The 57671-nt window shown below is 42.9% G+C and carries 59 protein-coding genes (1 of these 59 running past the window's edge); 8 read left to right on the forward strand and 51 right to left on the reverse strand.

Annotation, left to right across the window (positions count from 1 at the left end; genetic code table 11):
• Nucleotides 1–51: 51 nt before the first annotated feature.
• From DXD06_RS08460 to DXD06_RS08500, 9 genes are all read right to left on the reverse strand, one after another.
• Complete coding sequence (locus DXD06_RS08460; RefSeq protein WP_117831342.1) at nucleotides 52–939, reverse strand: ParB/RepB/Spo0J family partition protein; 888 nt, start codon at nucleotides 937–939, stop codon at nucleotides 52–54.
• Nucleotides 932–1714, reverse strand: coding sequence for a ParA family protein (locus DXD06_RS08465; RefSeq protein ID WP_117831343.1), 783 nt, complete (start codon nucleotides 1712–1714; stop codon nucleotides 932–934). Before DXD06_RS08465 ends, DXD06_RS08460 begins: the two co-directional genes overlap by 8 nt.
• Before the next feature lie 32 nt (nucleotides 1715–1746).
• On the reverse strand, nucleotides 1747–1926 hold the full coding sequence (locus DXD06_RS08470; RefSeq protein WP_015516251.1) for a hypothetical protein: 180 nt from the start codon (nucleotides 1924–1926) through the stop codon (nucleotides 1747–1749).
• The gene (locus DXD06_RS08475; protein WP_117831344.1) at nucleotides 1926–2399 is read right to left on the reverse strand and encodes a DUF6075 family protein; all 474 of its coding nucleotides are present in this window, start codon (nucleotides 2397–2399) and stop codon (nucleotides 1926–1928) included. The genes DXD06_RS08470 and DXD06_RS08475 overlap by 1 nt, the downstream gene beginning before the upstream one ends.
• A 117-nt stretch (nucleotides 2400–2516) precedes the next feature.
• The gene (locus tag DXD06_RS08480) at nucleotides 2517–4430 is read right to left on the reverse strand and encodes a recombinase family protein (protein ID WP_117831345.1); all 1914 of its coding nucleotides are present in this window, start codon (nucleotides 4428–4430) and stop codon (nucleotides 2517–2519) included.
• 51 nt (nucleotides 4431–4481) lie between these two features.
• A complete protein-coding gene (locus tag DXD06_RS17490) occupies nucleotides 4482–4640 on the reverse strand; it encodes an SHOCT domain-containing protein (protein ID WP_117831346.1) in 159 nt (52 codons plus the stop codon).
• 23 nt (nucleotides 4641–4663) lie between these two features.
• Complete coding sequence (locus DXD06_RS08490; protein ID WP_117831347.1) at nucleotides 4664–4954, reverse strand: hypothetical protein; 291 nt, start codon at nucleotides 4952–4954, stop codon at nucleotides 4664–4666.
• A complete protein-coding gene (locus DXD06_RS08495) occupies nucleotides 4947–6026 on the reverse strand; it encodes a hypothetical protein (protein WP_117831348.1) in 1080 nt (359 codons plus the stop codon). Before DXD06_RS08495 ends, DXD06_RS08490 begins: the two co-directional genes overlap by 8 nt.
• A gap of 195 nt (nucleotides 6027–6221) precedes the next feature.
• Nucleotides 6222–6413 carry a hypothetical protein gene (locus DXD06_RS08500; RefSeq protein ID WP_117831349.1) on the reverse strand — a complete coding sequence of 64 codons (192 nt, stop codon included), beginning with the start codon at nucleotides 6411–6413 and terminating at the stop codon, nucleotides 6222–6224.
• A gap of 187 nt (nucleotides 6414–6600) precedes the next feature.
• On the opposite strand from DXD06_RS08500, the gene DXD06_RS08505 reads away from it, so the two are divergent.
• Nucleotides 6601–7554 carry a hypothetical protein gene (locus tag DXD06_RS08505; RefSeq protein ID WP_117831350.1) on the forward strand — a complete coding sequence of 318 codons (954 nt, stop codon included), beginning with the start codon at nucleotides 6601–6603 and terminating at the stop codon, nucleotides 7552–7554.
• A 204-nt stretch (nucleotides 7555–7758) separates the two neighbouring features.
• Here DXD06_RS08505 and DXD06_RS17495 read toward each other — a convergent pair whose 3' ends face one another.
• Nucleotides 7759–8781 (reverse strand): leucine-rich repeat protein, encoded by a 1023-nt coding sequence (locus DXD06_RS17495; protein ID WP_243000961.1) that lies wholly within the window; start codon nucleotides 8779–8781, stop codon nucleotides 7759–7761.
• 116 nt (nucleotides 8782–8897) lie between these two features.
• Here DXD06_RS17495 and DXD06_RS08515 point away from each other — a divergent pair, with 116 nt between their 5' ends.
• The gene (locus DXD06_RS08515; protein WP_117831351.1) at nucleotides 8898–9215 is read left to right on the forward strand and encodes a helix-turn-helix domain-containing protein; all 318 of its coding nucleotides are present in this window, start codon (nucleotides 8898–8900) and stop codon (nucleotides 9213–9215) included.
• Here the strand turns inward: DXD06_RS08515 and DXD06_RS08520 are convergent.
• The 7 genes from DXD06_RS08520 to pcrA all read right to left on the reverse strand — a co-directional run bounded on the left by DXD06_RS08520 (nucleotide 9210) and on the right by pcrA (nucleotide 15292).
• Nucleotides 9210–9452 (reverse strand): hypothetical protein, encoded by a 243-nt coding sequence (locus tag DXD06_RS08520; RefSeq protein WP_117831352.1) that lies wholly within the window; start codon nucleotides 9450–9452, stop codon nucleotides 9210–9212. The genes DXD06_RS08515 and DXD06_RS08520 overlap by 6 nt on opposite strands.
• Nucleotides 9453–9911: 459 nt before the next feature.
• Nucleotides 9912–10391 (reverse strand): J domain-containing protein, encoded by a 480-nt coding sequence (locus tag DXD06_RS08530; protein WP_117831354.1) that lies wholly within the window; start codon nucleotides 10389–10391, stop codon nucleotides 9912–9914.
• Nucleotides 10375–10521 carry a hypothetical protein gene (locus tag DXD06_RS17070; protein ID WP_158569506.1) on the reverse strand — a complete coding sequence of 49 codons (147 nt, stop codon included), beginning with the start codon at nucleotides 10519–10521 and terminating at the stop codon, nucleotides 10375–10377. The genes DXD06_RS08530 and DXD06_RS17070 overlap by 17 nt, the downstream gene beginning before the upstream one ends.
• Before the next feature lie 270 nt (nucleotides 10522–10791).
• Complete coding sequence (locus DXD06_RS17245; RefSeq protein ID WP_199535204.1) at nucleotides 10792–10953, reverse strand: hypothetical protein; 162 nt, start codon at nucleotides 10951–10953, stop codon at nucleotides 10792–10794.
• Nucleotides 10935–12431, reverse strand: a complete 1497-nt coding sequence (gene rlmD, locus DXD06_RS08535; protein WP_117831355.1) for a 23S rRNA (uracil(1939)-C(5))-methyltransferase RlmD — start codon at nucleotides 12429–12431, stop codon at nucleotides 10935–10937. Before rlmD ends, DXD06_RS17245 begins: the two co-directional genes overlap by 19 nt.
• Before the next feature lie 145 nt (nucleotides 12432–12576).
• Complete coding sequence (locus DXD06_RS08540; protein ID WP_022046011.1) at nucleotides 12577–12894, reverse strand: hypothetical protein; 318 nt, start codon at nucleotides 12892–12894, stop codon at nucleotides 12577–12579.
• Between the two features lie 94 nt (nucleotides 12895–12988).
• Nucleotides 12989–15292: a DNA helicase PcrA gene (gene pcrA / locus DXD06_RS08545; protein WP_117831356.1), complete on the reverse strand. Its 2304-nt coding sequence runs from the start codon at nucleotides 15290–15292 to the stop codon at nucleotides 12989–12991.
• 158 nt (nucleotides 15293–15450) lie between these two features.
• On the opposite strand from pcrA, the gene DXD06_RS08550 reads away from it, so the two are divergent.
• A complete protein-coding gene (locus DXD06_RS08550) occupies nucleotides 15451–16101 on the forward strand; it encodes a DUF1836 domain-containing protein (RefSeq protein ID WP_117831357.1) in 651 nt (216 codons plus the stop codon).
• 58 nt (nucleotides 16102–16159) lie between these two features.
• Here DXD06_RS08550 and DXD06_RS08555 read toward each other — a convergent pair whose 3' ends face one another.
• Nucleotides 16160–16465, reverse strand: coding sequence for a YerC/YecD family TrpR-related protein (locus DXD06_RS08555; protein ID WP_022046008.1), 306 nt, complete (start codon nucleotides 16463–16465; stop codon nucleotides 16160–16162).
• A gap of 147 nt (nucleotides 16466–16612) precedes the next feature.
• On the opposite strand from DXD06_RS08555, the gene DXD06_RS08560 reads away from it, so the two are divergent.
• A complete protein-coding gene (locus DXD06_RS08560; protein WP_022046007.1) occupies nucleotides 16613–17506 on the forward strand; it encodes a CPBP family intramembrane glutamic endopeptidase in 894 nt (297 codons plus the stop codon).
• Here the strand turns inward: DXD06_RS08560 and DXD06_RS08565 are convergent.
• Entirely contained in the window at nucleotides 17460–17903 is a 444-nt protein-coding gene (locus DXD06_RS08565; RefSeq protein ID WP_117831358.1) for a hypothetical protein, read from the reverse strand. The genes DXD06_RS08560 and DXD06_RS08565 overlap by 47 nt on opposite strands.
• Nucleotides 17904–18023: 120 nt before the next feature.
• Between DXD06_RS08565 and asnA the strand changes: the two genes are divergently transcribed.
• Entirely contained in the window at nucleotides 18024–19034 is a 1011-nt protein-coding gene (asnA, locus tag DXD06_RS08570; RefSeq protein WP_022046005.1) for an aspartate--ammonia ligase, read from the forward strand.
• A gap of 101 nt (nucleotides 19035–19135) precedes the next feature.
• Here the strand turns inward: asnA and DXD06_RS08575 are convergent, their stop codons facing one another.
• From DXD06_RS08575 to DXD06_RS08595, 5 genes are all read right to left on the reverse strand, one after another.
• Nucleotides 19136–19855, reverse strand: coding sequence for a response regulator transcription factor (locus DXD06_RS08575; protein WP_055068580.1), 720 nt, complete (start codon nucleotides 19853–19855; stop codon nucleotides 19136–19138).
• Nucleotides 19852–20913, reverse strand: coding sequence for a sensor histidine kinase (locus DXD06_RS08580; protein ID WP_117831359.1), 1062 nt, complete (start codon nucleotides 20911–20913; stop codon nucleotides 19852–19854). Before DXD06_RS08580 ends, DXD06_RS08575 begins: the two co-directional genes overlap by 4 nt.
• Nucleotides 20914–21000: 87 nt before the next feature.
• Nucleotides 21001–22911 (reverse strand): NAD(+) synthase, encoded by a 1911-nt coding sequence (locus DXD06_RS08585; RefSeq protein ID WP_117831360.1) that lies wholly within the window; start codon nucleotides 22909–22911, stop codon nucleotides 21001–21003.
• Nucleotides 22908–23777, reverse strand: a complete 870-nt coding sequence (gene hslO / locus DXD06_RS08590) for an Hsp33 family molecular chaperone HslO (RefSeq protein WP_055068583.1) — start codon at nucleotides 23775–23777, stop codon at nucleotides 22908–22910. The genes DXD06_RS08585 and hslO overlap by 4 nt, the downstream gene beginning before the upstream one ends.
• A 14-nt stretch (nucleotides 23778–23791) precedes the next feature.
• Nucleotides 23792–24532, reverse strand: coding sequence for a class I SAM-dependent DNA methyltransferase (locus DXD06_RS08595; protein WP_055068584.1), 741 nt, complete (start codon nucleotides 24530–24532; stop codon nucleotides 23792–23794).
• A 190-nt stretch (nucleotides 24533–24722) separates the two neighbouring features.
• On the opposite strand from DXD06_RS08595, the gene DXD06_RS08600 reads away from it, so the two are divergent.
• Entirely contained in the window at nucleotides 24723–25694 is a 972-nt protein-coding gene (locus DXD06_RS08600) for a DUF6709 family protein (RefSeq protein ID WP_243000964.1), read from the forward strand.
• On the opposite strand, the gene DXD06_RS08605 is transcribed toward DXD06_RS08600, so the two are convergent.
• The 3 genes from DXD06_RS08605 to DXD06_RS08615 are packed head-to-tail and all read right to left on the reverse strand — an operon-like array spanning nucleotide 25691 to nucleotide 30821.
• Nucleotides 25691–28387, reverse strand: coding sequence for an ATP-binding response regulator (locus DXD06_RS08605; RefSeq protein WP_117831362.1), 2697 nt, complete (start codon nucleotides 28385–28387; stop codon nucleotides 25691–25693). The genes DXD06_RS08600 and DXD06_RS08605 overlap by 4 nt on opposite strands.
• A gap of 7 nt (nucleotides 28388–28394) precedes the next feature.
• A complete protein-coding gene (locus tag DXD06_RS08610; protein ID WP_117831363.1) occupies nucleotides 28395–29834 on the reverse strand; it encodes an HD domain-containing phosphohydrolase in 1440 nt (479 codons plus the stop codon).
• Between the two features lie 24 nt (nucleotides 29835–29858).
• Nucleotides 29859–30821, reverse strand: a complete 963-nt coding sequence (locus DXD06_RS08615) for a phospho-N-acetylmuramoyl-pentapeptide-transferase (protein WP_022045996.1) — start codon at nucleotides 30819–30821, stop codon at nucleotides 29859–29861.
• 160 nt (nucleotides 30822–30981) lie between these two features.
• On the opposite strand from DXD06_RS08615, the gene DXD06_RS08620 reads away from it, so the two are divergent.
• Entirely contained in the window at nucleotides 30982–31953 is a 972-nt protein-coding gene (locus DXD06_RS08620; RefSeq protein ID WP_022045995.1) for an aldolase catalytic domain-containing protein, read from the forward strand.
• Between the two features lie 63 nt (nucleotides 31954–32016).
• Here DXD06_RS08620 and fliB read toward each other — a convergent pair whose 3' ends face one another.
• The 11 genes from fliB to hisC form a co-directional block, all read right to left on the reverse strand.
• Nucleotides 32017–33186: a flagellin lysine-N-methylase gene (gene fliB / locus DXD06_RS08625; protein WP_117831364.1), complete on the reverse strand. Its 1170-nt coding sequence runs from the start codon at nucleotides 33184–33186 to the stop codon at nucleotides 32017–32019.
• A complete protein-coding gene (locus DXD06_RS08630; RefSeq protein WP_055263162.1) occupies nucleotides 33183–33503 on the reverse strand; it encodes a hypothetical protein in 321 nt (106 codons plus the stop codon). Before DXD06_RS08630 ends, fliB begins: the two co-directional genes overlap by 4 nt.
• 24 nt (nucleotides 33504–33527) lie before the next feature.
• Nucleotides 33528–34049: an anaerobic ribonucleoside-triphosphate reductase activating protein gene (gene nrdG / locus DXD06_RS08635; protein ID WP_022045992.1), complete on the reverse strand. Its 522-nt coding sequence runs from the start codon at nucleotides 34047–34049 to the stop codon at nucleotides 33528–33530.
• Between the two features lie 3 nt (nucleotides 34050–34052).
• Entirely contained in the window at nucleotides 34053–34910 is an 858-nt protein-coding gene (locus DXD06_RS08640) for a cohesin domain-containing protein (RefSeq protein WP_022045991.1), read from the reverse strand.
• Nucleotides 34911–34918: 8 nt separating this feature from the next.
• Nucleotides 34919–35797 carry a class B sortase gene (locus tag DXD06_RS08645; RefSeq protein WP_022045990.1) on the reverse strand — a complete coding sequence of 293 codons (879 nt, stop codon included), beginning with the start codon at nucleotides 35795–35797 and terminating at the stop codon, nucleotides 34919–34921.
• Nucleotides 35798–35800: 3 nt separating this feature from the next.
• Nucleotides 35801–37987, reverse strand: coding sequence for an anaerobic ribonucleoside-triphosphate reductase (gene nrdD / locus DXD06_RS08650; protein ID WP_117831365.1), 2187 nt, complete (start codon nucleotides 37985–37987; stop codon nucleotides 35801–35803).
• Between the two features lie 239 nt (nucleotides 37988–38226).
• Nucleotides 38227–39156 carry an alpha/beta hydrolase gene (locus tag DXD06_RS08655; RefSeq protein ID WP_022045988.1) on the reverse strand — a complete coding sequence of 310 codons (930 nt, stop codon included), beginning with the start codon at nucleotides 39154–39156 and terminating at the stop codon, nucleotides 38227–38229.
• Nucleotides 39153–39818: a DUF6320 domain-containing protein gene (locus DXD06_RS08660; RefSeq protein WP_117831366.1), complete on the reverse strand. Its 666-nt coding sequence runs from the start codon at nucleotides 39816–39818 to the stop codon at nucleotides 39153–39155. The genes DXD06_RS08655 and DXD06_RS08660 overlap by 4 nt, the downstream gene beginning before the upstream one ends.
• Entirely contained in the window at nucleotides 39811–41109 is a 1299-nt protein-coding gene (locus tag DXD06_RS08665; RefSeq protein WP_117831367.1) for a hypothetical protein, read from the reverse strand. The genes DXD06_RS08660 and DXD06_RS08665 overlap by 8 nt, the downstream gene beginning before the upstream one ends.
• 19 nt (nucleotides 41110–41128) lie before the next feature.
• Nucleotides 41129–41599 (reverse strand): COG2426 family protein, encoded by a 471-nt coding sequence (locus DXD06_RS08670; protein WP_055263154.1) that lies wholly within the window; start codon nucleotides 41597–41599, stop codon nucleotides 41129–41131.
• Nucleotides 41600–41613: 14 nt separating this feature from the next.
• Nucleotides 41614–42675: a histidinol-phosphate transaminase gene (gene hisC, locus DXD06_RS08675; RefSeq protein WP_117831368.1), complete on the reverse strand. Its 1062-nt coding sequence runs from the start codon at nucleotides 42673–42675 to the stop codon at nucleotides 41614–41616.
• 201 nt (nucleotides 42676–42876) lie between these two features.
• Here hisC and DXD06_RS08680 point away from each other — a divergent pair, with 201 nt between their 5' ends.
• The gene (locus DXD06_RS08680; protein WP_117831369.1) at nucleotides 42877–44241 is read left to right on the forward strand and encodes an MATE family efflux transporter; all 1365 of its coding nucleotides are present in this window, start codon (nucleotides 42877–42879) and stop codon (nucleotides 44239–44241) included.
• 517 nt (nucleotides 44242–44758) lie between these two features.
• On the opposite strand, the gene galT is transcribed toward DXD06_RS08680, so the two are convergent.
• The 13 genes from galT to DXD06_RS08745 form a co-directional block, all read right to left on the reverse strand.
• Nucleotides 44759–46288, reverse strand: coding sequence for a UDP-glucose--hexose-1-phosphate uridylyltransferase (gene galT / locus DXD06_RS08685; protein WP_117831437.1), 1530 nt, complete (start codon nucleotides 46286–46288; stop codon nucleotides 44759–44761).
• Between the two features lie 80 nt (nucleotides 46289–46368).
• On the reverse strand, nucleotides 46369–47538 hold the full coding sequence (locus tag DXD06_RS08690) for a galactokinase (RefSeq protein WP_117831370.1): 1170 nt from the start codon (nucleotides 47536–47538) through the stop codon (nucleotides 46369–46371).
• Between the two features lie 149 nt (nucleotides 47539–47687).
• Complete coding sequence (locus DXD06_RS08695; protein ID WP_117831371.1) at nucleotides 47688–48797, reverse strand: glycoside hydrolase family 53 protein; 1110 nt, start codon at nucleotides 48795–48797, stop codon at nucleotides 47688–47690.
• Between the two features lie 25 nt (nucleotides 48798–48822).
• Nucleotides 48823–49761: an AraC family transcriptional regulator gene (locus DXD06_RS08700; protein WP_117831372.1), complete on the reverse strand. Its 939-nt coding sequence runs from the start codon at nucleotides 49759–49761 to the stop codon at nucleotides 48823–48825.
• A 69-nt stretch (nucleotides 49762–49830) separates the two neighbouring features.
• Nucleotides 49831–50049: a hypothetical protein gene (locus DXD06_RS08705; RefSeq protein WP_022045978.1), complete on the reverse strand. Its 219-nt coding sequence runs from the start codon at nucleotides 50047–50049 to the stop codon at nucleotides 49831–49833.
• Nucleotides 50022–51875 (reverse strand): hypothetical protein, encoded by a 1854-nt coding sequence (locus DXD06_RS08710; protein ID WP_055068598.1) that lies wholly within the window; start codon nucleotides 51873–51875, stop codon nucleotides 50022–50024. Before DXD06_RS08710 ends, DXD06_RS08705 begins: the two co-directional genes overlap by 28 nt.
• Nucleotides 51876–52269: 394 nt before the next feature.
• A complete protein-coding gene (locus DXD06_RS08720; protein WP_055068600.1) occupies nucleotides 52270–53451 on the reverse strand; it encodes a phosphoribosylaminoimidazolecarboxamide formyltransferase in 1182 nt (393 codons plus the stop codon).
• A gap of 38 nt (nucleotides 53452–53489) precedes the next feature.
• A complete protein-coding gene (locus DXD06_RS08725; RefSeq protein WP_022045975.1) occupies nucleotides 53490–54203 on the reverse strand; it encodes an IMP cyclohydrolase in 714 nt (237 codons plus the stop codon).
• Nucleotides 54204–54267: 64 nt separating this feature from the next.
• A complete protein-coding gene (locus DXD06_RS18120) occupies nucleotides 54268–54414 on the reverse strand; it encodes a hypothetical protein (RefSeq protein WP_155177269.1) in 147 nt (48 codons plus the stop codon).
• 174 nt (nucleotides 54415–54588) lie between these two features.
• Nucleotides 54589–55602, reverse strand: a complete 1014-nt coding sequence (locus DXD06_RS08730; RefSeq protein ID WP_022045974.1) for a DnaJ C-terminal domain-containing protein — start codon at nucleotides 55600–55602, stop codon at nucleotides 54589–54591.
• A 254-nt stretch (nucleotides 55603–55856) separates the two neighbouring features.
• The gene (locus tag DXD06_RS08735) at nucleotides 55857–56477 is read right to left on the reverse strand and encodes a methylated-DNA--[protein]-cysteine S-methyltransferase (protein WP_117831373.1); all 621 of its coding nucleotides are present in this window, start codon (nucleotides 56475–56477) and stop codon (nucleotides 55857–55859) included.
• A gap of 31 nt (nucleotides 56478–56508) precedes the next feature.
• Nucleotides 56509–57189 carry a 3'-5' exonuclease gene (locus DXD06_RS08740; RefSeq protein WP_117831374.1) on the reverse strand — a complete coding sequence of 227 codons (681 nt, stop codon included), beginning with the start codon at nucleotides 57187–57189 and terminating at the stop codon, nucleotides 56509–56511.
• A 19-nt stretch (nucleotides 57190–57208) separates the two neighbouring features.
• Nucleotides 57209–57671: the 3' portion of a hypothetical protein gene (locus DXD06_RS08745; protein ID WP_117831375.1), read on the reverse strand. It continues 86 nt past the right edge of the window; only the last 463 of its 549 coding nucleotides appear in the window; its start codon lies beyond the right edge, outside the window; its stop codon occupies nucleotides 57209–57211.

Raw genomic sequence — 57671 nt, forward strand, 5'->3', positions numbered from 1 at the left:
ATTCTTACCGCATTTTTAATCAGGATTGCGAACTTGTTTCGCAATTACCTATTATTTCTCACTGTTTGAACTATTCCACTCATCCAATAGCTGATAGATAACATTTTCAATCTGCTCATTGGAATAATCTTCTGGAAAATATCTGCTGATTTTGTCTGCCTTGATGGTTACTTTTCGCTCTATCGGTTTCGGTTCTGTCAGGATCAGCCTTACCATCGGTAATGTCAGTTCATCACTTTTTCCATACTCCTTCAGCCTTGATGCCTGTACTGTTGAAATGATCACCCCTGTTTCTTCAAGAACAACTTGCACCCACTCCTGTTGCTGTTCTGTCAGAAATGACAGCTCTACACCCTGCACGATTCCAATTTTCTTTTTATCGACCATATCTAAAAGTGCATCCGATAAGTGAGCAAGGTAAATATATCTTTGTACTGTTTTTGCACTCTCTCCTGCAGTTTCCCCAACCTCATCCAGACTGTTGCCTTTTCCTTTTTTACCCTGATGTTTTACAGCTTCATATTTCATAAAATAAGCTTTTGCCTTTTCACTCGGAAGAATATCTTCCCTCTGAATATTGCTGTCCACCATGATAATTATAGCTTCATCATCCGTATAATCACGGATGAACATCGGCATTGTAGTAAGTCCGACAAGCTCACAGGCGTGTCTCCTGCGATGTCCGGCAATAATCTCATAGCCGCCATCTTTCATTGGTCTGGCAATGCCTGGCATCAATACTCCATGCTCTCTGATGCTTTCCACCGTTTCCTGCATCTTTTCATCATCCAGTACCTTAAACGGGTGTCCTTTGAACTCATGCAGTTCTGACAATGCGATTTCCTGTACCTGCTCTGTTCCTGTCTGTGGCTGCTCCGTTCCAAATAAATCATCAAAGCTGTTTAACTTTACCTTTGCAGCACTTCCTGTCTTACTCATTGCCAAGCACCTCCTCCGTCAGTGATTGGTAGGCACTTGCTACCTTGCCATTCGGATCGTGCTTATAAATGCTTACACCTTCCGCAGAAATTTCCGCAGCTCTTACTGACATTGGAATACTGTTTTCAAATATCCGCACTCTGCTTCCATAATTTTCAATCAGCAGATTGCTGATGTCTCTGGCATAATTGGTACGATTATCAACCATTGTAAGCAAAATTCCCTCAATCTCCAGTTTCGGATTGATCTGTCTCTTTACTTTTCCAATAGTTTTAATCAGCTGTTCCAGACCTTTTACCGGCAGATACGCTGCTTGTACTGGAATCAAGATACTGTCCGCACTGGTAAAAGCATTTATCGTAATCATGCCGAGTGATGGCATACAGTCAATCAGAATGTAATCATAGCGGTCTTTCTGTTGTTCTATGTAGGTACGAAGCACCGTCTCCCTGCTCATAACATTCACAAGTGAGGTTTCCAAACCGGAAAGCTCGATATTTCCCGGCATGAAATCCACCCCCTCCTCATGTCTTAAAATGCCGTACTCCGGTTTTATTTCCTCATCATTGATAATGGATGCCATAATGGTTGCAAGTGTAATTTCCAGTCTGTCCGGCTCCCGAATACCAAGACTTGCCGTAAGACTGCCCTGTGCATCTGCATCTATCAGTAAAACTTTCTTTCCCTGTTTTGCCAGTCCGATTCCTAAATTGCTTGTTGTGGTGGTCTTTCCAACTCCACCCTTCTGATTTGCGATTGCTATTACTTTACACATGATAAATTCTCCTATTCTCTACTATTTTGCTTTTATCTGCTGCTCTTTACATTGCTTTTCTGCACTTCCGCATAAGCTCTGTAATATTTGTTTGTCCCTTTATTGCTATAAAGCTCTGATATCTCCAGAACTTCTACTTTTGGATGACGCTGTAAGATTTTCTGAAACCACACAATGTCATTCTTCGTTCCCATCAATCTGACTTTTAACATTAGTCTGCTCCTCCAAATAAGGCATACAGTTCCCGGTTATAAGTCGCATACTCCGGATAGCGGATCTGTATCGCCTGCCAAAAGAAAGGTGCATAGGCACAGCAGAACAAATCCTCCACTGTATACTGCCTGCACTCGTTTACCTGTTCCTCTGTTTTTGTGTAATCATCTACACTCGGTGTGCCATTGCAATACAGGTTAAATGCCATTCGCACCACCTTCATACTGCCACTGGTCTGCCAGCCTTCATGCAGACACTCAGTTTTTACACATCCCGTCTTAAAATCATAGATGCTATCAACATTTCTTCTCGTATCATCGCTGATACCAAGGCAATAGCAAAGTGCCTTGTGGTACACATCCTGATAGCGTACCTCTTTTAATTTTTCATAGTAGAATTTTTCATGTGCTTCGCTGATAAAATTGATTGTCTGTTCCTTTTTGTTTTCTGCTCCTAACGCTGTGTTGTTCATAGTGAACCTCCTTTTAAATTGAATTGAAAAAGGCACTCCTAATGGAATGCCCTAATATAAAAAATAGGGACACTCTTTCAAGTATCCCTACGTTCTATCAACATATCTGATAGTTCTCTATTTACTTTCATATTCAGAATTCTTTGTGTTCCCACAACCGAGGTCTAACGCTACAACAACAGTCACCTTCCTCACAAGCTCTTTTTCCTTGTGATTTTCAGCAATCCTGTTGAAGCTGAAAAACTCTACAAAGTGCGTAAATTCAAGGATTTCTACATATCCTTTCTGTGTAGTCCTACCACAGTCTCCACATGTATCGTTGTCGCCTTGTAGAGAAATTATATCACAATCGTTGTTACCATTGGAACATGAATTTGCAAAAGAAAAAGGTTGCGAACTTGCAACCTCATCTTTTTCATATCCTGTTTTAAATATAAATTTCAACTTATATGGATTGATTTCTCCATTCTCCGCTTTTTCTCCAACTATAACCCTGTCAATGATACTTTCAAATACATGGCGGTCAAACTTCTGTAAAATTTCATGCTTACTTATGATATTCTGAAATTCCGTCAATCGCTTGTTAATGTCCTGCTGGTCTTGCATTTTATCTTTTAATGACTGCTTCTGCAATAACAATCCGTCCATTTTCTCATTGATTTCTGTTACTTTGATTTGATAAATTTCTTCATCAATCTTATCATCTAAACGCATATCTACAAGACTGCTCTTGCGTTCTTTCAAACGTGTAATCTTTTTATTAAGTTTTTTCAATTCTCTGTCAGTATCATTATTTTGTAATCCTGCTCTGACATGCTCCAAAAATCCGTCAATAAATTCTCCGTCATAAGTACATAATGCGTTATATGCTCTTACAAATGCTTCTTCAATAAGTGCTTCGGGTACTCCTTTGCAGTACGGACACTCTTTCTTGCCATGTTTTGTAGCAGTTACACATTGCCATATTGTCTTTTTGTAATCTGTTCGTGAGTTCCATGTTCTTCTTGTGAGATTTCCACCACAAAAACCACATTTCAATAAACAGCTAAAAGAATACTGTCTGCTGTATTTATCTCGCTTACCATTGCTTCTTGAATGTGAACCTTTACGCTTATTTAATATCTCGTTTGCTTTATCCCACAATTCTCTGCTTACAATGGCTTCATGATGATTTTCTGTATAATACTGGTCAGCTTCTCCCATATTATCAAGTCTGCGTTTGGTAATCGGGTCAACTGTAAATGTCTTTCCCATAAGTAAATCGCCTTTGTATTTCTCATTCTTGATAATACCGATAACACCATGCTCACTGAAACTGCTTTCGCCACGCTTATTTTTATATCCAAGATTTTTTAATTCTCTTGCTATGACTTTACCGCCTGCACCCTCAACATATCTGTTGAATATGTAGCGTACCGCTTCGGCTTCTTTTTCATTGACTGTAATGGTTTTATCTTCTTTATTATAGTCATAACCAAGACAGCCATTAAAACCAACCATTTCCCCTCTCTGCATTTTCATGGAAAGACCTAACTTTACATGTTCAGAAATATTCTGTACTTCCTGCTGTGCAACAGAACTAAGGATTGTAAGTAATAATTCTCCATCCATAGTGAGCGTGTTGATATTTTCTTCCTCAAACATGACTGCAACGCTCTTTTCCTTTAAGGCTCGCACATACTGTAAGGTATCAACTGTATTCCTTGCAAATCGGGATATGGATTTTACAATAATCAAATCTATATCTCCATTCATACAATCGTTAACCATACGGTTAAAATCCTCTCTCTTGGTGGTCTGTGTTCCTGTTATTGCTTCATCAGCATATACACCTACAAACTGCCATTCGGGATTATTGCTGATAAGCTCCGTATAATATTTTACCTGTGACTGGTAGCTTTCAAGCTGTTCCTCACTATCTGTTGATACTCTTGCATAAGCCGCTACCCTAAGAGTGTTCAAATGAACACCCTTTCTTCTATTTACTGTCTGTTTAGTTGCTTTACGAACCTGTACTGTTGGATTTGTCATAGTCTTGTACCTCCTATAATTATAATATAGTAATTTATATGAAGCCTTGTTTTAGGCTGTCATAGCTGTTATATCCGATATAATGCCGTATTCATTCATCAGTTTGTTTTTAATTTTCTGATACTCGGTTTCTGTTATTAACTTGCTTTGCAATAACTGTGACAGCAAAGATAATTCTTTGCTGTACTGCAATAATTTTTCATTCTTCATAAATTTACCAACTTTCTATGATATTAAAATGGTTCTTCTTTTTCGTTAAACTCAATCTGTTTAGACCCGCTATCGAATAAGCGAAGATTATCTGTAATTCCACGTAACATATACGATAACCCTAATAACTTTTTAAATTGTTCTTCACTTCCTGTGTCCTTTTCTAACACCTCATCCATAGCTTTTATAATCAATTCTTCTTCCAATATAGTGTTTTCACTGTTTGCTCTTCCTAATGCAAAACACGCATATCTCGCGTTATTCAATAACATTTCCTTTACCGATTTGGTATCATATCTTTTTTCTCTATTCATAATTTTCCTCCCTTTCTTTTATCAATAAATTATAAATACTTGGTACTTCATCAATCCCCATACTATCGGGAATAATAACAGGCTGTATGCCTAAATGCTTAAATTTCTTTAACCAACGCTCTTTAAATGACCTTATATTTCTATATTGTGGCGGTGTATATATATTAGTGTCTGCAATCGCTTTTTCAAGTTCATACAGACCTTTGAAATGCTGTATCATATCAATAATGGATACCATAACCGCCTTATCATATGGTTTATAGGAACTGTTGTTAATCAACTCAACCGCTTTGCTCCTGCTCACATATTTTTCTATGCCGAATATGTTACGGATTTCTTTCTTTAGATACTCATGGCAGAAGTCCTTTTCCAAAAATGGTTCTATTGAGCGTTTGGTCGGTAACTTCATGTTATAGATACCCTGCTTTTTAATCTGTGCTTCCAGTCTGACTGTTCGCTGTATCTGCTCCTGCTCCTCTGTTGGTATCTCTTTCCCTGTATTTATCAAAGCAATCCACTTGTGATAAATGTTAAAAGCTCTCGAACCATTGGAAAAACAACAGCTTTCAATATATAAACTGTCTATGTCCTTAGCAATGCCTGTACGCTTCATATTGCGATAACCATAAGGGAAAGACATATTACAAAGCCATACTACAAGCTGTGGAAAATCAGCCTGTATGTCCTCTGCTATATCTGCTCTGTTCGTCAGAAACAATGACAATGGCTGTTTATCCAGTCGGATATAACGAAACTCGTTAATCTCATATATCCGCTTTAATAATCTGTCTAAAATATCAGCAGGGGCGTACCTTGTTAAATCCACTAAAAATACTTTGCTATCGCCCATGATGATTGACGGATTACACCGAAGCACAACATAATAACGTTCCATTACCACACCATACTTTACATACTTATATGTTCTTAATTCAATCTGCATGATACCTTTAGCAGAGTAATAATTGGTTCGCTCCACATAATTACTTACCTTAGAAAGATGCGGAAGATTATCATGCAGGTATCTATAAGCGGTTGGAGATATGTTGCTGTTTAACTCAAAAGTATGCAAATCAACCCTCCTGCAAATGACTTATATTATGTCTATACATCAACGTAAAATTTATCCTAGGTCTACCCTCAATAAGTGGAAAATCCTTGATTTTACGCTTATTGAGAGCTTATAACCTATGCAATAGTTATTGCTGTTGCTGTCAGTCGGAACTTGCTATACCTGCTCCGAAGGACATAATATAACTGTTCATCATTATTTCTGTTCTTTCAGTCTGTCTAACTTAATTTCTTCAATCGCTGACATGACCTGCTGTTTTCTTTCTTCTGATAACTCCTCTCGAAACCATTTGCAGAATGATGTTTCATTAACATTCAGCTTCTTTGCTACCTGCCACATATAAATATTGTTATCACACATGACTGCTTTAATCTGTTGATTATTCATATCTTGATTTCCTCCATGTAATTTATTATCAGCAGATACTTCAACAGTTAGCTAGCCTTATATATTGCTGTTGGTGTTGTTTCTGCTTGAGATAATGTTACCATCTGTGGTACACTTAAGTCCAAACTATATCTATACTTTTATTTTTAGTTTTCAATGCATAGAGAATTTAAGGAGAACAATACTTATGAATGATAACTCGCTCGGATTTGCAATATTAGACATAGGAACAGGCTTCACTCTATTAAATCAATCAGAAGATGAAACCATTCCATATGGATCATTGACACTTACACTAATCAATATAGACTATAAAGAATTTAATAAAATGGTTTCTACTGTTATAAGCCAATATTTTGATAAAGCTTTCAATCCTGATGACACGGAAGCACTTTTAAATTCTCTTTACTCAAAAATTAGTTTTTACATATCATATTCTTCAAAAGGTTATCTGCATACCGAACAGGCTAATATGGTTACTGAACTCATAGTTACTGAAATATTAAATATGATTGAAGCTGAACATTTTGAAATTACAGACATAAATAAATGTGTTCCTTTTATATTTTCCAGTTCAACAGCACAAGATTTAATTAAAAAGGTATTAAAGCGTGACACCTCGGATTTAACTCCGTTAATAAAAGAAGCTGATGTATTTGAAATAAATTCACAGCTTTTACATATGGAACTGCCAGTCTATTATCTGAATACCATTTCAGATTATCTTTTGCTGGATTTGAAGATGTATTTAGAGCGTTCTTCAAAAACTGTAAAAGAATGTGACTGCTGTGGTCGGCTATATCTTCCAACAAGAAAAAGTGATAAATACTGTCAGCTTCCTAGAAATGATAGAAAAACCTGTGCTGACATCATGCATATTTCTCCCAATGATGAATATGTAAAAGTAAGGAATAAGGCAAGGGATAAACAACATAAGCAGATACAATATTACAAGAATAAAAATAAGTATGATGAAAAATTCTTACTTAATCTTTATAGCGACTGGTCTACTGACTGTGGGCAAAAATATAATGACTTCAAAAGTAAAGAAGACATAGATGGATTTAAGGCATGGATTACAGAAACAAAATTTACCTCTAAAACTATTGAAGATAAATGGATAAAATTCAAGGAAGCATAGCACTTTATAAATATTGCCTGTATATATTTTTAATGAAATCATGAGAATTGTAGGTATAAAACATTATTTTTATGTGAAATAATTCCCCTAGACACAACAAAAGGAGATACCCCGATGATGAAGTATCTCCCATATGTTACATTTTGATGTTAAATTATCTGATACATGATGGTAAAGCTGGTATTGCTCATGTATCATGGATATTTATTTTACAGTAACCTTAGTAGTTAATGTTTTCTTTGCTCCATTTTTTATCTGCATAGATATACTGATTTTGGCTGTACCTTTTTTCTTTCCAGCTACTTTACCACTAGATGATACGGTTGCAACTTTTGGATTGCTGGATTTGAATGTTACCTTTACATCAGCAGGACTACCAGTATATTTTGCCACCTGTGTAAATCCAGCAGGTAATGTGATTTTTAAAGCCTTGCTCTTGCCTTTATTTACAGAGAATGAGGATGGAGCTTTTGCTTTGGAAAAAATAGATGATGCATTAAGCTTATGAAATTTAATAGCTTTGGATTCATTCCCATTCTTATCTAATATTACCCATATACCTTCTCCCTCAGAACTCCATCCGTTCTGATATGTTTCAGTTGCCAATTTATTATACTTTTTGACAAAGTTATATGCAACAGAGGAACTATATCCATATACATCTGATAAATACGTACTTAAACCATCCGCAACCGTACAAAATGCGTATATGTCTATTTTTGTGATGCTCTTTGGTAATATGACATTATAAATTCTGCTGTTCATAAATGCGCCATCTGATATTTCTTCTACACCATCATAAAAGACCACGCTGTCAATTTTGGCATCCCAGCAAAAAGTGGAAGGGATTTTTTTAACAGTTCCTGCGATTGTCATTTTCTGAACAGATGTATTATATGTAAATGCCATATTTCCTAATGAAGTTATACCATTTTTTAGTATTATATTTTTAACATTTTTCATAGAACTGGATTTTTCCCAGGGAGCATCTGGATACTCGATACTCTGTTGTGTTCTCTCATCCCAGTAATGTCCATAATTATTCATCCTGCCTTTCGTACCTTTTACAGCACTAAGTGTTAATGTGTCACCTTTGATTTCCCAGTGGATTTCTCCATCATTTCCACTGGCTGTTTTTGCCTGTACGGTCTGTGGCATAATACCGATTCCAGTAAGCACCATGCAGACCATCAGTAATCCACATAATAGTTTTTTCATTTGTTTCATAAGCATCCTCCTTGTTATGTAATGCTAGAATTTTTATAGTTATGGATTATTATACTCTAACTAGATAAATATTACAATTACATTAAGTTCAAAATAGGATTAGAGGTGTGGTTTTGATGAAAGAACTTGATTTTGATTTTATCGGTCAGAGGATTAAAGAGGTCAGAACGGATAATCACTTAACACAAGAATACTTAGCAAATAAGACAGGTGTAAATGTTAGTCATATCAGCAATATCGAGACGAACAAAGTCAAGGTCAGCCTTACTCTGCTAGTTCAGATATGTAATGCCTTAGGGGTTACTGTTGATTATCTGCTGGAAAATGAATACCACAATCCGACCTCTGTTATAGAAAAAGAACTCTTAAATATGGTAAAGGGCATGAAAAAAGAGAAGCAGGAAACACTTCTCCGAATCGCCAAGGTGCTATAAAAGCTTTATCAGCAGTTGTACCGCAAATCTAACACCAACTTCAAATCCAGTCTGTTCCGCTGACAGGGATATAGCATATAGCAGTGATTTTAGCTGTTCCATTTCATCATCAGATAATTTCTGTTGATAAGGGGCGGTCAGTTCCGCTACTTTTTCATCTGTAGATTTATTTATGGATATAATATCTTCTTCGTAAATAAGTATCTCACTATAGATTTTCTTTAATAAATCATTCATGGTTATAACCTCGCTTTCGTATAATCGTAAAAAGTTAAAATGTGTATTAACAGGTACATTTGATTGTAATTTAGCTGTTTCCAGTCATTTAATCCATAAAGGGACGATAATACAAGCATGAAAAAAGGCTCTGTAATTCGTTTCTGCCTAATCAGATTGCACAGAATACGATATTGAGCCTTAGTGTATGTTTTATTCATTTGTCTTGTAACTGGTCTTAGATTTTGCAAAATCAAGGTTCGTTCATCATAATTTACTAGCTTCATCATCAACACCCCCATTCATACAATCATCATAACAACTGCACCATTCACAATAGCACAGGTCACATTCGATTAGAAAACCATTTGTAACAATCGGCATACAGCTATTGAGATATTCGGGGCAACTACTACAAGGACTGTTATATTCGCTTACAGACTTATAATTCATCATACACATATAAAACACTTCCTTTCCTTAATTCAGTACATATTGCTTAGATTTATGGCTTACAGATTGGCTTCCGTATTTCATGCGGATTTCAGCAAGAGAGACTTCTTTATTGTGGTATCGCCTGTATTCTCCGTAGTGCCAGCACCAGCTTTTCTTCTTAGGAGCGTATTTAAAGCCTGTTGATTTCAATAACTCACGATATTCATAACCGCCATGAACCCATAACCAAGAGCCTATAATTTCTATATCTGCATTGATATGGATAATACTGTTTAATACCTCTTTAAATGCCTTATTTTCATCATCTGTGTTATAGGTATGTGGATTGTTATCTGACTGTGTTTCTTTGCTTAAAATGGCAAATAAGCGGTCATATTCAGCATTGATTTCCTGTGTAACCTCAACACTTCCATTTTCATTATCGGGGTGGTACAACTTTAATAATCTTCTGTATTCTTTTCTTAATTCTTCGACAGTAGTAACATTTTTAAACCATTTCATCATGTTTTTGCTCCTTTCGTTTGTCCTCGATTTCATTCAGCCATTGATTGAGATACCATTCGTACTGCTTATCTGACAGCAGATACCAGCAGGCGGTTTGTTCTTCCAGCCATTTCTTAAAATCCTGTTCCATTGATAACAACTCCTTTCGTCAACACATATTTTTAGGCAACAAAAAAAGACAGTTTAACGACTTGTCTAGGTCGTGCTTATAAACCGCATATACAAAAGGGTGCGGTTACAATCTAGCTTTACTTTTGAAAGTATTACAAGCAGGTGCATTGAAAAATTTTTATATATTTTTGCCCTATACTGGCGATTTTCAAGGCTTTTCAGCCTAAAAAAAGGTACAAAAAAAGCACTTTCAGCTTTTTATAGCCAAAAGTGCGATTTTTCCCATAAATTAGGCATTTCTTGACATATCTACCACTACCAGTTCTATTCCTACACTTACTGGAATTTCCTTTTTTAACTCCTTTTCCAGTACATTTTCTGCATTTGGTGTAAATACGAAATGGTCGAAAAACTGCGTAAAATCAAGGATTTCTAGGTATCGGCTCTGCATAGCAACACACAAGTCTCGACGTGCACGGTATTCGGAAACATATCCACGCACTGCACCTTATCCACGACATATCCCCGCGCCAGCAGCACCTCCAGATCCCGCGCCAGACTCGTCGGCTTACACGAAATATAAATCATATGATCTACACCATAATTGATAATCTTTTCCAGCGCCTTCGGATGAATACCATCCCTTGGCGGATCAAGCACAATATAATCCGGCCGTTCCTCAATCGTATCGAGCACTTTTAAGACATCACCCGCCAAAAATTCACAGTTGTCCAGATGATTGAGTGCCGCATTCTCTTTTGCGGCCTCTACCGCTTCCTCGATGATCTCCACGCCCACAACTTTTTTGCAGACCGGAGCGAGCATCTGTGCGATTGTACCGGTACCGCTGTACAGATCATAAACGGTCTTGTCTGCCAGCATGTCCGGATTATCCCCGAGGATAAATTCGCGGGCTGTGGAATAAAGCACTTCTGCTCCGAGAGAGTTTGTCTGGAAAAAAGAAAACGGTGAAATCTGAAAACGCAGTCCCAACAGCTCCTCATAAAAATAATCCTGTCCGAAAAGTACTTCCGTTCCTTCGTTTTTTACGACATCCGCCACGCTGTCATTTTTTGTGTGGAGTACTCCTTTTAAGGTTCCTTCCAGGGAAAGTGCCAGAAGTACATCTTTCCATCCGGCTAAAAGCTGCTTTTCTTTTTCTTCGTTTACCGTTCCGGCATGTGGACATCTGCCCTGCTTTTCCAGCAATGCAGCCTCTATCTTTGCACGCTCGTCCGGCTCCTGCTCCTGTACATTTCTCCAATCCTGCGTCGTAGTGATCAGATCAACTAAAATCTCTCCGGTCTTTACTGCCTTTCGCACAAGAAGATGGCGCAGATACCCGGTATGACGCAGTCTGTGATAGAAGAAGATTTCCTGCTCCCTGAAATAAGCGAGCGTTGCCATGAGAATCGCACGGAAATCGCCATCCACGATCCGGCAGTCCTCTACTGTTACAATATCGTAAAAACTGCCGCGCTTGTGCATTCCAAGTGCCAGCGGTCCGTCCTTGTATTCATCTCCAAATGAAAATTCCATTTTGTTACGGTAAGCAAGCACACGCGGACTGTGTCTGATTGGCAGAAACTCATAAGCACAGGCATCCCCGATCGCCTGCTCTATCATGCCGCGTACCTGTGTCTCCTTGATCTTTAACTGTTCTTCATAAGGCAGACTCTGATACGTACATCCTCCGCACTGTCCGAAATGCCGGCAGGTATCTGCGGTCTCCCGTGGCGATTTCTTCACGGTTTCCAGAAGCCGTCCTTCCGCTTTTCCTTTTCGTACCTTATTTACTGCAAAGGAAACACGCTGTCCCGGAATGGTATTCTTGACGATGACGCGTTCTCCCTCGTCTGTCATCACAATCCCTTTGTTCGGGAATTCTACGGTTGTTACGTTTCCTTCTGCAATCTGCCCTTTTTTCATTCTTTTACTCCTCATGCATCATTCTGAATCTTATTTTCTTACAGAAAAAGGGACTACACAACTGCAGTCCCTTCTTTCTTCGTTCGGTTTTCTTTTTCTGTGCACCGCTCAAACTGCCTGAAAGTTCTCACGCTTCCGACAATGATTAGTCCTCTGTCTTGTCTGCGGAAGCATCCTTAGACTCTGCAGCCGGCTCATCATCCTCATCCTCGAAGAAGTCATTGTCGAACTCATCTTCAAAATCGTCCTCAAAATCATCCAGATAATCCGGTGTAAAGAAACGATAAATTCCATAGATTGCTGCTGCAACTGCGACAACGATTCCAATCACGGCGAATACAATCACGAATTTGGAAGGTTTCTTCTCCTCTTCTTCCTGTCTCTTCAAAAACTTATTAAGCTTTGCTGCATCCAAAACATCCCCCACTTTGGTAGATGCTAAAATATCTTCTACTTTACTCATGATGGCACTTCTCCTTCCTGCATTTTTAATTACATCCATTATAGCATATCTTTCCCTGTTTTCCTATGAAAAATTTGTGTTTATAAAAAATTTATCATATCTTTTTTAATTTTGCAAAGCTTGCAAACATCTTCTTTGTTCCGACTTTGTCGAAATCTACGGTCACTTCATAGTCCCTGCCCCCGGAAACAATTGCCATGACTTCTCCATCGCCAAATTTAATGTGGCGGACACGATCTCCCACCTGATAGGACAATGCTCCACCCGCGGAACCAAAATCACGCTGGTTTTCCACCTTTGTATATACCGGTTTTGTGGCTTTGGAGGAACGGAAGGTCGATCCATATCCCTCTCCCACTTCTTTTCCATATCCGCTTCCACCATAACTCGGCACCGTCCGGAATGCCTTACGCGCCTTCTGAAATGTGGACTGTTCGATGGGTTCTTCCTTTGTCTTTGGCTCATAAATCTTTCCGGAAAGAAGTTCCGGCGGAATTTCCCTGACAAAACGGGATACTTTTCCATACTGTGTCTGCCCCCGCACCATGCGCACACGCGCGGAAGTGATTGTCAGATTTTTCTTTGCACGGGTAATTCCCACATATGCCAGACGCCGTTCTTCCTCGATCTCGGCCTGGGAGTTATCACTCGTAATAGACATATAACTCGGAAACAGTCCGTCCTCAAGTCCTGCCAGATAGACATTCGGAAATTCAAGTCCTTTCGCACTATGTAAAGTCATAAGTACCACATAGTCACTGTTTTCGTCAAAACTGTCAATATCCGCAACCAGAGCGACATTTTCCAGAAAGCCGTTTAAGGTCGGAGCTTCTTCCCCCTCCGCATAATCCACAGCTTTGCTGATCAATTCGTCAATATTTTCGATTCTTGCCTCTGCCTCATCCGTTCCCTCTGCTTCGAGTTCTCTGACATAACCGGTCGTTTCAATAACTTCCTGCAGCAGATCTGCCACGGAAAGCAGCTTTGCCTTTGCTTTCATAGACTGGATAAACAACACAAACGGCCGGATCTTTGCTGCCGCTTTGCCCAGCCCCGGTACCTGTTCTGCCACACAGAGCGCATCATAAAAACTGATCTCCTGCTCCTGGGCATACAATGCCACTTTGTTGATCGATGCCGCACCAATTCCACGTTTTGGGATGTTGATGATACGCCGCACCGCCAGATCATCCTGCCCATTGTCGATGGTCTTTAAATATGCCAGCAGATCCTTCACTTCCTTACGGGCGTAGAAATTTACGCCGCCAAAAATTTTATATGGAATATTTGCTGTAATAAAACGTTCCTCAAAGAGACGGGACTGTGCATTGGTACGATAGAGAATGGCACAGTCTTTATACTGATACTCTCCTTTGCGTACCCGCCGGGCAATATCCCTTGCCACAAAATCCGCTTCCTCTGCCGCCGTATCCAGCTGCTCAAAGGTGATCTTGTCCCCGGCTCCATTGTCCGTCCACAGACGCTTTTCCTTTCTCCCCTGATTGTTGGCAATCACAGCATTGGCTGCATCCAGAATATTTTGCGTGCTCCGGTAATTCTGCTCCAGTTTGATCACTGTGGCATCCGGAAAATGATGTTCAAAATTCAGAATATTGTAGATATTCGCTCCCCGGAACTTATAGATAGACTGATCATCATCACCTACAACACAAAGATTCTGGTATTTTAAAGCCAGCAGACGGATCAGTTCAAACTGTGCGGTATTGGTATCCTGATACTCATCCACCATAATATAGCGAAAACGATCCTGATACGAGGCAAGCACCTCTTTGTCCAGTTTGAACAGTTCCACGGTTTTCATGATCAGATCATCAAAATCCAATGCATTATTCTGCTTTAACGCCTGCTGATATTCCCGGTAAACCTGGGCCTGTTTTCGTTTCACATAATCGCCTGCCGCGCGCGTCTCAAATTCGATCGGATCGATCAGCTCATCTTTTGCGGAGGAAATAGCAGAAAGAAACATTTTCTCTTTGTACATTTTCGTATCGATTTCCAGACGTTTGCAGATATCCTTCATCAGAGTCTTCTGATCATCGGAATCGTAGATGGTAAAATTGGTGCCAAACCCCAGCCTGTCAATATATCTGCGCAAAATACGCACACAGGTGGAATGGAATGTGCACACCCAGATACTTTCCGAACCATATCCCACCATCTGGTCAATACGCTCCCGCATCTCCCCTGCCGCTTTATTGGTAAACGTGATTGCCATGATATTGTAGGGATTAACCCCGCATTCCTCAATCAGATATGCCGTACGATGTGTCAGTACTCTGGTTTTTCCGGACCCGGCACCTGCCAGAATCAGAAGCGGTCCGTCGGTTGCCATCACAGCCTGCCGCTGTGGTTCGTTCAGTGCATCTAATAAGCTCATATCGTTTCTCCGTCTCTTTCCATAATTCATTATTCGTGTGTCTCATTATATCATAGATAGTCCGAATAGAACATACATTCTTTTGTTTTTTGAAAAAAGCATGAAAATGCCTTGTCATCTAGTTTTTATTACTATATAATGTGATATGAGGTGAAAATATGGACAACGAAGTAAAAGAATTTCTTGCTGCACTGCAGAAGAAACTGGTTTCAATCGATTACATCAAAACGGAAGACATTCCAAATATCGGTTTATATATGGATCAGGTCACGACCTTTATGGACGAGCAGTTAGAAGCCTGCAAACGCTATGAAGATGATAAAATTCTGACCAAAACAATGATCAACAATTATGCCAAAAACAATCTGCTCCCTGCCCCGGAGAAGAAAAAATATTCCAAGGAGCATGTGCTGACCCTGTTATTCATTTACTATTTTAAGAATCTGCTCAGCATCAACGACATCCAGTCCCTGTTAAATCCCCTGACGGAACATTATTTTGGCAACAAAGCTGGATTTAATATGGAAGATGTCTATAACGAGGTTTTTAATTTAGAGAGCACCGAGTCCGAGAAATTATTAAAAGATCTCGGAAAAAAATATGCACTCTCCCGTGAGACGTTCCGGAAATTTCCGGAAAATGATCAGGAATTTCTGCAGAATTTCAGTTTTATCTGTCTGCTCAGCTACGACGTATACATCAAAAAGATGATTATCGAAAGTGTTATCGACAATATCAACAGTCAAAACAGTAAAACAAATAAAAAAGAGAATTCCAAAAAGGAATCCTCCAAAAAAGACACCATTTAATCCAAACGGATGATTGTATTTTCAGGCACAGATGCAGATACGCATCCGTGCCTTTTTTCTATTCCTGTTCCGGATGTTTCTGTGACAGACGGCTGAATACCATCTCATATCCGTCATTTCCATAGTTCAAAGAACGATTGACACGGCTGATCGTCGCTGTAGACGCCCCCGTCTTTTCCGCAATATCAAGGTATGTCTTCTGATCCCGCAGCATTCCCGCCACTTCAAATCGCTGTGATAAAGAAAGCAATTCATTGACCGTACACACATCCTCAAAAAATGTATAACATTCCTCTCTGTTCTGCAGACATAAAATTGCATCAAACAGATGATCTACTGCCTCTGTTTTAAGTTTCTTGCTCATTATGCTCCCTCTTTCCTTCCAAAAATCATGTCTGTATTTTATCATATTAAAGTTTTAAAGTAAACAGATTTCTTGCATTACCCCATTGTTATGCTATAATGTTTAGTACAGTTTACCAAACACGAAAACGAATGGAGAATCTATGATATGAAAAAGATCGGTTATTTTTTTTCCGGCTTTCTGCCAATTTTAACAACAACAGCTGCACAGATACTGGCCTCTTTTTTTATGTTCGGAATCGCAGCTCTGTTTCTGTGTCCGGCCTCCCAGAGCACAGGCTTTGATGCCGATACCATCGAAACACTTCTGACCAATACGGAGTTTAATGCATGCATCATGCTGATTTATACCGTAACCTGCATCGTATTCATGGGAATATGGTATTATCGCTCCTGTGGGGGCAATTATCTTCCAAAACCATCCCTCACGTTTCATCCTCTGCAGTTTTTATCCATCATTCTTCTGATTCCCGGCATGCAGTTCTTTTCCGGTTATCTGACTTCTGCGGTATCTCTTCTTTTCCCGAACTGGCTCAGCCAGTACGAAAAACTCATGGAAACCGCAGGCTTAGACTCCGACATCGGACTGTTCATGTTTATCTATGCCGTAATTCTCGGTCCTGTCTGTGAAGAACTGGTTTTCCGCGGCGTCACCATGCGTCTGGTCCGACGGGCACTTCCGTTCTGGGCTGCCAACCTGATGCAGGCGGTTCTCTTCGGAATCTTTCACATGAACTGGATTCAGGGAATTTATGCATTTGTTCTCGGTCTTGTACTGGGATGGATCTGTGAAAAAGGAGGAAGCATCTATTTCTCAATGTTCTTCCACATCCTGTTCAACTTCTGGGGAACCATCATCGGACCGCTACTGAACAATCTCAAAGAAACGGATCTTCTGGGAATTATCATCTTTCTCTTTACGATTGTTTCTCTCGTTTTGGGCTTTTCCTTATTCCGCCTGGGAACGAAATGGCGCGATCAGAAAGCGGCGCGCCTTATGGCCGCCCCTGATCATGATGATCATTTCGAAGCAGCTGAATGATCCGGTACTCATAAAACACGGTGATCACAAGGATAGCTGCAATCACCAGCAGACTGTACGCGTCCTTGAGTTCGATCCCGATCACATCTCCCACACACGGAACCATCAGACCGATGATAAACACCAGTTTTACCAGCCGGATCATCCGGATGGAATATTTACGCACCTTTCCCACACACACCTCTTTCGGAAGCCGGTTTATTTTTTCCGGCTGACAGCTTACCAAGCTGAGTCCCACATAGATCAGAACAACTCCTGCAATGTTACAGATAAATTTATATGGCGCAACTTTATAGACAATCCCATAATAGATCTGCAGTCCGATATAGACAATTCCAAGGATCATTCCTATCGCCTCCGCAAAAATTGCCGGAACGGTTAAATCTTCTTTTTTCATCTGCTTTTCTCCATTTCATTCTGTAAAATCATATCCTAATTCTAACACCTTTTTGACTTGAATTCCATAGTTCATGTGCTATAATGAAACACAGAGTAACAATATAACAAAGGAGATCTCATGGAAAATCTTATTTTACCAAAACAATACAAATCAGAACTGAATCTTCATGACACACAGCTTGCCATCAAGACAGTCAAAGATTTCTTTCAGGCACTGCTGGCGCAGAGACTGCATCTGACACGTGTTTCTGCTCCTCTTTTTGTAGACCCGGCAACCGGTCTTAATGATAACTTAAACGGTTATGAGCGCCCGGTTACTTTCGGTATTAAGGAGCAGGACGATAAAAATGCCGAAGTTGTCCATTCTCTCGCAAAATGGAAACGTTACGCCCTGAAAAAATACGGATTTCAGGTCGGAGAAGGCATCTACACGGATATGAATGCCATCCGCCGCGATGAAAGTACGGACAACATTCATTCTATTTTCGTAGATCAGTGGGACTGGGAAAAAATCATTCATAAAGAAGACCGTAATCTGGACTATTTAAAAGAGACCGTTCGTACCGTATATAAGTGTCTTCGCAAAACAGAACAGTATATGGCCATCCAGTATGATTACATTGATCTGATCCTTCCAAAGGAAATTTTCTTTATCACCTCCCAGGAACTGGAGGATCTGTTCCCGGACAACACACCGAAGGAACGTGAGTATTATATTACCAAGGCAAAAGGTGCTGTATGTATCATGCAGATCGGTGACACCTTAGAGTCCGGCGAACCGCACGACGGACGTGCTCCGGATTACGATGACTGGGCTTTAAATGCAGATATTCTTGTTTATTATCCGGTTCTTGATATTGCACTGGAATTATCTTCGATGGGTATCCGTGTAGACAAAACTGCACTGATTTCCCAGCTTGACAAAGCCGGCTGTCCGGAACGCAAGGATCTGCCATTCCAGAAATCCATCATCGATGGAACACTTCCTTATACCATCGGCGGAGGAATTGGTCAGTCCCGTATCTGTATGTTCTTCCTTCGCAAAGCTCATATCGGCGAAGTGCAGAGTTCTCTCTGGCCGGAAGAAACAATTGCAGCCTGCGAGGAACATGGTATTCAGCTCTTATAATTTATTTTACATAATAAAATAAACAAAGCAAAAAATCAAAGAGGAAAAACGAAAAAAACGTTTTTCCTCTTTTTGTATTATCTATCTCCTCTAAATTACAACTATAAGGTTTCCTCATCCGCCTCGCACATGCGATACCCTACGCCCAGTTCATTTACAATATAATTTTTTTCTCCCGGTCTGGCTCCCAGCTTCTTACGGATATTTACCATATTGACCTGCAGTTTTTTGATGCTGCCCTCATCGTTATACCCCCAGATCTCTTTGATAATGGCTGAGTATGTCATAACCTTTCCCGCATGTTCCGACAATGCTGCAATGATATTGTACTCTGTCTGTGTCAGCTTCACTTCTTTTTTATGCAAGAAAACTCTTCTTGCATCGTAATCAATGGTCAGACCGGAGGCCTTAAATTTTCCACCCGGAAACATTCCGTTTTGCATGCGATGTGTTGTCATGCGGAGCGTAGAACGTATCCGCGCAAGAAATTCATTGGAGCCAAATGGTTTTGTAACATAATCATTGGCTCCCATATCCAAAGCCTCCACTTTATCTTTTTCATCTGACCTGGCAGAAAGCACAATCACCGGCGTCAGGGAATCTTTCCGTAACCGCTTTAAAAAAGTCATTCCGTCCTGATCCGGAAGTCCCAGATCTAAAACAACGAGATCCGGTCTGTGAGAAGCATACATCATCATTCCGTCTTCGCAGGAATATGCCGATAATGTCTGATATCCGTTTGCCTCCAGAAGTGTAGCCACCAGATTGTTAATATGTTCATCATCCTCAATAATTAAAATCTTATATTTATTTCCGTTCATGCCTGTTCCTTCTCCTCCATATCCAGATAAAACCGGAAAAGTGCACCTCCATTTTTCTTATTTTCTGCCTTGATCTTTCCACCGTGCGCTTTGATAATTGTTGCGCACACTGCCAGTCCTATTCCTGCATTGCTCCGTTTGCAATCGGAAGATACCTCATACGCCTCATGACTCCCGTAAAAAACGGATTTTAATTTTTCTTCCGGAATTCCACATCCATCATCCTGTACTTCAAATACGGCTTTGTCCGCCACAAGAAATACCTTCAGTCCCAGGTGCACCATTCCCTTTGCATGCTGCACCGCGTTTTCTAAAATATTGATCAACACCTGCTGGATCAGGATGGCATCCATGGGAATTACCACAAATTCATCTGGAATATCAATTTCAACCTCCTGATCCGGATATCTTTTATGAAACTTTAAAATCACCGAATCAATCAGCTCATCCAAAACCGTAGGTGTCTTAATGATTTTTACTTTTCCACTGTCAAGTTTTGTGATCGAAAGCAGGTTCTCAACCATCCGGAAAAGCCACTGTGCATCCTGCTGGATGTCCTGCAGCATCTTTGTCCGCTGTTCCTTCGTAAAATCATTATCCGGATCAAGCAGCGCCGAGCTGGAGCCATAGATCGTGGTAAGCGGAGTCCGAAGATCATGGGAAACCGCACGGAATATGTCTGCACGGATTTTTTCTTTTTCTCTCTCTGCTTCGAGAATTTTATTATACTTTATTTTGGTGGTAAACCCACAGGTAATCAAAGCCATCAGTATAATGATCACTGCCGATGCCATATTCTCCGGTATGGAAAAATTAAAGTGAAAAAATGGAAATGTGAAAGCAAAATTCAATTCAAGAACGCTGAGAATTGCAGCTGCCACACCATACAGATACCCCGGTGTGATCACAGAAGTCAGAAAGACTCCAAAAATAGATACTGCCGGGATCAGCGCATTTTCCACAGTACTGTTTTGTATCCACAAACAGATCATAAAACACACCAGCTGAATCCCGACGGTAATGGCTATATCTCTTATGATATACAATGTTTTTTTCATCCGAATCTTCTTTCTCCTTATCTCTTGCATCCGTATGTTTCATTATAGCATAATGGCGGTTAAGATTCGAATAAAAAATGTATTTTTCTAAGAAATCGTATTCAGTTCCTCCATCCACAATGTTGCACACGCATCACTCGGCATACGCAGATCTCCTCTCGGAGAAACAGCAACAGATCCGACTTTCGGGCCGTCCGGAAGGCAGGAACGTTTAAACTGCTGCGCAAAAAATCTGCGGCAGAACGTTTTCAGCCATTTTAAAATAAATGCATCTTCATAAGTTCCCGCAAATGCAATTTTTGCCAGACGATAAATTTTTGCAGGGGAAAATCCCTGACGCAACATATAATACAGGAAGAAATCATGCAGTTCATACGGACCTACCAGATCCTCGGTCTTCTGTGAAATTTTTCCGTCTTCCGGCGGCAAAAGCTCCGGGGAAACAGGTGTATCCAATACATCATACAGTGTATCGGAAAGCTGCTTGTCCTCACAGGTATCCGCATAATAACGCACCAGATGCCGGACCAGTGTCTTTGGCACAGAAGCATTCACGGCATACATGGACATATGATCTCCGTTGTACGTTGCCCACCCCAGTGCAAGTTCCGACAGATCTCCGGTTCCGATCACAAGCGCATTCTTTTTGTTTGCAATGTCCATCAGAATCTGCGTGCGTTCCCGCGCCTGGGAATTTTCATATGTCACATCATGCACCGAAGGGTCCTGTCCGATATCCGAAAAATGCACATTTACCGCCTGACAGATATCCACTTCCACAAATTCTGCCCCAAGGCTTTGAATCAGTTTGACAGCATTGTCATATGTGCGGTCGGTTGTCCCGAATCCCGGCATGGTGACGGCCGTAATTCCCTTATGATCCCGCCCGCACAGATCAAAGGCACGCACGGTCACCAGCAGTGCCAGCGTCGAATCCAGTCCTCCGGAAATACCTACCACAGCATTGGCTCCGGTATGTTCCAGACGTTTTTTTAGTCCCATTGCCTGAATCATCAGAATTTCATCACAACGCTTTTCCCTGTTCTGTCTGTCTGTTGGCACAAACGGTGCCGGATCAATAAACCGCGTCAGTTTTGTTTCTTCTATTTTTAAAGAGAACAGAATCTCGGTATGTGTCTGATCCTCAGTGACAAAAGTTGTCATTCTGCGGCGCTGTGCACAGAGACGTTCCACATCAATCTCCGAATACAGGATGCCATGTCCAAAACGCTTGGATTCCGCAAGAATCTGTCCGTTTTCCGCAATGATGTTGTGCCCGGAGAACACCAGATCCTGTGTAGACTCTCCCTCTCCCGCTGACGCATAAATATATGCCGCAAGAAGACGTGCAGACTGGCCACTTACCAGTTCCCTGCGGTAACTGTCTTTGCCGGTCAGTTCATTCGAAGCCGACAAATTCACCAGAACAGACGCCCCCGCCAGTGCATGGGAGATACTCGGCGGATTCGGTGTCCACAGATCCTCACACAGTTCCACACCGATTCTGAGTTTCGGCATCTGCTCACAGACAAAAAGCAGATCCCGGTCCGCAGGAACACAGCTTCCGTCCGGCAGAACCACCTCTGTCGCAAGCTCTGCTCCGGATACGAAATGTCTCGCCTCATAAAATTCATTGTAATTCGGCAGATAACTCTTCGGTACAAGTCCAAGCACTTCTCCATGGGAAAACACTGCCGCCACATTGTATAATTTTCCAAGGATTTCAAAGGGAAGTCCCACGAAAAAAATGGCGTCCAGTGAAGCACTCTCTTTTACTAATTTCATCAGCGCATCCTTTGCGCCCTGCAGCAGACGTTCCTGCAAAAACAGATCCTGACAGGTATAGCCGGTCAGACAAAGTTCCGGAAAAACTACAATCTTTGCTCCCTGCCGGGTACTTTCTTTCATCATATCCAGAATCAGTTCTGCATTGTATTTTGTATCTGCCACTTTAATTTTCGGTGTGACTGCAGCTGCTTTTACAAATCCCTGTCTCACTTTCTCAACTCCTTTAATTCCTCTACGGAAAATTCATATGCCTTATTACAGAACTGACACTTTACCTCGATGCTCTCCCCATCATTGATGATGTCATCGAGATCTTTTTTGCTGAGCGTCGAAAGTGCGCGGGATACCCGCTCCTTGGAACAGTCACAGACAAATGCTGCCGGAATTTTGTCGGTGATTTCCAAGCCGAAATCTCCGAGAATTTCTTCGAGAATTCCTTCCGGTGTCAGTCCTCGCTCCAGCATCATAGTCACAGAATCGATCTCTGCAATACGCTTTTCCAGTTTTTCAATGATCTCGTCACTCGTAAACGGCATAAGCTGAATAATAAATCCGCCCGCCTGACGCACCGTGTTGTTTTTGTTCATCAGCACACCCAATCCTACCGCAGACGGAATCTGCTCGGAAGTTGCAAAATAATAGGTTAAATCTTCTGCAATCTCTCCTGTCTGCAGCTGACACTGTCCCACATATGGCTCTTTTAGTCCCATATCTTTGATGACGCTCAAAATACCGAGATCCAGCGCGCCCCCTACATTTAAATGTCCGTCTTTGTTTGGCGGAAGTTCCACAATCGGATTATTGACAAATCCCTTGACATGTCCATTGGCGTCCGCAGTAACGGTAAGTCCCCTGGCCGGACCGCTGCACTGAATCTGCAGGGTCAGAAGATCCTTTTCCCCTTTTAACATTGTTCCCATCATCGCACCGCCGGACAACAGACGTCCCAGGGCTGCCGTCATGATCGGGGACGTATTGTGATCCTGTCTGGCGGTCTCCACCAGATCCCTCGATGTAATTGCAAATGCCCGGATTGCGGCACCTGCTGCGGTTGCTCTAACAATATAATCTGCCATGTATCATTTCTCCTTTATTCTTTTCTTGTAACAAATGTGATACGCTCACTGTCGGCTTTGACCCCGGCGTCGGTGTAATCATCATACATTCCTTCACAGACCAGTCCCGCCTGCTGCAGAAAATCCACTATCTGTTCCACCTTATAATTTCTCTGATAGTGTGTTTCCGCATATCGGCGGTACAGCTCTCCCGCTTCCGGGATAAACAGTGTCAGGTCATATTCATTGATTCTGGTCTCTTCGTCATAATAATTTTCCCAGATAAAACTTCCTTCCTGCCTGCTCTCCGCAAATGTGTGATCTCCAAGAAGCTGTTCGTATTTATAAGCGGTATTCATATCAAAGATAAATACTCCACCGCTTTCCAGACAGGCAGCAACCCGCCGGAATGCATCGGAAAGTTCCTGTGGCTCAAGCACATAATTGACACAGTCACAGGTACAGCAGACTGCCCGCACACATCCATCCAGTTCGAGTGTCTGCATCTCCTGCAGCAGATAAAGAATCGGCGGATCTGTCTGCTTTTCCATGGCTTTCTGCAGCATATCCACAGAAACATCCACACCGGTCATATCATACCCACAGGCTGCCAGTCTCCGGGTCAGTTCTCCGGTTCCGCATCCCAGATCCAGCACCGGTCCGTCTGCAATTCCATGCTTTTTTAATGTCTCACAAATATATGCACACCATTCATCATAGGGCACATTATCCATAAACAGGTCGTAAACCTGCGCAAAACTCGTATACGCGTCCATTCTTTTCCTCCTGCTTTGTATCATAGTTTAGCAAGTTTTTATGGCAAAAGCAAGGTTGATTATTCTTCCCGAAACCTTTATACTGAATGCATAAGTTGAACTACAGAAAGGATTTTCCATGCCTGACAACTACGAACATTATATTTCCAAAAATATTCAGGCCTTCTATCGCAGAAGACTTTTTTCTCCAATGATATATCTGGTTTTGCTTGCAGTTCTCTGGATCGTATTTCCACTGGGTGCCATGCTGCGGCCTGCACAGCTTTCCGACAATACCAAAATTGCGGATGCATACAAGGACCATCACCGTTATGTGCGCATGACCTTCACGGATCTGAAATTCAGCGGATATACCTGTGAAACCTATGGACAGACCCGCGGATATTACTATTACACCACACAGAAAAATAATTGCAGCATCATTCTCCTTACCCCGCATACATGTGAGGAAGGACTCCCTACGATCGACCGTCTGACCGTCACCGGCCGGATCGTCAAAGGAAAAGAATCTTATCTGGCACTTTTGTCCCAGCTTTCCTCTGACCTGAACTGGACCGAAACCGGTATCCGCAATCAGCTGTCTTCGTATTATTTCAGTGAGCCTGACTATCATTTAACCACGACGCGCATTTTATTCTTCGCGTATTTCGGTTCCATGATTTATACCGTCCTGTATCTTCTGATCTGTATGGTCTATATCCGGTTCCCGGTGCTTTCCCCACCGTGCCAGAACCTGATCGTCTTCGGACATCCGGGTCAGATTCTCGCCGAGGCCGAGGAAGAACTTGCAACACTTCCACAGCTGGCAACGGAGGATATGTTTATCACCGAACATTATTTTATCATGACATCACCATATGGAAATGCCATTGTACCTATTCAGGAGATTCTGTGGATCTATAAACATTCGACGCTCCACAAAATGCTCTGGTATCATTTCAGCATCTCTTATACCATGCATATTACCGCAAACAAACATATGTATGTAAACTGTCCGAAAAATACCAAATCCGATATTGACGGTATTATGGATTACCTGGCAGAAGCCAATCACAACATTCTGGTAGGTTTCAATGAAGAAAACCGCCTGAAAGTCCAGGCGGTTCAGGGAAAACCTTTCCATATTGAAAAATTCTATGCGTTATTGCGCCGCCGCGTCTAAAACATACAGGCTTTGCTTCCGATTTCATAATCCAGATTTTCATAGGCTTCCCTTACCACGGGAAGCCTTTCTTTTTCTTCCGGCGGTAATTCATGTTCAGAAAGTATCTTTATATTCTCCTCAATCTGTGCAATATCATAGGTATCAAATCCATACTTTAACCTTTTCCAGCACAGCCGGCGCTGCTCTCCATCCATCATGGGAAACTTTTCCTGCCGAAGTATGTGACCGCTTTCCTGTGAATCTTTTGTCTCCTGTTTTATTTCTTTCACCGTCCCCTGCAGCTGCTCTAAGAAGATATGCAGATTCCGGTTTATAAAGGCACGATTTTCGGTCTTTGCCGCCATCTCCATAATTTCTGCCTGCTGGGCAATCTCCTCTTTTCCAATCTGGCGGCTGATCCCTTTGATTCCATGAACTTTTGTCTGAAACATATGCAGATCCCTCTGGACATATTCCGGAAGTTTCGGAAGTAAACTCTCCACCTCTTTCCAATAAGATTCCAGCGTACGGATATCCGCAGCGTTCCTCTGTCCTGTGGCTTTCGCCTTCTTTGACTCATCGACCGGATTCGGAAGTTCCCTGTATCTGACCGGAATTCCGGTTTCTAAAACCTGCCTCATCCGCTGCAGCCGGATCGGTTTCGGCATAAAATCGGTAAATCCATGCCGGATGGAACGGCTTCTGACTTCATCAGAAATATCCGCCGTCATAAGAACAAGCGGTGCATGACTGTATCTTTGTATCTGATCCGCCGTCTCAAATCCGGACATTCCCGGCATCATCTGATCCAGAATGATCATCTGGTATTCCCGTTCTTTTACCATCTGTACAGCTTCTTCTCCTGACACCGCCAGATCCAGTATAAACTTCCATGGAGCCGCAAGTTCCTGAAAAATCACCCTGTTTGCTTCCATATCATCCACCAGAAGGACACGTGCCCGCGGATAAATCCAGTTCGGCTGTATTTCTTCAACCTGCGGATCATTCTGTTCTTTTAATATTTCCCGTCCGATGTTTCCCGGCTCTGATATCTCAGTCGGAACCTGTTTCTGATAAAACCCAAAAGATACGCGTGTCCCTTTTCCCGGATCACTCTCTGCTCTTACCCAGCCATGCATCATTTCTACGAGCTGTCTGACAATTGACAGACCCAGGCCAAAGCCCTCTACCCCCATATCCTCGGAAAACGAGACATATTCCGCAAATACCTGTGCAAGTTTTTCCTTTGTCATTCCCACACCGGTATCTTCCACACAGCCGTCAAACCATACCTGTCCTTCTTCCATCTTACAGTGGAGAGACAGCGTGATCGTTCCCTGTTCCGTAAACTTGCAGGCATTCGATAAAATATTCTGAAAAATCTGTGCCACACGTAAATAGTCCCCACTTACCTGCTCTGGAAACCGGTCCAGAAACTTCACGGTAAATACAATATCTTTTTCCCGGATATTTAACAGACAAAAACGGGCCTGTTCCTCGATCATCTCATAAAAATTGTATGTTTTGTCTTTGAGCGTCAACATTCCTGCTTCCAGCTTCGAATATGCAAGGATCGTATCCACCTGTTCAAGCAGATTATTTCCCGCGACACGGATATATTCAAGAATGTTTTTGCTCTCATCCGGAAGATTCTGCCTTTTTAAAATATCCGAACCTCCGATAATCGCATGCAGCGGACTGCGCAGATCATGACTGACCGCTGCCAGAAAACGGCTTTTTAAAAACGACTGTTCTTCCGCTTTCTTTTTCAGATCCTCCATCAGAACCGTTTCCTTCTTTTGCTGTGTGATGTCGAGCAGAGTAAGAATATATCCTCTCACCACATTTTCACTGCAGACCGGATGCAGCTGACACCTGCAATAACTTTCTTTCCACTGAACCACATAATCCTGATCCGGGTCTTTACTCCAACGCATCATTTTGGTATAAAAAGGGTACTCCTGCGGATCGTCCGTCAGTTCCCCCACAATTTCCGGAAACCATCGTCTGGCACTGGCATTGGCATCCCGGTAACGCATTCTGTTGTCAAACAAAAACGTAGGGATATCACTGATATTATAAAAGTTTTCCCGGATAATGTTCGTCACATTGGATAATCTTCCCGTCATCATCAGATAAAAGACAATCAGACAGGAAATTTCAAAAGCTCCCGGCACCAGAAATTCTTCCGCTTTCGGCGTAACTGCGCGAAACAACATTGCAACTCCCGGAAGTGCCATGCCAAGATACAACATATCATTTACATGTCCCTCCCAGACAGAAACCTCGCTTTTCACTCTCACATAAGTAGCCAGCCCCAGAAGAATTCCCGTATAACAAAGCAGCGCAATCCGAAACGCATCCTGATACGTCTCGCGCTGCGCAGCACGTATAATCAACATGGAATTAAACAGCACCAGACTGCAGAACAAAATCACTTCCGTCCTGAGTTTCAGCTGGAATTTCATAAAATCACCCACATAATGAATCATAAGATACAGCATGTGAATGGCCAGTAAATCTGTCAGTATACGAAGTGTCTTTGCCTCTCCCGTAACATAATAGGTAATGCGATAAAAACTGTTCAATGCAATCAGCCCTAAAACCAACGGCAGCAGCCGGTGTTCCCTTGCGTGAAACCCGCTGCTGACATAACTTTGTAATACAAACAGTGTAAAAAAAAGACAGATCAGATGGAAAACCAGTCCCATATCCGTTTTACCTCCAACCACTAAATATCCGCTCTACTTCGGATTTGATATAAATGGCTTTATATGGCCGCACAATATATCCTGCCGCATGCAGTCTCCGACAGGTCATTACCGTATGCGCATCACACATGGCCGTGACAAACAGAACCGGTATCCTGCCCCCTGTGAGCTTGTTTGCTCTCATGGTAGTCTCGATTCCGTTCATTTCCGGCATATCAACATCCATAATGATCAGATCCGGAAACTCATTGTGTTCCAGATAATGCAATGCCTGTTTTCCGCATTTACAGAGAATGACGGTATACTCATCCTCGAGAATTCCACGCATGGCATCCAGATTAGTCTTCATATCATCTACGATCATGATTTTTTTTCTGGCAGTTTCCTGAACCATCTTCTTTCTTCCCGGCTCTTCCGAATCCGGAGAAACCGTATCAAGATATTCCGGTGGAAGAATCGTAACATTTAAGTTTTTATTTTCCATCAGATCCAGTTTGGTTCCATCCGGCATATTCAGAACCGGTCGCAGATTATGCGGTCCTTTGTTTTCATAGATCAGTCCCTTACGTCCGTCCGACAGGTTTACCTCCGTCCCTCTCGGAAACAGTGGGACACGTTCCATAAACACTTCCACAACGTTTTTGTCAAACATGATGCCACAGGCTCCCATGAGATATTCTACTGCCTCATAAGGAGAATATGGTTTCTTATACGGACGTCTTGATGTCAGCGCATCATACACATCCGCCACATGTACAATTCTTACGGAGAGTGACTGTTCATCTCCCATCAGCCCCTGTGGGTATCCGCTTCCATCTACATTTTCATGATGAAGAAGTACCGTCTGCTTGATATGCGCCGAAATATTCCATCGCTTCAAAAGCAGCTGGTACGAACGGGTCGAATGGGTCTTCATCAACTGGTATTCATCCGGTGTCAGCCTGCCCGGTTTGTTTAGTATTTCCTTTGGAATGGCAAGTTTTCCAAGATCATGCAAAAGAGCCGCTGTAACCAGATAATTCAGATCGCGTTCACTCATTCCCATCCCCATACCGATCACGCAGCAGAGCACCGCAACATTCACCGAATGCGCATATGTGTAATCATCGTATGAGCGCAGATCTGTCATATCCAGACACACATTTTTTCTGGACAAAAGATTCTCCACAATCTGTTGTGCAATCTCGGCACAACGGTCAATATCATTCTCCTGCACACATTTAAACCCTTCCTGGCGCAGTTTTTCCGGTATTGTTGCTTCGATGTAAATATCTTTCGACTGTTCATCCTCGATATAGACACCGCTAAATCCGTATTCATTTAGTTTATTGATATAGGAAGCCGTCAGTTCACAGCCGCTTCCCACCATGGTACGTCCCATGGAATCATATAAATCATACGCAAGACACATTCCCGGTCTGGCATCTTCAATGGAAACAAAACGCATAAAGCCTCCAATTATAACTACAACTTAAATCATAACCAGATAAATTGCTGCAAGTGAAATTACAATCTGAATGATAGCAAAACGAAATACCACCTGGGCATTGGACCACCCACCCTTTTTTCTTACATGGTCGTGGATCGGTGTGATGGTATTCTTTAGAATATGTATCTTTAAAAACCGAAGCAGTGAAACCTTTACCAGACCAAGACCACCGTCTGCGATAAGTACCGCAGCAACCAGCAGGTACATAAACGGACTGTGCATCTTCAATACCGCAATGGCAATAAAAATACCCATTGCACGTGATCCGGCATCTCCCATAAGAAGCTTGCTCGGTGTTGCGTTATACCACAGATATCCCAGCAGACATACCGCAAACAGTAAAATACAGTAATTGAAAGAATCATTGACTTTTAAAATATTGTCAAGAACAAACACACTCATCAACGTGATAATGGTCAGTGTTCCCGACAATCCATCCACACCATCCGAACAGTTGGTAACATTGATGGAAACCCACACCAGAATAACGGTCAGAATGGCAAATACAACCGGTGGAATCACGATGGTCGTTCCCGTAATGGCAATGGTGATCTCACTGGAATTGTAATGCAGATAGGAAATGGCTACAACGACTGCCACCGCCAGATCCAGAATTCCCTTTAAATACTCTCCCCATGGTTTTTCTGCGGCATCATCAAAGAATCCGGTGAACATTTCGATGACGATCAGCACCAGATAAATGATAATTTCCTTATTCATTTTGCCAAACAACAATGCGGAAACAACAAAAGTCAACACAAAAATAATACCCGCACCTCTTGGTTTTCCTGCGGAAAGAGCTCCATCATGTGCATACTGTCTTCCCATGTCCTTCGGCAGATATCCGTTTAATTTTGCAATTGCAATACAGGTCACTGCAAAAGCAAATAAAACACCGATAAAAGCAACCAGTGCGTGTTCATATGTTCCTAATAAGTATATCATTTTCTCCTCCTTCGGGCTTTCACCCGATTTAATTATATTAGGAGACTGGAAAAAAGTAAAGTTTTTGCTTGCATTTTTATCGAATTGTGTTATTATATACTCACACGCGTCAAAGCGTTAAAGTGTAAAAGATTCAAAGAACCACAAGGAGGAAACAAAAATGGCTCAAAAAGGAGACTTAATGACAGCACGTTCCGATATTCGTGTATTGGACGCAACCATTCGTGACGGAGGACTCGTAAACAACTTTATGTTCTCCGATGACTTTATCAACGCACTCTACCGCACCAATGTAAAGGCCGGCGTTGACTATATGGAGTTTGGTTATAAAGCTTCCAAGGAGCTGTTTGACGTAAATAAATTCGGCAAGTGGAAGTTCTGTGATGAGGAATCCATCCGTGAGATCGTTGGTGACAACAACTCCGATATGAAGATTTCCGTCATGGCAGATGTCGGACGCTGCGATTACAAAAAAGATATCATTGACAAAAAAGACAGTGTAATTGACATGGTTCGTGTGGCAACTTACGTGCACCAGATGCCTGCTGCAATCGAAATGATTGAAGATGCCAAGGCAAAGGGCTACGAGGTAACCTGTAATATCATGGCAATCTCCAATGCCAAAGAATCCGATATTGACCAGGCACTTGAAATGGTCGGTCAAAGCAGCGCCGATGGCATTTATATCGTGGACAGTTACGGTGCTCTTTACCCGGAACAGATCCGTGCGATTGCAGATAAATACACCGAACTTGGAGAAAAATACGGCAAATACATCGGTATGCATGCACACAATAACCAGCAGCTTGCCTTTGCCAACACGATCGAAGCACTCTCCCACGGTGTCAGTCTTTTAGATGCTACCATGATGTCCATGGGACGGGGTGCCGGAAACTGTGCCATGGAACTGCTTCTGAGTTTTCTGAAAAATCCAAAATACAATGTATTCCCGGTACTCCGGTTCTTAGAAGACTATATGCTGCCGCTCAAAGAAACCGGTGCCGTATGGGGATATGATATTCCGTATCTGCTGACCGGACGTCTGAACCAGCATCCATCTGCTGCCATTGATTTTTGCAAGGACAACCGCAAGGATTACGCAGATTTCTATACCGATCTGTTAGACAAATAAAGCATAATACAAAACAGGCATCCGGGGTTCGCCAGATGCCTGTTTTATCTCTGTTATAAACGTTTAAATCTGTCTGCAAAGTGCATCCACTTTCGCAATTTCTTCCATCATACACATTTCTTTCAGATCCTGTGCATTTCCTTCGGAATGTTCCACTTCCTTTGAGAAAATACGCGCTACGTCAATACGGTCAGACATTGTGAATTTGCCACCGTTTCTGTAAAAACGTGCCGCATCCATATCTCTTACCACAAGGGTTGCCATCACAATCATTTTGGCATAGGATAAAATATCATAATCATATATCGAATTCATCAGATAACGATACACAAAATAAACCAGAAGATGTTCATAGCCAAGTTCCGAATAATCCGATGATCGCATATATTCTGTCAGAAATGCCTCATAGGTATCTTCTTGATACAGCTTTTCAAATTCTTCCTTGGTGTGAACCCATTCATCATCCAGCTCTTCCATATCGGCAAAAACCGCAAAACGTTCCTCGAAATCTTCATAAGAAAGTGCACGAACCGGCTTCTCTTTTCCCTCAATATTTTTCTGCTCCCACTCCCGAAGTTCATGACCGGCATCTTCGTATCTCCAGTCTGCCAGTACCGACATATCCTCTTTTGCCTGTGCATAATTGATCACGGTCTGTACACGGTCACACCACGCCAGAAACTCTCTCATGCGCTCCGGAATATTATGGGTACGATTCTGCAGAATATTCACCGACTCCTGCTGCACCCATTCCATGAACGCAACATATGCCGGGTCGTCCTCACCGTCATCGCAATTTCCGGGCAGCTCTATATCCACCAGCTTTTCCGGTTCTGTCCGCTCAAACAGAATCCGTCCGACTTCCTCGCAGGAAAGACTCAGTGCTTTCTGCTCCACATCTCCGTAAATCAGGGAAAAACGCGGATATTCTGTACACACTTCACACAGAGCCTCTTCCCCAAGTGCTGTATAAAGATCACAGAGATTATGGTCATTGAGCATGGCACAGCGTTTCTTCCCTTTCAGCTTAAAACGGTATCCACCGCCATCATCATCCGGATCGGCCTCATACATACTTTCTTTGAGTCTTTTGCCGAATTTACCTTCCACACTGTTGTAATATGCATAGGAATCCTCATCAATGTCAATTTCCCAGCCTGCACAGCAACTGTCCTTGCAGCGGGATGCAATGCAGGAAAATTTCTCATAATATTCCGGAACCCGTAAAATCACGATGCCTGCCTCTCTTTCTCTTCTTTTTCTGCCATGTACTCTTTCTCCATAGTTTCCCAGTCCGGATCCTGTGTGCCTTTAAAGTGATTATAGGCTATATAGCCAATGCACCAGATCAATCCTGCCATCGTTGTTGAAAAAAGTATTTTGACAACACATACCGCAAGCAGTGTGACATTCAGGTCCCCTGCCAGAAAAGAAACTGCCAGAGTATGAAGCGGAAGCACAAGCATCTTCCACAACCCATAATATGCTGCTGCAATCACACCGATTGTATAACAGACAAATCCCAACAATGCATTAATATGCTTTTTCATATGTATCCATCCTCGTTTTCCTAACTATTCCATCAACTTAACTATTTTGCCACTTTCCATGGTTTTTTTCAAGTCAAGAATGCGCTGATTGACCGATCCCCGGAACTTGAGCGTAATATCCTTCTGTTCCTCAATAAATGGACCGTCCACCAGTACATCGATCAGGGAAAGCAGGTCATCCGTGTCTTTCGTATGTTTTCTGCCTCCCAAAATCAGGTCTTTATCATATATATATCCGGTAAATGCCCAGACATTCTTATCCGGATACAAACTTTTTACTTTTTTCATAAAAGGAAGAAGAGCCTCCTGATTTTCTTCCTCAAACGGCTCTCCTCCCAACAGGGTCATTCCCTCTATATACTCCGGTTTCAGTGAATCAAGCACCTTTTGCTGTACCTGCTCATCGAAACATTCTCCATAGGTAAAATCCCATGTCTGTGGCTGAAAACAGCCCTTACATGCATTGCGGCATCCGGATACAAACAGTACCGTCCGACAGCCGAGACCGTTTGCGATGTCACAATACTTAATTCCAGCATAATTCATAATTTACTCTTTCTTTTTATTCAGGAAACGGATGCAGCCTGCTGCTGCCAGTAAAAAAACAATTACTGCTGCTCCAAATACCATCCGCAGATCAACCGCACCTGTCTTTGGTGTTGCATCTGTCCGGTTTCCGTTTTTTGATGTATTTCCACTGTTATTCTTTTTGTTCGATGAAGTCTTATGTGTATTCCCACTGCTGCTCTTGGAATCCTGCATATCGTCTGTATCATCGTACGAATCGGTATCGTCCGTATCGTCCGTATCGTCTGTATCATCTGTATCATCTGTATACTCTGTGTCATCCTGACTGTCCGACTGACTCTGGGAAGTGCTCTGGGACTGTGACTGGCTCTGTGTCTGTCCTGCAGAAGCATCCACAACCGTTGTAACCGTAACCGGATTGTAACTTGCATCCGTCACTTCACGCACTGTCAGGGTAACCGGCATCGTTGTATATGCATTTTTCGCCTTAAAGGTAACCGTGGCAATGGTTTCATTCTGGGAATAAGTCTTATTTAAAATTGCCGAAAGATTAAGTGCCTGCTGATTATTTTCCGTAACCGGGGAAACCAGCTCAATATTTCCCGAATCCGAAGAAATCGTATTTGCCCATGTGGTTCCTACATATTCCAGATCAGAATCGTCATATGCCAGTCTTGCTGCAAATGTCGAAAGTCCCGGATTATTGCTTCCGACCAGACGTACCGTTACCGTATCCCCGGCTTTTGCATCATTGGTTGTTCCAACCGTCAGATTCATCTGGCTGTTCGCTGCCATAACCGGCTGCGGAACGGCTGCAAAAAGCAACGCCAGCGCACATCCCATCATCAGTATCGTTTTCATCATCCCTAATTTTTTCATCTTCTGCCCTATATCCTTTTTGCTATGACTACGAGTCTCCCATTGTTTACCGTGTATTCACAGGTAGAGAGCATAATTGTGGTATCTCCATAGATAAGATGCTCCCCTGTATCATACACACGGTTCTCTTCCACAAAATCCAGCAGATTCTGAAACTCTTTCCGGTTTTTATAATTCCGAAACCAGTAATAACGGAATCCGGATTCGTCTTTTTCCTTTACATGTGTCTTTACCACCGCAACAATCTGATATTGTCCAGTTTCATAAATCGTATCAAAAGTAATCACCGGATGCTTTTTGTAAAATTTCTTATCCAGATAGGCATCCAGATCTCCAAACTGGCTTCCATCACTTACGTTGTGCCCAAAGATCACAATATTCTGATCCATCGGATCAATGCTGGCATCTGCGGAAACAAACGGGTTTCCCTTATTATCATCTTTTCCTTCAAAATTGTGTTTCAGATAATATTCCCCGCCTGTATGATCCTGCATCACCGGATAATCGATTGGTGTCCCGTCAACTTTGATCCATCCAACCAGATCCGGATACATACTATATAATATATCATATTGGTCTAAGATTGCAAGCTGGTCCGTCTTTTCTGTCTCACGATTTTTCATTTGCTGCTTTTCTTTGCGGATATATTCCAAAACCGCTTCCTTTTTTGCCTCTTTGATCTGAAAATAATTCAATGCAAGTAACAGAACAACCGCCATGGCCAGGAAAGAAAAGGCGATGCGTCTGCATACCTTTTCCACCATCGGCCGATGGCGGTTTCTGCCACTCGGCCCGATGGGTTTTTCTTTCTCTTCCCGGGGTTGTGGATCTTCTACCTCATGGTGTTCATACAAATGGGCATATTGTTTCCGTTTGTTTTCTTCCATGTTTTATAAATGTAATACTCTTTCTTTGATTTCCTGTGTACGTCCCTGATTCCAGAACTGTGTTCCGATATACCCGCACGTACGACGTGCAACACTCATCTTATCCTGATCACGGTTTCCGCAGTTCGGACACTCCCAGACGAGTTTTCCGCTGTCCTTTTCCTCAACAATTTTGATCTCACCGTCATAGCCACATTCCATACAGTAATCACTCTTCGTGTTGAGCTCCGCGTACATAATATTATCGTAAATGTATTTCATGACGGCAATCACGGCATCAATATTATCCTGCATATTTGGTACTTCCACATAGCTGATTGCACCACCCGGAGACAGCTTCTGGAACTGTGACTCAAACTTCAGTTTATCAAAAGCATTGATATTTTCCGTCACATGCACATGATAACTGTTCGTAATATAATTTTTATCTGTTACGCCCTCTATGATACCAAAACGCTTCTGCAGACACTTTGCAAATTTATAGGTGGTGGATTCCAGCGGCGTACCGTACAGACTGAAATCCATATTTTCCTTTTCTTTCCACTCTGCACAGGCATCATTCAGACGCTGCATGACACGCAGTGCAAATGGTGTTCCGGTCTCCGGCTCCGTATGGGAAACACCTGTCATATAACGGGTACACTCGCACAATCCCGCATATCCCAAAGAGATGGTGGAATAACCGCCAAATAAAAGTTTGTCGATCGTCTCTCCCTTTTTCAGACGGGCAAGCGCTCCGTTCTGCCACAGAATCGGAGCCACATCACTCGGTGTGCCAAGAAGTCTCTTATGTCTGCACATCAGTGCCCGGTAGCACAGTTTTAGACGCTCATCGAGAATCTTCCAGAATTTTTTCTCATCTTTTCCGGAAGAACATGCCACATCCACCAGATTGATCGTCACAACTCCCTGGTTAAAACGTCCGTAATATTTCGGTTTTCCGGTTTCCGGGTCAATATACGGAGTAAGAAAACTGCGGCATCCCATACATGGATAGCAGTGTCCTTCCCCGTTCTTGTCCACTTTCAGTTCTTTCATCTTCTTTTCGGAAATATAATCCGGAACCATGCGCTTTGCCGTACACTGTGCAGCCAGGCGTGTCAGATAAAAATACTTGGAAGCCTCATGGATATTATCTTCTTCGAGTACATAAATCAGTTTCGGGAAAGCCGGGGTAATAAATACTCCTTTTTCGTTCTTTACTCCCTTGATTCTCTGATGCAGCATCTCCTCAATGATCGCTGCCAGGTCATCTCTGGTCTGTCCCTCCGGCACTTCGTCGAGATACATAAACACCGTGATAAACGGAGCCTGACCGTTTGTGGTCATAAGCGTGATCACCTGATACTGGATCATCTGCACACCACGGTTGATCTCTTCTCTTACACGCATCTCTGCTACTTTATTGATTTTCTCCTCATCCAGATCCAGCCCGATCTTTTCAAACTCTGTCCGGACCTGTATCCGGAATTTTTCACGGCTCACCTGTACGAACGGTGCCAGATGGGACAGTGAAATACTCTGTCCTCCATACTGCGAACTTGCAATCTGCGCAATCGCCTGTGTTGCTATATTGCAGGCCGTGGAAAAACTTCTCGGACGGTCAATTCCGGTCTCGCTGATTACAGTACCATTCTGCAGCATGTCCTCTAAGTTCACCAGACAGCAGTTATGCATGTGCTGCGCAAAATAATCTGCATCATGGAAATGAATCAGTCCTTTTTCATGTGCTTCCACAATATCTTCCGGCAACAGGAATCTCTTCGTGATATCCTTGCTGACTTCTCCCGCCATATAATCTCTCTGTACACTGTTTACAGTAGGATTTTTATTGGAATTTTCCTGTTTTACTTCCTCATTGTTACACTCTAAGAGAGACAGAATCTGTTCATCAGTAGAATTGGATTTACGCACAAGCGCTCTCTTATAACGGTATGTAATATAATTACGGGCAACCGTAAATGCATGCTGGTTCATCAGCTGGTTCTCTACCATATCCTGGATTTCCTCCACGCTGGCAGATCGTTTCATGTTTTCACATGCCACTTCCACATTATCGGCAATCTCCTGAATCTGCTCATCGCTGAGTTTTTCATAATCGATTACCGATGCATTCGCTTTCTGTACAGCCGCAACGATCTTATTCGAATCAAAAAATACCTCAACTCCGCTTCTCTTAATAATTTTCATGTTCCATCTTCCTCTCAAAGTCTATCTTTATAAACGATTGTTTACACAAAATATAAGATATAGAGATTACTCCCTATATCTTGTATATTTTCATTAACAAATACAAGACTACACTACATCTTGTGTTATTGTCAACCCACATTTCTACATCATGTGGAGGCTTACTCCATGGAAATGTAGACGTATCTAGGCGTTTATGCAATATGTGAAAAAATTCCGCGCCATTTTTGTAATAATTTTTACAGTCTGCTGTCCGTGCGCAGCACATCAATGAATTTGCCGGCTTCTGCCCATGCCTTCTTTGATTCTGGAATATTCAGATATGCCATCTGGAACACATGAAACATCCCTTCATAAACAGACAGGCGCACTTTTACCCCCTGCTCCCTTGCCTTTGCCGCTACCGAAACCGAATCACTCAGAAGCATCTCAATCGATCCAACCTGTATGAGCATTGGCGGAAATCCCCGGAAATCCCCAAACAGCGGAGAAATATACGGGTCCATCCGGTCATGTTCCCCCGGATAATCATTCTGGTAAATCAGACTCTCCTTCGTATTTCCAAACAGTGGATCTTTCTCATAATTGGTCTCATAAGACTCCCCGCTGGCCGTCAGATCCGTCCACGGAGACATGGCTATGATTCCTCCCGGTACCGGCATATTATGATCCCGCAGATACATACAGAGTGCCATCGCCAGTCCACCGCCTGCCGAATCTCCGGCAAGGATAATCTGTTCTCCATAATATCCCTTGGAAAGCAGCCAGCGGTATGATGCCAATGCATCTTCAAGTGCCGCCGGATATGGATTCTCCGGAGCCACACGATAATCCGGAGTAAGCACATTGCATCCATGGCTCAGCTCGTTATATAATCCTGCAAACACATAATACGCATTGCGCACAGCTCCCGTATAACCACCGCCGTGTAACTGCAGAATCACGTAATCCGTGTTTGGATTTTCCTTTAACGACAAAAGTTTCATCGTAAAATGATCCATATTGATTCCTGTCAGGTTAAACATTGCCGGTGGAATCCATGGCGGCTCTATCATCCGCTTGCGCAGCTCTCCGCTCTTTATTTTTTTTCCGATTTTCAAATCATTGGTAAAATGTGACAGCATTTCTGCCACCACACGTCCTTTTACACTCGCTTCGCTTTCTATCATATATGAAATCTCCGTTTCAGTTCGGTTCGTGCACGCTGATCACCAAGAATCAGTGTTCCAAGGAATAAAAATACCGATACCCCGAGGGACCCCCATGCCAGATATGGAAAATGAATGATTCTCATCTGCAGCAATACCACCGGCACAATGCTCAGCAATATCGTCAGCAGTTCCGACATCATATAACTCTGCCAGTTTCTCCGGTTTATCAGAATCAGGATAAACAACGCCAGATCAATGGCAATGATTCCCCCCGGAAGCACATAGTCTAACGACCAGCGCCGGTATCCGGTCAGATAATCAATTCCAAGAAGCATTACAATGGCAAGAAGTACCAGACAGACGGTTTTGGCCAGATATCCGGATTTTCCCAGAATTGCCATGCGAAGCACCACATTTCCATATAAAAGAATGATACCAATTACAAGGCTCCATGCCACTTCCCTGTCCACCTGGAAATTGATGGCAATCAGCAGACACTCCGCCACAATGGAGATAAACAGTACCAGATTCTCCACAAACCGGAATTTACGCGCCGTTGCAATGGCATCCGGATACCGGCTCTCTCCCGGTATCCCGTCCGACTCCAGCACATGTTTACAGAGCGGACAGCGGTCCGTATCGTCCAATATGACAACATTACATTTTTTGCATTTATTCATAATATACTCCGTTCGTCTCAATCTCCACATCCACACCATCCGCCGCAATCTTGCGGAAAAATGCCTTCTGTACCAGAGCCTCGGAAAAGATGGAACTGAATGTAAATACCAGCGTATCCTGGTAAGAACAGATCGTTCCTTTCAGATACTGCCCTTTTGACATGGCTATAAAAGCCGAAAAACCTTCTATATAGGGCTGGTAAATATCTTTGATCTTGATATTACCGATGTTTGTGATCGTTGTCGTATTTGCCACTGCGGATTTTTCATATACGATACGCATGGCAATATTTTTCAAAAATAACGGCACCGGACGCATAAGCAGGTTCCTCTGATTGGATACACTGTAAGAAAACAGATCCTCTAAATGTTCCTTATTGATCTGGGAGTGCAGGCTGCTTTGTATGCATGCAAGTACTTCCTCAAACGTGTAGGACTCTTTCTGTGGACGGAATTCTGCAGATACCATAACAAAAAAGTTTTTTGTCGTATCCGAATCAAAATACGGCCGCAGATTGACCGGCACTGCGATTCGGATCGGTTTTCCTCCCGGCATCCCGTGTAACAGTTCTTTATACACACTCCATACAAAGACTGCAATAAAATATTCATTCAAAGATGCATGATAGCCATGTGCTACCTTTTTCAGCTGTGAGACCGGCATCCGCCCATGCATGACACCAAATTCTCCGGCCGGAAGTTTATCTTCTTTGATCAGATATGCTTTTTCTTTATTAAATCCGCTTGGCTTGCTGCTGCGGTAATTGCGGACAAAGCTGTCCTCCCTGCTGAGAGAGGTATCTCCGCTCAGTTTATTTCCTTCTTTTTCTGCCAGTTCCGGATGCACCAGACGCAGATACTGATACGTCAGCTCCCGGAGGAAATTAATGCCTCCCATGCCATCGGTCAGTACATGAAACACTTCCAGATTGATTCTTGACTTATAATAGGTCACACGGAACAGATAATTGCGGTTTTTGTTCTGCCGGATAAACCGGCATGGAAACATCGCCTCTTCCGTGACTTTCGGTGCCTTTTTTCCGTTCTCTTCAAAATAATACCAGAATACGCCTGTGCGCATCCGAAGATTAAACCCATCGAATTTCGGCAGAATCATGTCCAGCGCCTGCTGCAGAAATTCCACCTGAACCTCTTCTTTTAAGGTCACACTGATCCGGTACACGTTTGTCATACTCTCCCCCGCAATGGACGGGAAAAGATGTGCTGTATTATCAAGCTTATCCCAGCGCACCTGACGCGGAATCGTCTTGGTTTTTTTCTTGTCTTTCATTGATTAATTACTTCCTTGGTTATTTCAAAAACATGCCGAATCCTGCCACACTGAGCACCATCATAATAATTCCTGCCAGCAGAACCCCGAGCATGACGGCGATAATTGTCGATTTAAAATCCATGTCCAGAATACTAGCCGCCAGTGTTCCTGTCCATGCACCGGTTCCCGGAAGCGGAATTCCTACAAACAGGAGCAGTGCGATAAACAGCCCCCGGCCTGCTTTTTCCTGTAATTTCTTTCCACCCTTTTCTCCCTTCTCCAGACACCAGGAAAAAAACTTTCCAATCACCGGTTTATCCGCTCCCCATACCAGAACTTTCCGTGCAAACAGATAAATCACCGGCACCGGCAGCATATTTCCGATAATTGCCACAATATAAGAAGAAAGTACCGGCAGCTGCAGTCCCTGCGAAATAATAATGGAACCGCGCAGTTCCACCAGTGGTACCATGGAAACAAAAAATACCCACAAGTATTTTGTCAACATAAAAAATCCTCGCTTTATTTATTTAAATATTTTTTCAGAAAATCGATCAGTTTATGCATCTGCTCATCCGTACCGATTGTGATACGCAGATATTCGTTGATCCGTGCCGGCTTGCCAAAATGCCGCACATAAATATCGTTTTTCTTCAGTGCTTCAAACAGTTCCACACCGGAAACATCCGGATGCATGGCAAAAATAAAGTTGCTTTTGGAATCACCAAATACGAACCCGAGTGCCCGAAGCTGCTCTTTGGTCCACTCTCTTGTCTTTATGATTTTCTCTGTCGTCTGCTCAAAATATGCCCGGTCACGGATAGATGCCGTTCCCAACGCAATGGTGATACGATCCATCGTGTATGAATTGAAGGAATACTTCACATCATTTAAATATTTAATCAGTGTCGGATTACTGATGGCAAAGCCAATCCTCGACCCCGCCAGAGAACGTGACTTGGAAAATGTCTGTACCACAATTACATTATCGTATTTATCAATCAGAGGCAGGGCACTCTCTCCTCCAAAGTCAATATATGCCTCATCCACGATCACAATCACATCCGGATTTGCCTGAACGATCTCCTCAATGGCAGATACCGGAAGAAGTTCCCCGGTCGGTGCATTCGGGTTTGGGAATACGATTCCACCATTTTCACATTTATAATCTACCGGATTCAGGCGGAATGCATCATCCAGCGGAATCTGTGTATACGGAATGCGAAGCATTTCTGCCCACACGTCATAAAAGGAATAGGTAATATCCGGAAACAGAATCGGCTTCTTTGAATTAAAGAAGGTCATAAACAGCATTGCAAGCACATCATCCGATCCGACACCGACAAAGACCTGTGAAGGATCTACCTGATAGAATTGTGCAATCCCATCCACCAGATCTGTCACAACCGGATCCGGATACAGCCGCAGATCATCCGTATGAAAATGTTCCAGTGCTTCCTTTACCCCCGGTGCCGGCGGATATGGATTTTCATTGGTATTTAACTTGATGATCTGTGATTTCTTTGGCTGCTCTCCCGGTGTATAGGGAACAACCTTACGTATATTTTTTTCCCAGTTTTTCAACTTTAATCTCCTTTATATGTACAATATTACAGTCACTTACCACTCTACCGCATTCTTCCTCAAATGTAAAGAATTGACGCGGCAAAAAAAACGCAAAAAAAATGAAATTTCAGCATTTTTTCCTCTTGCAGTTTTACACAATCGTGATAAAATATCCTAGCATTTGCAGTTTTGTTTAAAATATAAAAGGAGTAAATCATTATGGCAAGAAGTACAACAAAAGAATTGACCAGCGGTTCCCCTATGAAACTGATTCTCGGTTTCGCCGTACCGCTTCTGTTCGGTATGCTGTTTCAACAATTTTACAGTCTCATGGACACCATCATCGTCGGCCGCTATCTCGGCGTGACGGCACTTGCTGCAGTTGGGGCAACCGGAAGTATCAATTTTCTGATCATAGGATTCTGTCAGGGAATCTGCAACGGTTTCGGTCTGCCGGTTGCCCAGCGGTTCGGTGCGCGCGACTATGACGGCGTGCGCAAATATGTCGGTAATTCCGCCATTCTGTCGGTTCTCATCGGCGGTGTTCTCACGGCACTGACCGTCATTTTCTGTCGGCAGATTCTGGTGCTGATGCAGACACCTTCCGATATTATCGACCTGTCCTACAATTATATTGTTGTTATTTTTGCCGGCATACCAGCCACCATCCTTTATAATATACTCTCCTCCTACCTGCGTTCTCTGGGGGACTCCATCACGCCGGTCATTTTTCTGATCGTTGCGGCTGTCTTAAATATCGGACTGGATCTGTTCTTTATCATCTGTCTGCACTGGGGAGTTTTTGGTGCCGCATTTGCTACCGTTTTATCGCAGGCGGTTTCCGGTGTGCTGTGTCTTTTCGTGATCATCCGGAAATTTGACATTCTGCACCTGAAGCGCTCCGACTGGGTACTGGATGCTTCCTATGTAAGAAATCTTCTGATTATGGGACTTCCTATGGGTCTGCAGTATTCCATTACCGCCATCGGAAGCGTCATTCTGCAGACTGCTGTCAACACCTTAGGTTCAGGCGCCGTGGCAGCCATGACGGCCGGCAGCCGTATTTCGATGTTTATGGTGTGCCCATTTGACGCACTCGGTTCTACCATGGCAACTTACGGCGGACAAAACGTGGGTGCCGGAAAATATGCTCGTCTGGCAAGTGGTATGAAATCCGCCATCATTCTTGCCGCAGTTTACTCCGCAGCGATCCTTGTTGTCATCATTTTCCTTGCACGTCCACTGATCTATCTGTTTATAGATCCTTCGGACAGTGCCAATATCACACAGGTTGTCGCACAGGCCAGACAATTTCTGATCACCAACACCTGCTTTTATATGCTTCTGTCACTGGTCAATATCGTCCGGTTTCTTATCCAGGGAATGGGCTTTTCCGGCTTTGCTGTATTTGCCGGTGTATTTGAGATGATTGCCCGCGCATTGATCGGTCTGATCTTTGTACCGATCTTCGGATTTACGGCTGCATGTTTTGCCAGTCCGCTGGCATGGCTGTTTGCGGATTGTTTCCTGCTTCCGGCGTTCTTTCATTGCCGGAAGAAACTTATGCGGGGGGCTTGCCAATAAATAACAAGTATAAATATAAATTTTCTCGATACGACGGGATCTATTGATAAAAAAATAGTGATTAAGGTGACACATTTCCTTATTTTCAATGCCTAAAATAAAGGAATGTCACCTGCAAGAGAAAAATTGCTTCTTCAGATACCGATTTTTTGAAAAAATGGTACCTGAAGAAGCAATTTTTGTTCCATAGAGACTTTGTGGTATCTAAATGTTACATTTTAAGTGTATAGATACCATAACGGTATCTTTTATGCAAATTTTCTTTGTATAGATACCAGCACATTTTCCAAATTATCTTTTCTCCAACCAACAGGAAGAAGGCGTATATTTCTTTCGGAAGAACAAATTTGCAACTTGCTCTGGCACTCACTGAATAAAGATAATTGCATAAAATGAAAACCCTTACACAAAGAACCTGAAATCAATGCCAGAGCTGCTTTGCAAATTTTTCTGTAGAAAGAGAATATACGCTTTCTTCCGTCACATTGAGAAAACTTATATCTGCCAGAGAACGCAATTAAACAGCTGCAATAAAACGTTCGAATGCCTTACGTCCTTCCGGTGTACACTTGTACACACCTGCATCCTGCAATACTTCATTAAAGACCAGACCGATTTCCTCATGCAGAATATCCATCACATTGTCTTTTGTGATCTTATCATACTTCGGAAGGAAACCTTCTGCCCATTCTGCATGGGAAGCAAGTGTTTCTGTCGCACGTAAGTCTGTACCATTTACCAGTGCATCGGCAAGCTCTGCCATCTCATCTTTCAGGCGGGCAGGCAGTACCGCAAGTCCCATAACCTCGATGAGACCGATGTTCTCTTTTTTGATATGATGCAGTTTTGCATGTGGATGATATACTCCCAGAGGATGTTCCCCGGTCGTAATATTGTTACGCAGCACCAGATCCAGTTCAAAATCATCCCCACGTCTGCGGGCAATCGGAGTGATTGTATTGTGTGGCTCTCCGTCTGTCTCGGCATAGATGAATGCATCCTCATCGGTATAGCCTCTCCAGGTTAAGAGAATCTTGTCTGCCAGTTCAATCAGACGCTCCTTGTCCGGTCCGCTGATACGAATGACAGACATCGGCCATTTCACGATTCCTGCTTTCACATCGGAAAATCCCTCAAACTGAAGTTCTTTTTCAATCGGTGCTTTTGCCATGGCAAATGTATAATGTCCACCCTGGAAATGATCATGACTTAAGATGGAACCTCCAACGATCGGCAGGTCTGCATTGGAACCTACAAAATAATGTGGAAACTGTGTCACAAAATCCAGAAGTTTTCCAAACGTTGCACGCTCGATTTTCATTGGTGTATGCCTGGAATTGAACACGATGCAGTGCTCATTGTAATATACATATGGAGAATACTGGAAAAACCAGTCACTGTTGTTAATCGTCAGTGGAATGATGCGGTGGTTCTGGCGTGCCGGATGGTTGACACGTCCTGCATATCCCTCATTTTCCTTACAGAGCTGGCACTTCGGATACGCGCTCTGCTTTGCATTTTTTGCTGCCGCAATGGCTTTTGGATCTTTCTCCGGTTTGGACAGATTGATGGTGATATCCAGTGTTCCAAACTCGGTGTCGGTTGTCCACTTGCGGTCTTTTTTGATACGCTGTCTTCTGATATAATTGCTGTCACAGCTTAATTTGTAAAAATAATCCGTTGCGGCAAGCGGTGAGGTATGCTCATACAGATCACGGAACGTCTTGCGGACACTGCTTGGTTCCGGTACCAGACATCCCATAATTTTTGTATCAAACAAATCTTTGTATACAATACTGTTTTCTGCCATGAGACCATTCTCATATGCATAATCCATCATTTCTGCAAGGATTCCCTCAAGTTTTCCTTCTGCCTCTTCCTGTGTCCATGCCGGAAGATTTTCCACCTTTTCAAATACCGCATCCTCGATTTCGTCTACCTGAAAAAGCTCCAGCAGGCGGTTAATGGTATATACTTTGTCCTCCGGATCTACCAGTCCGGTGCTCAGACCATATTTTACTAACTCTAAAATGTTCTCCTGAATCATCTCGTACTCCTTTTTATAAAGCCTGTCGGCAAATGCGGTTCCAATCAGCTCCGCACACATTTACCCTATGTAATACGTTCTTAAATCAGACGGCTTGGGCCATCTCCGATGGAAACCACATAAAATTCCGGTGTCTTTCCGACTTTTTCCTCATATGCCTTTGTCAGCTTCTCCTTGAATTCGTCCACGGATGCATCCTTTACGATACTGACCGTGCATCCACCGAATCCGCCTCCGGTGATACGGGAACCGATCACACCAGGAATCTTCCATGCTTCATCCACAAGTACATCCACTTCCGGACAGGAGGTCTCATAATCGTCACGCAGGGAAACATGGGAAGCATTCATAAGTTTTCCGAATGTTTCAATATCGTTTTCCTTCAGAGCCCTGACTGCTGCGATTGTACGCTGATTCTCGTAAACTGCATGTTTGCCTCTCTTTCTGGCAACTTCGTCCTTAATGGCTCCCTTGTACTGCTCAAACTGCTCATCCGTCAGATCTCCAAGTGTTTTGATATCCACAACGGTCTGCAGATCCTTCAGTGCCTGTGCACTCTCATTTCTGCGGTCATTGTATGCGGAAGTAACCAGGCTGTGTTTTACCATACTGTTGGTGACGACAATTTTTGCCCCGTCAAGTACGATTGGTGCATATTCAAAAGAAAGATCCGAAGTATCAAGGAAAATTGCATTGTCCTTTTTACCCATGGCAGATGCAAACTGATCCATAATTCCACAGTTGCAGCCATTGTAATTGTTCTCGGAATACTGTCCGATCAGAGCCAGATCCTGATTGGTCACATCAAAACCATACAGATCCTTTAACATATATCCGGTAACCACTTCTAAGGATGCGGAAGAAGAAAGTCCGGAACCGTTTGGAATATTTCCAAATAACGCAATATCCAGACCGGTTTCTAACTTCATGCCACGTCCTTCAAACGCCCACATTACCCCCATCGGATAGTTGGTCCACAGTCCATCCGGGTCCGGAGTAAATGCATCCAGCGAACTTTCGATTACTCCCAGTTCATCGAAGTTCATGGAATAAAAACGCAGTTTCCGATCAGTTCTCTTTCTCGCTGCCATGTAGGTTCCAATGGTAAGTGCACATGGAAATACATGTCCGCCGTTGTAATCGGTATGCTCACCGATCAGATTTACACGTCCCGGTGCAAAATATACTCTGATGTCCCCCTCATCGCCAAAGATTTCTTTAAACTTTGCTAATACATCATTCTGAATCATTGTTCTCTCCCTTTCTACATGTTTATCCGCTGCTTGGTGCAACGGTTCGTTTTCTTGATAATTCCATTATACATGAAGGGGAATTCTTTGCAATATGCTTTGCGCAACTTGCAACATTCCCATTCCTTCATGCAACAATTTTACATATCTTATTTTCTAAAATCACGAATCACTTCCAGTGCCGGAAGGACATTTCCATCGTAGTCAAACAATGCCTGATTTGCCCACTCATTGCCACATGGTCCCGGATCATTCATATACTTTAAGGATGCCGGCGTTGCCCAGCCGCTTCCGTGTACCGGAATCCATGCAGGCTCCCACCAAAAAAATCCCAGACCTTTGTTGTCACGCACATGTGCCACGCGGTTTAAGAAGTCCTTCGTAAAATCTACCTGTCCCTGTACCGTCATCGGATACTCGATCTTTGCCACAAGTTCCGGCTTTGTCGCATATCCCTTTCGCTCACTGTCCTTTAGTTTCTCATACTGCTTGTAATCTTCCATGGTATATCCCATAGAAACCTCTGCCACGATCAGTTCCTTCCCGTAACGGGCTGCCATATCGTTCATGTTGTCTTCAAGCATCTGCAGGGTGCCATGCCAGAACGGGTAATAGGAAAGTCCGATATAATCAAAATCTTCCCCACGCTCCATATAATGATCGAACCAGTCGCGGTACATCTCATTGTTTCCACCATTGTCGAGATGAATCATCAGCGGGATCTCCGGCTTAACGGCACGGCATGCCCGGATACCGGAACCGATAAATCTTGCAATATTGTCATAATTCGGCTTTAATCCCTCCGGCCAGAGCAGTCCGTTGGTCACTTCGTTGCCCACCTGGATCATTGTCACATTGACACCGGCTTCCAGTACTTTGCGCAGAGAATCCTCGGTAAACTCATAAACTGCCTGTTCCAGCTGGTCCGCGTCAAAATCTTTCCATGCCTTTGGCTTAATCTGTTTTCCCGGATCTGCCCAGAAATCACTGTAATGAAAATTTAATAATACGCCGAATCCCGCATCGGATACTTTCTTTCCGATGGCAATTGTCTCTGCCAGATCATTGCATCCGGCACCGTACGGTTCACCGGTTTCGGAATACGGGTCATTCCACAGACGCAGACGGATTGTGTCCACATCATAATCTCTCATGATGTCTAAAATATCCCGCTCTTTTCCATGGTCATAATATTTTGCCCCACAGCGCTCTAACTCAAGCAATGTGGAAAGGTCCATTCCTTTAATAAATCTGCTCATCTTTTCTCCTTTTCTTCGAAAACGTTTACCATCCCTTTAATGCGTTAATATGAAAGTTCTGTAATTTCCGCTCATACCGCTGTGGATTGATCTTCCACTGGTATGGCGACGTATTAAAAAATTTTTTAAAATTCCGGTTAAAGGTAGAAGTTGTGGAAAATCCTGCCTTTCTGGCAACCTCATCCATCGAATCATTGCCATGCTTCATCTGTTCACACGCGTATTGTACACGCACCAGATTCACATAATCCATCGGCAGCATATGCACATATTCTTCAAACACTTTCCGGAAAGATGTCTCACTCATCCCACAGACCTGCGCAAGGGTGCACACTTTTACCTCTTCCTGATAATGGTCATTGACAAACGTGAGTGCATCTGCGATCTGCCGCATTGTTCCGCTTCCTGCCGCCTCAAGTCTCGTCTGTGTCTGTACTTCATTCAGACGAAACATCTCATACACCAGCGCATGCAGATAACTTGTGATCACCTGACGATAATACGGACTCTGCTTTTTTTCTTCCCGGATGATGGCATTGACGATCTCTGCAATCTCCGGACACTCGCTCCCATGCAGCAAATGTGCCGATCTGCGTACCAGTTCAATAGCCTCATTTTTTTGTGCAATCCGGTCACCATACAGTTCCTCTATGACATGATTGACATCCACATATAAAAATTCCCAGGAATTTCTGGTCATTCCATTACTGATCGTTGTATGCGGAATATTCGGTGGAATCAGGGTAACAGAATTCGTCCGGTAGGTATACGTGTGTTCATTTATAATAAGCTCCCCTTCCCCTTTTCTGCAAATTCCAATCTCCATAAGGTTATGGAAATGCAGATAAAAATTGTCATGTCCGTATACCCGGTTCCACTCCTCTCCCAACAAAGCAAGTACCGGTTCTCCCTGTGGAATTTCATAAAAACGCAGTTCCACGGTTTCTTTTTGTTTTCGTCCCATAGGCATATTATACTCCCTGAAAGTTATACCCTGATATTAAAAACGTGCGGCAGCTGCCGCACGTTCTTTTTAGTCGAAATCAAACTTGTCGAATCTCTTATGCATTGCCCCATAACGGAATCGAACCATCTCATTTTTCGCTAAAACGTCTTCCTCCGTACCTCTGTACTGGCAGCGGATACAACTGTAAATCTTTGTATCTTTATTGTAAAACATATCGATGTCGAGGTCTCTCATAAAGCAGGACGGACATCTGTAATTTAATTTGCCTTTTCCAAGTTGAGCCATGTTGCAAATACCTCCTTGTCTGTAATAGTCTTCTTATATCCAAGTTTAAACATTGGTGAGAATGCATATCCTTCCTCAATGTATCCTTCTGCGTCTGTAGAAGAAGCAGTCAGGGAAACTTTGGTGTCGATTGGAGGCACTACAGCGCTGACTGCGGTTGCTCCTGCTAGGACTTCACTGCGGCACTTGTATGCATAGTGAATGGTCTTTTCATCTGCACCTTCGCATTTTAATACGACAGATGTCATATCTTCCGGATACTCTGTGGTTCCGTAGCATGCTACCATGTACTCATCAATGGTAACCTCTGCATCAGGATCACTCATCTCGAGAATATTTCTTTCGATCTTGATCTTAGAAGAACCTTCCTCAAAATATTCCTTTGTCTGTAATTTTACTGTCAGTCCATTAAACTCGATGGTTACCGGATCCAGTGTCAGGATTCTGGTATTGCCTTCCTGTGAGAAATGTGCATGTGTCGGGCAGAGGCACAGATCTACTTCCTCACCCTTGTAGCAGAGCTTTGCACTTCTGACTGTTCCTTCTCCTGCGTAATGTGTAAAGTATCCGGCACGGTACTTCTCCTGAATCAGGAATGGATAAGAAGCATCCTGTACATGAGGTGTTCCGATACCAACCGGCCAGTTTAATTTTGCAACATATGGACGAAGGTCAACAATCGCACCACCCTGATCCATATTAACACAGGCTCTCATAAACGGATCGCAGTACCAGAACAGCTGCTTGTCAGATCCGTATAAAATATCTCTCCAAAGGGCACATTCCGGCTCTGTATAACGTTTCTCGTCGGTAATGCCTTTCTTCTTTCTGTAGTGATCTGCGAACTCGGACATGGTCATATCTACCAGCTTGCCCTCTTTCTTCAAATCTCCGTAATACTTACATCCGTCACTGTATGACTTTAACAGCAGATCATATGGAGCCTCCCAGCGGCCCATCTTGTTCATCCAGCCTGGTCCGACGAACATCATGTTGTAAGCATATCCATTGTTGTATTTTTCCAGATCACGATACTGATCGATCAGGTTATACAGATACGGATACTCCCAGGTCTTTGTATCATAAATCATACCGCGAAGCACGTTCTGTGGATGTGTACCGAAGTTTGATCCGTTTCCGTCATAACATGCAATCAGGTCACGGGAAAGGTGTGGGATAGCTACGATTCCACTGTCCTCTGCCTGATTTGCTGCCGGCGCATGTGTATTCTGCTTGGATGGAATCCATGGTGCCCATGGGCCGCCATCGAAAAGTGTATACCAGGAGTTGTTACAGGTATGATATGCTTTCGGGCCTTCCTCCCAGCAGGTAGCTACCGCACACTTCACAGACGGGTAAGCTTCCTTCACATAATTGATCAGCTCTGCGTCCATATAGTAGGAACCGGTTGACTCCGGGTAAAAGCCGAAACGATCATGGAATTTCTCGAACACATCATTAACGATTGCCTTCTTGTCTTCCATGGAAAACATCCAGATACAGAAATCTTTTGTCTTATATTTCTCACGGAACTCTTCGCAAGGCAGTCCCAAAAGGGAAAGTGCGATTTCGTCTCCATAGACTTCATGATCATGTTTTGCGATCTCAACCGCTTCATCGTTAAACAAAGAAGCATATGTCATCTGAATGGTAACTTTCAGGCCATTCTCATGTGCCAGTCTCTGCTGTGTCTTGAAAATATCGAGAGACTCTGTAAGTAAAGCCTTATCTCCGATATCCTCTTCCTTTCCCTGTCCGGTCACGGTTGCAGAATACTCTGGAACCATCTCCGGGCGATGGATGATGTTTACAATAAATTTGTCCATCTCGTTCTCCCTCCGCTAGATGTATTTTATTTCTGGACTGCGCTTTTGCGCAATCGGTTGTTCTATGGTTCTAGTATAACAAGAGAGTCCCACAGTGTCAATGTATAATTTTGATATATTTCGCTTTCTTTTTTGCACACTTTTCACAATTCCAAGCATATTCTTTTTTATTTGCGCAATCGGTTGTTTTGTGTAATTTTTAATATTTTTCGTATTTTTTAGTATATTTTTCATGCATATAGAACCCACATTTTGCGCAAATTCATTTATTTTTCATCATCCAAACACAAAAACAGCCATTTGGATATTTCCAAATGGCTGTTTTTGTGTTTAGATTTTAGAGTTTATGATCCTACGAACAGATTCCGCATGTCCGTATCCTGTCCCTTTGAAATTAGTGATGGAATAAACGGATTCCAGTAAAGCTCATAACCATACCGTATTTATTACATGTCTCGATCACATTGTCATCACGTACCGATCCGCCCGGCTCTGCCACATACTTTACGCCGCTTTTGTGTGCGCGCTCAATATTGTCGCCAAATGGGAAGAATGCATCCGATCCCAATGCCACATCGGTATTTTTATCCAGCCATGCACGCTTCTCTTCTGCGGTAAATACCGCCGGTTTTACCTTAAAAATCTTCTCCCATGCACCATCTGCAAGAACATCCATATAATCCTCACCCATGTACAGATCAATGGCATTGTCACGGTCCGCACGCTTGATACCGTCAACAAACTGCAGTCCTAAAACCTGTGGAGACTGGCGCAGCCACCAGTTATCTGCCTTCGAACCAGCCAGACGGGTACAATGGATACGGGACTGCTGTCCTGCTCCGATACCGATTGCCTGTCCGCCCTTGACATAACATACAGAGTTAGACTGTGTATACTTTAAAGTGATCATGGAAATTGCCAGATCAATCTTTGCCTGCTCCGGCAGTTCTTTGTTTTCTGTCACGATGTTGTCAAAGAAATCATCTCCGATATGAAGTTCATTTCTTCCCTGCTCGAATGTGATACCAAATACATCCTTATGCTCGATCGGAGCCGGCTCGTATGCCGGATCAATCTCGATTACACAGTAATTGCCCTTCTTTTTCTGCTTTAAAATTTCCAAAGCTTCCTCCGTATATCCCGGAGCAATCACACCATCGGAAACCTCGCGCTTGATGACCTTTGCTGTTGCTGCATCACAGATGTCTGACAGGGAAATAAAATCTCCGAATGAAGACATACGGTCTGCACCTCTGGCACGGATATAAGCATTTGCAAGCGGTGTAAACTCAATATCCATATCATCGACCCAGTAAATTTTCTTTTCCACGTCAGACAGCGGAAGTCCTACCGCTGCACCAGCCGGGGAAACATGTTTGAAAGAAGTTGCTGCCGGAAGTCCGGTTGCCTTCTTTAATTCCTTTACCAGCTGCCATCCATTAAAAGCATCCAGAAAATTGATATATCCGGCTCTTCCGCAGAGCACCTTAATCGGCAGATCTTTGCCATCTGCCATATAGATTCTGGCCGGTTTCTGATTTGGGTTACATCCGTATTTTAATTCATATTCCTGCATGATTTTCTCCTTTTTCAACAATCCGCTCTTATTTATTTTTATTTATTCTTGTTTACAATTCTTGACTCATAGTTTCCGGTCTCAATGTCAATAAAACGTACAAACAGGGAAACTTTATTATCCTCATTTAAATTCTCCCATACCATTTTCGTAAACGTATCGATATCTCCATCAATATCAACCCAGGTTGGTTCACCCTCGAAACTTGGCAGTGGATTTCCGTCTCCCATATAAGTATGGATAAAATGTCCCTCTCCGGCAACCGGGTTGCTGTATGCAAACGTGTAACGGTTGCATGCATCCGGATTTCCGTTGTTGCTCTTTAAGATAGACATCGCATAATTGAACTCACCCTTATCAATGTGCATGATACCGGAAATACGTGGAGTATAATTTGGTGCGTCCGGCTCAAATTCTCTGGTGCGCAACGCCTGCTCAAATGTCTGCTGCTTATCCATCAGCTCATAAATCGTATCGGTCTGATCTCCGTTTGTCACAATCGTCTTGTTGCCAAGTACTCGAACCGGTGCGTAAATGATCAGGCTCGGATCTTCCAGCTTTGACGGATCAAATGCCTGTGTACGGATACCTTCGCCATCCTCTACAAATACACGATTACGGCTGTTTGCGCTTCTTCCCATAATAAAATAAGCAGTTACCGCCTTCTTTCCATCCTTAGAACGTCCGATCACAATACCACGTCCCGGATATGTTGTTGCGCCTAATTCTTTACTGAGTGCTACCTTCTGCATTTGTTTCTCCTTTCGCAAATACGCCTAAAATAAATAAAAACCGACACATCCGGGAACCCACATTTCAATCAAATACATATTTCATGTATTTCCCTGCAATGTGCGGTGCCCAGACGGTCGGCCCCTGCGGTGCTTCTCTGAAGCATCGCCTTATCTGCGGTACATCTGTGATGTATCGCCCTATCTGCGGTGCAATCTTTGGATCTGTCACCTTTATATCTCTTGTTATACTCCACGTGGTTCTTCCACTTATCCGTCAGTCATATAACTAAATTTATTTAAGCATGGAAAGTTCCTCTTGTCAAGGGATCTTCTGTTATTTCATCGTTACTATTCACTCACATGTTACTGTTCACAGGTTACCCTGCGAACAGTAACTTCGCATTCAGCTGCATGCCCGTGCATATTCCTGTAATTTTTCTTTTGCAGTCTGCGACAAATGTGTCGGAACCTCTATCTGCACCTGGGCATATTCATCTCCGTGAACTGCCGGATTATTCATGGCTGCTACGCCCTTTCCTTTCAATCGGATTTTTGCCCCAGACTGTGTACCGGGTTTAATCTTACAGACAACATCTCCATACAACGTATGGATCTTTATCTCTCCTCCGAGCACAGCTGTTGTATACGGAATTTTCACCGTCGTATAAACATCCTGGCCTTTTCGCTCGTAACCAGATTTTTCTCCGACTTTGACTTTGATCAGCAGATCTCCGTCCTTTCCATTGTACCCTTTCTGTCCTTTCCCTTTCAGACGCACAGACTGCCCGTTTGCAATGCCTGCCGGAATATGCACTTCAAAGTTCTGGCTCTTTCCGTCACTGGAAGAAAGCGTAAACCTTTTATCACAGCCAAATACCGCTTCTTCAAAGCTGATCGGTACTTCCGTCTCGATATTTTGCCCTCTTTTCTCATGTACTCCGCCAAAACCACTGCCAAATTCTCCGGTACTTCCAAATCCGCTTCTTGCGCCAAAACCTCCGGTTCCGTGGAATCCACCTTTTTTTCCAAACAATTTGTCAAGAATATCATCCATATCGGAAGAACCATCAAAATGGAACTCCTGATATCCGCTGCCCGGTTCTCCGGAAGAATACGACTGATAAAATCCTCCATTTCCAAATGGATTCCCGTACTGTGCCTGTTTCATCTTCTCCGGATCAAAACCTGCCTCCAGCGAAATCGGACCGTACTCATCATACAATTTCCGCTTCTTCGGATCTCCCAACACTTCGTAAGCTTCCGTTACTTCCTGAAAAATCTTTTCCGCATTTGGATTTCCTTTATTCATATCCGGATGATATTTTTTGGCAAGTTTTCGATATGCCTTTTTAATCGTTGCTTCGTCTGCATTTTTATCTATTCCCAAAACTTCGTAAAAATCTCTTTTTGCTGCCATAATTATCACCTCACCAATCACAAAAACAGGAACTGCTTTCTAAAATGCACTTCCTGTCATTCCATCTCAGTCAGAGCATTTTCCACTAAGACGTACTTATATCTTTGCTTCAGTTTTGTTATAGCATTGTTTTTAGCACTCGTCAAGCACGTCTGCTAACAATTTTCTTAATTTTTTCTAAATTGGTGATTCACGGCATGGTCTGAGGCTTTTGATTTTTGCAAGAGGAACGGAACACGCAGCAAAACAACGACTTATATACCATAGATTTTTAAATCAACACGTCCATCGACAACTGCAATTCCATCCGCCTGCAATAGCCTTGCCTGCGCACCTTCTCCACCAAACGCAAATTCTCCAGCTAATTCTCCCTTTGCGTTCACCACACGATAACAGGGAATCTTCTCCGGATCCGGATTTTTATGCAATGCATTTCCCACGGCGCGTGCCATCTTTTTATTTCCGGCCATCTCCGCAACCTGTCCATATGTTGCCACTTTTCCACGCGGAATCTTTTTAACCGCTTCATAAATCCGTCTGGTCGGACTGTCCGTAACCAGATCATAGCTTTCCGCAATCATACGCTGGATTTCCTGCTCCGGAACGGTACCATCCAGAATAATGGTATTCCAATGATCTTTATTCTGATGCCATCCCGGAATGACAGATGCATAGGTACTTCTCCAGAAATCACGCCACTGCGGATCCGCTTTCACATTTAAATTAATGTATCCTTCCCTCTCATAGGTCCATAAAAACGCCTTTTTGCTTCCTTCTACCCTCACAAGCTGCCAGTTATTATCATGAAACGGTGCCTCCTGATAGGTTTTCGGAAAAGACAATGCATATGCCAGCGCCTCTTCCCTTGTTTTCATACACTCCTCCTTACGGTTTTTCCGTCATATATCATATATTTTCTGTATATCTGCATGTCGGAAATCCCATACATCCCCAAAACTCTCCGAACCTTCCGTTCCTTTTTTTCAGTGGCTGCCCACACACCGGACAATTTTTTATTTCAATATTCCGCCCGGTAGTACCATCCAGCTCCTTTGCCAGCTTTTCAAAAACCTGCTGGTTCATGCGGCAATCGTTTAATGCACGGTGTGCCCCGGCTGTGGAAATCCCGTAATATTGTGCCAGATCCCCCAGACGATGATGCGAAAGTTCCGGCAGACAGAGCCGTGCCAGTTTCAGTGTGTCAATGTAATCGTTGGTTAGTGTCTGACCGAAATACCGTTCACAATCACGATACAAAAATTTCATATCAAAACGATTGATATTATGTCCTGCCAGCACATCATCTCCGATAAAAGCAAGAAATTGCTGCAATACGGAATCAAACATTGGTGCAAACGCCACCATATCATCCGTGATATGATTTACTGCACTTGCCGCGCTGGGAATCGGTCTGCCCGGATTCACAAGCTGACTGAACTCTTCTGTAACAACGCCGTTTTTTACTTTGACAGCCGAAATTTCAATAACCTCGTCATATTTACTCGAAGTACCGGTTGTCTCAAGATCATAGAGTACATAATCCGGCACATACTGATTAATCATTTTACCTTTTGTATTTCCTAACATCTTTTGTTCCTTTGCCTTTTTAGGATTGTTTCAGGAAAAAACGCAGACTTCCAATTCGAAGTACCGCTCCCTGGGAAGCCGCACTGTTTTCAAAGTTTCTTGCAATTGTTTCCTTTTCCACGCTTAATGTCTTTACAATGTAAAATTCCTTCTTTGCCGCCGTCGGTGCATTGTGCATAAATTGCATCACTTCCTGCAGGTTTCCAGATCCGGCATAATCCTCGCCGAGCACCGTATGGGCATCCTTTTCCTGAAACACATGCGGAATGACCGAATCAATCGCTTTATCGTAATCCGCATTTCCCACATCAATCCGGATGCGCGCCAGACAGCTTCCGTCCCCCGGCTGTTCCACCTGATAATCCAAAAGCTGCAACTGCCCCCACTTCTGATTCACTGCCTCCTGCCATTTTGGAAGGAACTGACCTTTCTGCGCATTCAAAACACTGACAATCATGGAAATTTTTTGTTTATTTGGAAGC

Source organism: Roseburia sp. TF10-5 (assembly GCF_003462365.1).
In the GTDB taxonomy this organism is placed as follows: Bacteria; Bacillota; Clostridia; order Lachnospirales; family Lachnospiraceae; genus Roseburia; species Roseburia faecis.

Excerpts from the sequence above, each read along its gene's own strand:
- DXD06_RS08460 (WP_117831342.1), bottom strand. The coding sequence starts at position 939 with ATGAGTAAGACAGGAAGTGCTGCAAAGGTAAAGTTAAACAGCTTTGAT.
- DXD06_RS08465 (WP_117831343.1), bottom strand. The coding sequence starts at position 1,714 with ATGTGTAAAGTAATAGCAATCGCAAATCAGAAGGGTGGAGTTGGAAAG.
- DXD06_RS08470 (WP_015516251.1), bottom strand. The coding sequence starts at position 1,926 with ATGTTAAAAGTCAGATTGATGGGAACGAAGAATGACATTGTGTGGTTT.
- DXD06_RS08475 (WP_117831344.1), bottom strand. The coding sequence starts at position 2,399 with ATGAACAACACAGCGTTAGGAGCAGAAAACAAAAAGGAACAGACAATC.
- DXD06_RS08480 (WP_117831345.1), bottom strand. The coding sequence starts at position 4,430 with ATGACAAATCCAACAGTACAGGTTCGTAAAGCAACTAAACAGACAGTA.
- DXD06_RS17490 (WP_117831346.1), bottom strand. The coding sequence starts at position 4,640 with ATGAAGAATGAAAAATTATTGCAGTACAGCAAAGAATTATCTTTGCTG.
- DXD06_RS08490 (WP_117831347.1), bottom strand. The coding sequence starts at position 4,954 with ATGAATAGAGAAAAAAGATATGATACCAAATCGGTAAAGGAAATGTTA.
- DXD06_RS08500 (WP_117831349.1), bottom strand. The coding sequence starts at position 6,413 with ATGAATAATCAACAGATTAAAGCAGTCATGTGTGATAACAATATTTAT.
- DXD06_RS08505 (WP_117831350.1), top strand. The coding sequence starts at position 6,601 with ATGAATGATAACTCGCTCGGATTTGCAATATTAGACATAGGAACAGGC.
- DXD06_RS17495 (WP_243000961.1), bottom strand. The coding sequence starts at position 8,781 with ATGAAACAAATGAAAAAACTATTATGTGGATTACTGATGGTCTGCATG.
- DXD06_RS08515 (WP_117831351.1), top strand. The coding sequence starts at position 8,898 with ATGAAAGAACTTGATTTTGATTTTATCGGTCAGAGGATTAAAGAGGTC.
- DXD06_RS08520 (WP_117831352.1), bottom strand. The coding sequence starts at position 9,452 with ATGAATGATTTATTAAAGAAAATCTATAGTGAGATACTTATTTACGAA.
- DXD06_RS08530 (WP_117831354.1), bottom strand. The coding sequence starts at position 10,391 with ATGATGAAATGGTTTAAAAATGTTACTACTGTCGAAGAATTAAGAAAA.
- DXD06_RS17070 (WP_158569506.1), bottom strand. The coding sequence starts at position 10,521 with ATGGAACAGGATTTTAAGAAATGGCTGGAAGAACAAACCGCCTGCTGG.
- DXD06_RS17245 (WP_199535204.1), bottom strand. The coding sequence starts at position 10,953 with ATGCAGAGCCGATACCTAGAAATCCTTGATTTTACGCAGTTTTTCGAC.
- rlmD (WP_117831355.1), bottom strand. The coding sequence starts at position 12,431 with ATGAAAAAAGGGCAGATTGCAGAAGGAAACGTAACAACCGTAGAATTC.
- DXD06_RS08540 (WP_022046011.1), bottom strand. The coding sequence starts at position 12,894 with ATGAGTAAAGTAGAAGATATTTTAGCATCTACCAAAGTGGGGGATGTT.
- pcrA (WP_117831356.1), bottom strand. The coding sequence starts at position 15,292 with ATGAGCTTATTAGATGCACTGAACGAACCACAGCGGCAGGCTGTGATG.
- DXD06_RS08550 (WP_117831357.1), top strand. The coding sequence starts at position 15,451 with ATGGACAACGAAGTAAAAGAATTTCTTGCTGCACTGCAGAAGAAACTG.
- DXD06_RS08555 (WP_022046008.1), bottom strand. The coding sequence starts at position 16,465 with ATGAGCAAGAAACTTAAAACAGAGGCAGTAGATCATCTGTTTGATGCA.
- DXD06_RS08560 (WP_022046007.1), top strand. The coding sequence starts at position 16,613 with ATGAAAAAGATCGGTTATTTTTTTTCCGGCTTTCTGCCAATTTTAACA.
- DXD06_RS08565 (WP_117831358.1), bottom strand. The coding sequence starts at position 17,903 with ATGAAAAAAGAAGATTTAACCGTTCCGGCAATTTTTGCGGAGGCGATA.
- asnA (WP_022046005.1), top strand. The coding sequence starts at position 18,024 with ATGGAAAATCTTATTTTACCAAAACAATACAAATCAGAACTGAATCTT.
- DXD06_RS08575 (WP_055068580.1), bottom strand. The coding sequence starts at position 19,855 with ATGAACGGAAATAAATATAAGATTTTAATTATTGAGGATGATGAACAT.
- DXD06_RS08580 (WP_117831359.1), bottom strand. The coding sequence starts at position 20,913 with ATGAAAAAAACATTGTATATCATAAGAGATATAGCCATTACCGTCGGG.
- hslO (WP_055068583.1), bottom strand. The coding sequence starts at position 23,777 with ATGGCAGATTATATTGTTAGAGCAACCGCAGCAGGTGCCGCAATCCGG.
- DXD06_RS08595 (WP_055068584.1), bottom strand. The coding sequence starts at position 24,532 with ATGGACGCGTATACGAGTTTTGCGCAGGTTTACGACCTGTTTATGGAT.
- DXD06_RS08600 (WP_243000964.1), top strand. The coding sequence starts at position 24,723 with ATGATATATCTGGTTTTGCTTGCAGTTCTCTGGATCGTATTTCCACTG.
- DXD06_RS08605 (WP_117831362.1), bottom strand. The coding sequence starts at position 28,387 with ATGGGACTGGTTTTCCATCTGATCTGTCTTTTTTTTACACTGTTTGTA.
- DXD06_RS08610 (WP_117831363.1), bottom strand. The coding sequence starts at position 29,834 with ATGCGTTTTGTTTCCATTGAAGATGCCAGACCGGGAATGTGTCTTGCG.
- DXD06_RS08615 (WP_022045996.1), bottom strand. The coding sequence starts at position 30,821 with ATGATATACTTATTAGGAACATATGAACACGCACTGGTTGCTTTTATC.
- DXD06_RS08620 (WP_022045995.1), top strand. The coding sequence starts at position 30,982 with ATGGCTCAAAAAGGAGACTTAATGACAGCACGTTCCGATATTCGTGTA.
- DXD06_RS08630 (WP_055263162.1), bottom strand. The coding sequence starts at position 33,503 with ATGAAAAAGCATATTAATGCATTGTTGGGATTTGTCTGTTATACAATC.
- nrdG (WP_022045992.1), bottom strand. The coding sequence starts at position 34,049 with ATGAATTATGCTGGAATTAAGTATTGTGACATCGCAAACGGTCTCGGC.
- DXD06_RS08640 (WP_022045991.1), bottom strand. The coding sequence starts at position 34,910 with ATGAAAAAATTAGGGATGATGAAAACGATACTGATGATGGGATGTGCG.
- DXD06_RS08645 (WP_022045990.1), bottom strand. The coding sequence starts at position 35,797 with ATGGAAGAAAACAAACGGAAACAATATGCCCATTTGTATGAACACCAT.
- nrdD (WP_117831365.1), bottom strand. The coding sequence starts at position 37,987 with ATGAAAATTATTAAGAGAAGCGGAGTTGAGGTATTTTTTGATTCGAAT.
- DXD06_RS08655 (WP_022045988.1), bottom strand. The coding sequence starts at position 39,156 with ATGATAGAAAGCGAAGCGAGTGTAAAAGGACGTGTGGTGGCAGAAATG.
- DXD06_RS08660 (WP_117831366.1), bottom strand. The coding sequence starts at position 39,818 with ATGAATAAATGCAAAAAATGTAATGTTGTCATATTGGACGATACGGAC.
- DXD06_RS08665 (WP_117831367.1), bottom strand. The coding sequence starts at position 41,109 with ATGAAAGACAAGAAAAAAACCAAGACGATTCCGCGTCAGGTGCGCTGG.
- DXD06_RS08670 (WP_055263154.1), bottom strand. The coding sequence starts at position 41,599 with ATGTTGACAAAATACTTGTGGGTATTTTTTGTTTCCATGGTACCACTG.
- DXD06_RS08680 (WP_117831369.1), top strand. The coding sequence starts at position 42,877 with ATGGCAAGAAGTACAACAAAAGAATTGACCAGCGGTTCCCCTATGAAA.
- galT (WP_117831437.1), bottom strand. The coding sequence starts at position 46,288 with ATGATTCAGGAGAACATTTTAGAGTTAGTAAAATATGGTCTGAGCACC.
- DXD06_RS08690 (WP_117831370.1), bottom strand. The coding sequence starts at position 47,538 with ATGATTCAGAATGATGTATTAGCAAAGTTTAAAGAAATCTTTGGCGAT.
- DXD06_RS08695 (WP_117831371.1), bottom strand. The coding sequence starts at position 48,797 with ATGAGCAGATTTATTAAAGGAATGGACCTTTCCACATTGCTTGAGTTA.
- DXD06_RS08700 (WP_117831372.1), bottom strand. The coding sequence starts at position 49,761 with ATGGGACGAAAACAAAAAGAAACCGTGGAACTGCGTTTTTATGAAATT.
- DXD06_RS08705 (WP_022045978.1), bottom strand. The coding sequence starts at position 50,049 with ATGGCTCAACTTGGAAAAGGCAAATTAAATTACAGATGTCCGTCCTGC.
- DXD06_RS08710 (WP_055068598.1), bottom strand. The coding sequence starts at position 51,875 with ATGGACAAATTTATTGTAAACATCATCCATCGCCCGGAGATGGTTCCA.
- DXD06_RS08720 (WP_055068600.1), bottom strand. The coding sequence starts at position 53,451 with ATGCAGGAATATGAATTAAAATACGGATGTAACCCAAATCAGAAACCG.
- DXD06_RS08725 (WP_022045975.1), bottom strand. The coding sequence starts at position 54,203 with ATGCAGAAGGTAGCACTCAGTAAAGAATTAGGCGCAACAACATATCCG.
- DXD06_RS08730 (WP_022045974.1), bottom strand. The coding sequence starts at position 55,602 with ATGGCAGCAAAAAGAGATTTTTACGAAGTTTTGGGAATAGATAAAAAT.
- DXD06_RS08735 (WP_117831373.1), bottom strand. The coding sequence starts at position 56,477 with ATGAAAACAAGGGAAGAGGCGCTGGCATATGCATTGTCTTTTCCGAAA.
- DXD06_RS08740 (WP_117831374.1), bottom strand. The coding sequence starts at position 57,189 with ATGTTAGGAAATACAAAAGGTAAAATGATTAATCAGTATGTGCCGGAT.